Origin of the sequence: Acinetobacter sp. YH12126 (genome assembly GCF_013418745.1) — a bacterium.
GTDB lineage: Bacteria > Pseudomonadota > Gammaproteobacteria > Pseudomonadales > Moraxellaceae > Acinetobacter > Acinetobacter amyesii.
Genome location: NZ_VPBM01000005.1, coordinates 173015 through 230685, shown reverse-complemented (window position 1 = coordinate 230685; position 57671 = coordinate 173015). Strand labels below are relative to the sequence as shown.

The 57671-nt window shown below is 38.1% G+C and carries 43 protein-coding genes, 2 tRNA genes and 4 pseudogenes (2 of these 49 running past the window's edge); 34 read left to right on the top strand and 15 right to left on the bottom strand.

Annotated elements, in window-relative coordinates:
• On the top strand, nt 1-480 hold the 3' portion of the coding sequence (locus FTU62_RS04665) for a DUF4198 domain-containing protein (RefSeq protein ID WP_180101966.1). 345 nt of this gene lie to the left of the window's left edge; the window shows 480 of its 825 coding nt (coding positions 346-825); its start codon lies off the left edge, out of view; the stop codon is at nt 478-480.
• A 56-nt stretch (nt 481-536) separates the two neighbouring features.
• Here the strand turns inward: FTU62_RS04665 and FTU62_RS04660 are convergent, their stop codons facing one another.
• Both FTU62_RS04660 and FTU62_RS04655 read right to left on the bottom strand, forming a co-directional pair.
• Nucleotides 537-1610, bottom strand: a complete 1074-nt coding sequence (locus tag FTU62_RS04660; RefSeq protein ID WP_180101965.1) for a hypothetical protein — start codon at nt 1608-1610, stop codon at nt 537-539.
• 87 nt (nt 1611-1697) lie between these two features.
• Nucleotides 1698-1773: transfer RNA gene (locus FTU62_RS04655), tRNA-Asn, on the bottom strand.
• Between the two features lie 251 nt (nt 1774-2024).
• Here FTU62_RS04655 and FTU62_RS04650 point away from each other — a divergent pair.
• A complete protein-coding gene (locus FTU62_RS04650; RefSeq protein ID WP_180101964.1) occupies nt 2025-2483 on the top strand; it encodes a hypothetical protein in 459 nt (152 codons plus the stop codon).
• Nucleotides 2484-2534: 51 nt separating this feature from the next.
• Here the strand turns inward: FTU62_RS04650 and FTU62_RS04645 are convergent, their stop codons facing one another.
• Nucleotides 2535-2969 (bottom strand): PaaI family thioesterase, encoded by a 435-nt coding sequence (locus FTU62_RS04645; RefSeq protein WP_180101963.1) that lies wholly within the window; start codon nt 2967-2969, stop codon nt 2535-2537.
• Nucleotides 2970-3505: 536 nt separating this feature from the next.
• Here FTU62_RS04645 and FTU62_RS04640 point away from each other — a divergent pair.
• Nucleotides 3506-4198, top strand: coding sequence for a DUF2711 family protein (locus tag FTU62_RS04640; protein ID WP_180101962.1), 693 nt, complete (start codon nt 3506-3508; stop codon nt 4196-4198).
• Between the two features lie 101 nt (nt 4199-4299).
• Here the strand turns inward: FTU62_RS04640 and FTU62_RS04635 are convergent, their stop codons facing one another.
• Both FTU62_RS04635 and map read right to left on the bottom strand, forming a co-directional pair.
• Nucleotides 4300-5526, bottom strand: coding sequence for a pyridoxal phosphate-dependent aminotransferase (locus FTU62_RS04635; RefSeq protein WP_111883988.1), 1227 nt, complete (start codon nt 5524-5526; stop codon nt 4300-4302).
• A 268-nt stretch (nt 5527-5794) separates the two neighbouring features.
• Nucleotides 5795-6622 carry a type I methionyl aminopeptidase gene (gene map / locus FTU62_RS04630; protein WP_180101961.1) on the bottom strand — a complete coding sequence of 276 codons (828 nt, stop codon included), beginning with the start codon at nt 6620-6622 and terminating at the stop codon, nt 5795-5797.
• A gap of 207 nt (nt 6623-6829) precedes the next feature.
• On the opposite strand from map, the gene rpsB reads away from it, so the two are divergent.
• The 3 genes from rpsB to FTU62_RS04615 all read left to right on the top strand — a co-directional run bounded on the left by rpsB (nt 6830) and on the right by FTU62_RS04615 (nt 9277).
• The gene (rpsB, locus tag FTU62_RS04625) at nt 6830-7576 is read left to right on the top strand and encodes a 30S ribosomal protein S2 (protein WP_078190314.1); all 747 of its coding nucleotides are present in this window, start codon (nt 6830-6832) and stop codon (nt 7574-7576) included.
• A 141-nt stretch (nt 7577-7717) separates the two neighbouring features.
• The gene (tsf, locus tag FTU62_RS04620; protein ID WP_180101960.1) at nt 7718-8593 is read left to right on the top strand and encodes a translation elongation factor Ts; all 876 of its coding nucleotides are present in this window, start codon (nt 7718-7720) and stop codon (nt 8591-8593) included.
• Between the two features lie 174 nt (nt 8594-8767).
• The gene (locus FTU62_RS04615) at nt 8768-9277 is read left to right on the top strand and encodes a DUF3465 domain-containing protein (RefSeq protein ID WP_180101959.1); all 510 of its coding nucleotides are present in this window, start codon (nt 8768-8770) and stop codon (nt 9275-9277) included.
• Nucleotides 9278-9530: 253 nt separating this feature from the next.
• On the opposite strand, the gene FTU62_RS04610 is transcribed toward FTU62_RS04615, so the two are convergent.
• The 7 genes from FTU62_RS04610 to FTU62_RS04580 all read right to left on the bottom strand — a co-directional run bounded on the left by FTU62_RS04610 (nt 9531) and on the right by FTU62_RS04580 (nt 16023).
• On the bottom strand, nt 9531-9986 hold the full coding sequence (locus tag FTU62_RS04610; protein WP_180101958.1) for a DUF962 domain-containing protein: 456 nt from the start codon (nt 9984-9986) through the stop codon (nt 9531-9533).
• Nucleotides 9987-10138: 152 nt separating this feature from the next.
• Nucleotides 10139-10753 carry a septal ring lytic transglycosylase RlpA family protein gene (locus tag FTU62_RS04605; protein WP_180007647.1) on the bottom strand — a complete coding sequence of 205 codons (615 nt, stop codon included), beginning with the start codon at nt 10751-10753 and terminating at the stop codon, nt 10139-10141.
• 286 nt (nt 10754-11039) lie between these two features.
• Entirely contained in the window at nt 11040-12041 is a 1002-nt protein-coding gene (gene mltB, locus FTU62_RS04600) for a lytic murein transglycosylase B (RefSeq protein WP_078190309.1), read from the bottom strand.
• 790 nt (nt 12042-12831) lie between these two features.
• Nucleotides 12832-13482, bottom strand: a complete 651-nt coding sequence (locus FTU62_RS04595; protein WP_180101957.1) for a hypothetical protein — start codon at nt 13480-13482, stop codon at nt 12832-12834.
• A 17-nt stretch (nt 13483-13499) separates the two neighbouring features.
• A complete protein-coding gene (gene queF / locus FTU62_RS04590; protein ID WP_180101956.1) occupies nt 13500-14318 on the bottom strand; it encodes an NADPH-dependent 7-cyano-7-deazaguanine reductase QueF in 819 nt (272 codons plus the stop codon).
• Nucleotides 14318-15091 carry an ABC transporter permease gene (locus FTU62_RS04585; protein ID WP_078190306.1) on the bottom strand — a complete coding sequence of 258 codons (774 nt, stop codon included), beginning with the start codon at nt 15089-15091 and terminating at the stop codon, nt 14318-14320. Before FTU62_RS04585 ends, queF begins: the two co-directional genes overlap by 1 nt.
• Nucleotides 15088-16023, bottom strand: coding sequence for an ABC transporter ATP-binding protein (locus FTU62_RS04580; RefSeq protein ID WP_168378014.1), 936 nt, complete (start codon nt 16021-16023; stop codon nt 15088-15090). The genes FTU62_RS04585 and FTU62_RS04580 overlap by 4 nt, the downstream gene beginning before the upstream one ends.
• A gap of 188 nt (nt 16024-16211) precedes the next feature.
• On the opposite strand from FTU62_RS04580, the gene FTU62_RS04575 reads away from it, so the two are divergent.
• Together FTU62_RS04575 and FTU62_RS04570 are read left to right on the top strand one after the other, a co-directional pair.
• Nucleotides 16212-16287, top strand: a tRNA-Arg gene (locus FTU62_RS04575).
• Nucleotides 16288-16450: 163 nt separating this feature from the next.
• Nucleotides 16451-17680 (top strand): integrase arm-type DNA-binding domain-containing protein, encoded by a 1230-nt coding sequence (locus FTU62_RS04570; protein WP_180101955.1) that lies wholly within the window; start codon nt 16451-16453, stop codon nt 17678-17680.
• 148 nt (nt 17681-17828) lie between these two features.
• Here the strand turns inward: FTU62_RS04570 and FTU62_RS04565 are convergent, their stop codons facing one another.
• Nucleotides 17829-18488: a hypothetical protein gene (locus FTU62_RS04565; RefSeq protein WP_180101954.1), complete on the bottom strand. Its 660-nt coding sequence runs from the start codon at nt 18486-18488 to the stop codon at nt 17829-17831.
• 164 nt (nt 18489-18652) lie between these two features.
• Here FTU62_RS04565 and FTU62_RS04560 point away from each other — a divergent pair, with 164 nt between their 5' ends.
• The 10 genes from FTU62_RS04560 (at nt 18653) to FTU62_RS04515 (ending at nt 31870) form a co-directional block, all read left to right on the top strand.
• Entirely contained in the window at nt 18653-20221 is a 1569-nt protein-coding gene (locus FTU62_RS04560) for a hypothetical protein (protein WP_180101953.1), read from the top strand.
• A gap of 282 nt (nt 20222-20503) precedes the next feature.
• Entirely contained in the window at nt 20504-21499 is a 996-nt protein-coding gene (locus FTU62_RS04555) for an inovirus Gp2 family protein (protein ID WP_257223061.1), read from the top strand.
• Nucleotides 21500-21557: 58 nt separating this feature from the next.
• The gene (locus FTU62_RS04550) at nt 21558-22517 is read left to right on the top strand and encodes a hypothetical protein (protein WP_180101952.1); all 960 of its coding nucleotides are present in this window, start codon (nt 21558-21560) and stop codon (nt 22515-22517) included.
• 532 nt (nt 22518-23049) lie between these two features.
• A complete protein-coding gene (locus tag FTU62_RS04545; RefSeq protein ID WP_180101951.1) occupies nt 23050-23418 on the top strand; it encodes a hypothetical protein in 369 nt (122 codons plus the stop codon).
• Between the two features lie 96 nt (nt 23419-23514).
• Nucleotides 23515-23862, top strand: coding sequence for a hypothetical protein (locus FTU62_RS04540; RefSeq protein WP_180101950.1), 348 nt, complete (start codon nt 23515-23517; stop codon nt 23860-23862).
• Between the two features lie 78 nt (nt 23863-23940).
• Nucleotides 23941-24987, top strand: a complete 1047-nt coding sequence (locus FTU62_RS04535) for a DUF932 domain-containing protein (protein WP_180101949.1) — start codon at nt 23941-23943, stop codon at nt 24985-24987.
• 152 nt (nt 24988-25139) lie between these two features.
• Nucleotides 25140-26183: a YqaJ viral recombinase family protein gene (locus FTU62_RS04530; protein WP_180101948.1), complete on the top strand. Its 1044-nt coding sequence runs from the start codon at nt 25140-25142 to the stop codon at nt 26181-26183.
• Nucleotides 26184-26296: 113 nt separating this feature from the next.
• Nucleotides 26297-27190 carry a hydrolase or metal-binding protein gene (locus tag FTU62_RS04525; RefSeq protein ID WP_180101947.1) on the top strand — a complete coding sequence of 298 codons (894 nt, stop codon included), beginning with the start codon at nt 26297-26299 and terminating at the stop codon, nt 27188-27190.
• 92 nt (nt 27191-27282) lie between these two features.
• Nucleotides 27283-27513, top strand: a complete 231-nt coding sequence (locus tag FTU62_RS04520; protein WP_086213506.1) for an AlpA family transcriptional regulator — start codon at nt 27283-27285, stop codon at nt 27511-27513.
• A gap of 73 nt (nt 27514-27586) precedes the next feature.
• Nucleotides 27587-31870, top strand: coding sequence for an NACHT domain-containing NTPase (locus FTU62_RS04515; RefSeq protein ID WP_180101946.1), 4284 nt, complete (start codon nt 27587-27589; stop codon nt 31868-31870).
• Here the strand turns inward: FTU62_RS04515 and FTU62_RS04510 are convergent.
• A pseudogene (locus FTU62_RS04510) lies at nt 31867-32690 on the bottom strand (TIGR02391 family protein). The gene FTU62_RS04515 and the pseudogene FTU62_RS04510 sit on opposite strands and share 4 nt — an antisense overlap.
• 600 nt (nt 32691-33290) lie before the next feature.
• Here FTU62_RS04510 and FTU62_RS04505 point away from each other — a divergent pair.
• From FTU62_RS04505 to FTU62_RS04455, 12 genes and pseudogenes are all read left to right on the top strand, one after another.
• A complete protein-coding gene (locus tag FTU62_RS04505) occupies nt 33291-35030 on the top strand; it encodes a ShlB/FhaC/HecB family hemolysin secretion/activation protein (RefSeq protein ID WP_180101945.1) in 1740 nt (579 codons plus the stop codon).
• Between the two features lie 64 nt (nt 35031-35094).
• On the top strand, nt 35095-47538 hold the full coding sequence (locus tag FTU62_RS04500; RefSeq protein ID WP_180101944.1) for a hemagglutinin repeat-containing protein: 12444 nt from the start codon (nt 35095-35097) through the stop codon (nt 47536-47538).
• Nucleotides 47538-48065, top strand: a complete 528-nt coding sequence (locus tag FTU62_RS04495) for a hypothetical protein (protein ID WP_180101943.1) — start codon at nt 47538-47540, stop codon at nt 48063-48065. Before FTU62_RS04500 ends, FTU62_RS04495 begins: the two co-directional genes overlap by 1 nt.
• Nucleotides 48066-48460: 395 nt before the next feature.
• Entirely contained in the window at nt 48461-48985 is a 525-nt protein-coding gene (locus FTU62_RS04490; RefSeq protein ID WP_179994745.1) for a hypothetical protein, read from the top strand.
• Nucleotides 48986-49003: 18 nt separating this feature from the next.
• Nucleotides 49004-49498 (top strand): annotated as a pseudogene (locus FTU62_RS17595) (VENN motif pre-toxin domain-containing protein); the annotation flags it as partial.
• 345 nt (nt 49499-49843) lie between these two features.
• On the top strand, nt 49844-50287 hold the full coding sequence (locus FTU62_RS17590; RefSeq protein ID WP_373886324.1) for a polymorphic toxin type 47 domain-containing protein: 444 nt from the start codon (nt 49844-49846) through the stop codon (nt 50285-50287).
• Nucleotides 50288-50310: 23 nt separating this feature from the next.
• On the top strand, nt 50311-50778 hold the full coding sequence (locus FTU62_RS04480; RefSeq protein ID WP_180101942.1) for a hypothetical protein: 468 nt from the start codon (nt 50311-50313) through the stop codon (nt 50776-50778).
• 294 nt (nt 50779-51072) lie between these two features.
• The gene (locus FTU62_RS04475; protein WP_257223058.1) at nt 51073-52035 is read left to right on the top strand and encodes a VENN motif pre-toxin domain-containing protein; all 963 of its coding nucleotides are present in this window, start codon (nt 51073-51075) and stop codon (nt 52033-52035) included.
• Between the two features lie 2 nt (nt 52036-52037).
• The gene (locus tag FTU62_RS04470) at nt 52038-52367 is read left to right on the top strand and encodes a hypothetical protein (RefSeq protein WP_180101941.1); all 330 of its coding nucleotides are present in this window, start codon (nt 52038-52040) and stop codon (nt 52365-52367) included.
• A gap of 58 nt (nt 52368-52425) precedes the next feature.
• Complete coding sequence (locus FTU62_RS17370; protein ID WP_373886321.1) at nt 52426-53391, top strand: VENN motif pre-toxin domain-containing protein; 966 nt, start codon at nt 52426-52428, stop codon at nt 53389-53391.
• Nucleotides 53392-53394: 3 nt separating this feature from the next.
• Nucleotides 53395-53892 (top strand): hypothetical protein, encoded by a 498-nt coding sequence (locus tag FTU62_RS04460; protein ID WP_180101940.1) that lies wholly within the window; start codon nt 53395-53397, stop codon nt 53890-53892.
• Nucleotides 53889-54107: a VENN motif pre-toxin domain-containing protein gene (locus tag FTU62_RS04455; RefSeq protein WP_180101939.1), complete on the top strand. Its 219-nt coding sequence runs from the start codon at nt 53889-53891 to the stop codon at nt 54105-54107. Before FTU62_RS04460 ends, FTU62_RS04455 begins: the two co-directional genes overlap by 4 nt.
• A 15-nt stretch (nt 54108-54122) precedes the next feature.
• Here FTU62_RS04455 and FTU62_RS04450 read toward each other — a convergent pair.
• Nucleotides 54123-55270, bottom strand: a pseudogene (locus FTU62_RS04450) (IS3 family transposase).
• Nucleotides 55271-55323: 53 nt separating this feature from the next.
• Between FTU62_RS04450 and FTU62_RS04445 the strand changes: the two are divergent.
• From FTU62_RS04445 to FTU62_RS04430, 4 genes and pseudogenes are all read left to right on the top strand, one after another.
• Nucleotides 55324-55563, top strand: coding sequence for a hypothetical protein (locus FTU62_RS04445; RefSeq protein WP_180101938.1), 240 nt, complete (start codon nt 55324-55326; stop codon nt 55561-55563).
• Nucleotides 55560-55868 (top strand): DUF3969 family protein, encoded by a 309-nt coding sequence (locus FTU62_RS04440; protein ID WP_180101937.1) that lies wholly within the window; start codon nt 55560-55562, stop codon nt 55866-55868. The genes FTU62_RS04445 and FTU62_RS04440 overlap by 4 nt, the downstream gene beginning before the upstream one ends.
• 129 nt (nt 55869-55997) lie before the next feature.
• Nucleotides 55998-56617 (top strand): annotated as a pseudogene (locus FTU62_RS04435) (IS5 family transposase); the annotation flags it as partial.
• Between the two features lie 78 nt (nt 56618-56695).
• Nucleotides 56696-57671 (top strand): IS3 family transposase gene (locus FTU62_RS04430; protein ID WP_180101936.1). Its coding sequence is split into 2 segments (ribosomal slippage): nt 56696-56958 and nt 56957-57671, totalling 1077 coding nucleotides (it continues 99 nt past the right edge of the window); the frame shifts between segments, so codons are not numbered across the junction.

Below are 57671 nucleotides of genomic sequence, written 5' to 3'. Positions count from 1 at the left end.
AAAGCGTTAATCAATGGTATACGTGATCCTCAAAAAACTGCGAATGCAAATGTCATTTATACAGCCGACTTGACTAAAAAGTCGCAAATCAAAAGTATTCAAACGCAGGAAATCATTGAAACTTTTGTATCACGTCGTGTAACGTCTACACAAGTGGTGAATCATTTATATGATGGTTTTGATGTGCAATTTAAAACTCATCCGAATGCCATTATGCAAAATGAGCCAGTACAACTGAAAGTGCTAGATCAGAAAAAAGCGGTTGCGGGTTTGCAGATTGAAATTTTGCAGCAAACGACGGATTACAGCCGTGAAGGAAAGGTTTATAAAACGCTTAAAACTGATCAAGAAGGAAACTTGAATTTAAACCTAGCAGATCGTGGTCAGTATTTACTGAAAATTGACTATCAGCAGCCTTTTGAAATGAAGGGAGACGCATTAAAACGATATAAATATACTTTGAGCTTTAATGTAATCTAAGGGTAGTTAAATGAGAAAAAGCTCTGCGATTTGCAGAGCTTTTTTATGAAAATGATTTAGCTATCTTTAGGTTCAAGATAAAACATCGATAAACCTATCAATAAAATTAAACTGGTTTGGGTGAAGAAGTGTTTATTAAAACCACCATAATATTGCTGCGAATAGCCTGCAATTAGTAAATAACCCGTTAAATAAAGCAATCGATAATATCGGCTCTCAAAACAATAACAGACACTTGCAAAACATAAAATCAGACAACCAATCACCATATAGTGGATATCCCAAATGATGGTGTTGATTACAAATAAAAGTGCTGAAAGTGCGCCGATAGATAAATTACGCAGGCTTTCAAACCCTTGAAAAATGTGCATCAAAGCTAAAATGAAGAGTGGCAATAGAGCAAGTGCATATTTTATTTTCATACTGTTTTGCGTCATGAGCATATAATTCTGCTGTTTCTCAACAATGGGGCTAGTACTGATGCTTAGGCGAAGCCATTGAAGGGTTAAGTGTTCAGGGGTGTTGGCTTTAACTAAAAATTTGAGTGTGGCTTGCGGTGGAATAATATAATTTTCTTGGAAATCATGGCCATAAAACATCCAAGACTTATTGGTTTCCAATGTGTGATATTGCGTATTTTTTTGAGTTGAGATGTTAAAGAGTTGTCCACTTGCATTTAACCCAGCTTTCATACATGGTGTTTCTTTTTCGTGAACAATACATAACGGCAGTACCGAAATTTCAAGATCTTTTCGTGTTTGTTGCTGACCTGCAAAATCAATATGAACATACAGTTGATCAGATTGGTTTTGCAGTGTAATCGGTGTGCTCGCCCAATATTGTCCTTCTGTCATCTCGTTCAATACAGATTCAGATATTTCCGGAATAGTATTATGATTTTGAATCTGCTGAGGTGGAATCAACCATTGTAGGCTGCTGTCAAGAAGGGTGTTGGTTTCACTATTATATAAATTGGGTGGCGTTTTGAAATGTTGCTCAATTTCACTTTCGGGTGTGCAGCTCACCAAATAAATTGCAAATGGGCTGATAAAAATTAAAAGAAAAATGAATGCAGTGAGATAGTGTTTTAAGGCAGTTTTATTTGATTCAGCATCAACTTGAATGAACATTTTTTTATTTTAATGACAATGACTTATAGATTATATGTAAATCATAGGCATTAAAAAAGCCCATTTAAATAAATGGGCTTTAGAATTTGGCTCTCCAACCTGGGCTCGAACCAGGGACCTGCGGATTAACAGTCCGTCGCTCTACCGACTGAGCTATTGGAGAATCTGAATGCGATTATAAGCAGATTTTGAGGAGGGTCAAGCTAAAAATACCAATATGAGAAGAAATGCGTGATAGATGTTTTTTATTTGAACAAAAAGAAGGATTTTTTAGAAAAAATGAATCTTAGGCTTGCAAAGAAAAAATTCAATTGATAGTCTGAATGCAACAACAGAGCGTTTAAACATATGTTTAAACAGTGTGGATTTAAACCCAACTTGCCAGCACTAAAATGGCTAAACAGGAGAAAGCGAATGAATACGCTGACTATTTCTCAGATTTTTTCAAATTTTTCTTTTTATCAAGAAAACTATCTTTCCATTATTAGTAATCAAGAGCAATATCAAACACCTGTCGAAGGTGCATACGTTGACGTTTGGCCTTTGGGTCGACGTGACTTGGCATTGGGTGATTTATTACAACTGTGGTTTAGTGAAAAATGGTTGATCAACGCGCCATGTCATTTACGTTTTGAACATCAAGATGATGGTCGTCGTGTGCCTTTGCAACGCAAGCAAGACTTGTATTTATACCAATTGGCAGGTAATGCATTATCAGGCTCAAATCGTTCTAAAGTATGGTCTTTTTCAGAACAACGGGAACTTCGTGTTGAGTTAGATAGTGCTTTAAAATATTACTGCTTTCAAAAGGGCAGTAATCGCATTGATCTAAGCGAAGGCCAATTAATTCGCGCCTTACATTCAGCAATTTAAGTTTGAATCATCATCTGCTCGCATTGAATTGCGAGCAGAAAAATAAAAATATTAAGGACGTATAATCATGCAAGTTGCAGTTGCATGTGCATAAAGTTTGCCATTGTCATCAATAATTTTCCCTTCAGAAATCCCTAAATTTTTACTGATATTAATTAAATGGCCTATTGCGGTTAAATCTTGATTTTTAGGGATAGGTCTACACATTTTTATATTGAGATCAATGGTGCCATAGCCTATACCAGCTTCTAATGCTGAGTGTACGACACACCCTGTAACTGTATCTAAGACTGTTGCTGCAAAGCCACCATGCACACCACCAAGTGGATTTAAATGGCGCTGATCGGCTTTTACAACAAACTCTACATTACCTTGTTCAATCTTTTTGGGTTGCATTGGAATAATTTCACTAATGCTTGCAGGAGGAATTTTCCCTGCACACATGGCTTGTAGAAGTTGCAGTCCAGTCATTTCTTTTGGGTTCATTGTGCTTTTCCTTTTACTAAGTTTTTAGTTCCTTTTTGGAACTTGATTATTAATAAAACAAAAAACAGCAGATGCGTCAATTAAAGAAAATGAAATGAAGAGTCGATTTGGTAAGACTTATATGTGTAGTACGATGATAGATAGAGCTATTCGTTGCTATAAGAGAGATAGGTTTTATCAAAGTTGTCAAATGACAAGTTGTTTAGCCAATTTTGTGCTGGAAATTCCTTTTATGCTTTTGATTTATTTTGTCAAAGCTTCGAATAGCCCAAAGATATCATTCTATCGATGCTCTTTGGCGATTTAGCCTCAAGTTGTATATACCTTAGTGAAGTAGATAGACTGTGTGACGGAGAAGTGTTCAATTGTCTGTGCTGTATTTAGCCATTATCGGCAGAATGTGGTTTATCGGTGTGCCTTTGAGTTGGCATATTATTTTACCCGAAGTAATTGTCTTCGCCGGAATTGACTTGGTGGTTTGGTCTTCGGCAGGGAAAGGGTATTCTGAAAAACATGAAAATTAGAAGATATAAATCATGAAAGAAAATAATGTATTAACTCCTGAAATTTACGCCTCTTATCCTTATGATGGAAAGATTTTAGAATATTATCAGGGCGTTTTTGAATCGGTGTATATCATTTTGCATCCCTTTTATAAAGCAGTCACATTGGAACTGGAACGTTATAATGTTGAAACGTGGCCTGAAAAAAATGAGTTTATCAAAGGCTGTTATCCAATTGCATGGCATGAAATTTTAAATTTGTCTGAGCTGGAGAATGTCTCTCAAATTGATGTTGCATTAAGGACGATGATTGGCGGAATTAAACAACAATATGAAAATAAAATGTGGGAAAAGCAGGTTCTTGATTTATACAAGAAGAGTGAAATTATTAATCCATGTGATGATGGGTTTATTTCGCCATTTTTAGAAAACCCGCTTTTATATGCATTGAAAGAAATCGGCTATGACTTTTTGCTGACGGTTGATGAGCATGGGATAAATCAACCGAAAAAAATGCAGATTGATTATTTGATCGCAAATGATCTGCTTGACGTATGTAATTACACTGAAGATTATCAGCTTCTATTTGCCACACATTGGGACAGTCACTGTACTTTTTTATGTTCTTCAAAAAAAATCATTGATCAGATTCTAGAAATTCACCCCTTTGAAGGATTCTTCTGTACTCCTAAAACTGAAGTCTATTGGGGACTGCATGAGATTTAAACGATGAGGCTTTTAAATCATCACAATATTAAGCCGTGAAATGTAAACCATAAAAAACCCGCGAATATCGCGGGTTTTTTTGATTTGATCTTTAGATCAAATTATTTTTCAGCAGCAATTGAAGCAATCGCAGCGTCTACGCCTTCGATTGAGTCAGCAGCTTTCTTGATACGTGCAAGTGCATCTACAAGCACTTCGTCTGCAGTTGCATAAGAAATACGCATGTAACCACCTAGACCGAACGCATCACCAGGAACTACTGCAACACCAGTTTCTTCCAATAACCATGCAGAGAATTCTGTGCAAGATTTTAAACCTTTTGCACGAATCAGTGGACGGATGTTTGCGTATGCATAGAATGCACCGTCAGCAGGAAGGCAAGTAATACCGTTGATGTCGTTCAAGCCTTTCACAACTAGGTCGTGACGGCGTTTGAATGCTTCAATCATTGGCTCAAGAACGTCTTGAGGGCCATTCAATGCAGCTTCAGCAGCAACTTGTGAAATAGAAGTTGGGTTTGAAGTTGATTGAGATTGGATTTTTTTCATCGCACCGATCAGTTTAGCAGGGCCCGCTGCGTAGCCAATACGCCAGCCAGTCATTGCATAAGCTTTAGATACACCGTTAAGAACGATTACGCGATCGTAAAGGTCTGGTGCAACTGTTGCGATGTTGTAGAATTCGTCGTCCCAACGGATTGGTTCGTACATGTCATCAGAAGCAACTAAAACTTCTGGGTATTTACGTAGTACGTCAGCTAAAGCAAGCAATTCTTCTTTAGTGTAGATCATACCTGTTGGGTTAGAAGGGCTGTTTAGAACCACTAAACGAGTTTTGTCAGTGATTGCAGCTTCTAATTGAGCAGGCGTAATTTTGAAACGTTGGTCTTCACCACATTTCACGATTACAGGAGTACCTTCAGCAATGATCACCATGTCTGGGTAGCTTACCCAGTAAGGAGCAGGGATAATTACTTCGTCACCTTTGTTTAACAAAGCAAGTGCCAAGTTAAAGAAAGATTGTTTACCACCACAAGAAACCAAGATTTGGTTTGCAGCGTAATCAAGGTTATTGTCGCGTTTTAATTTAGCAATAATTGCTTTTTTAAGACCTGGAGTACCGTCAACAGCTGTATATTTAGTGAAGCCATTGTTGATAGCAGCAATTGCAGCATCTTTGATGTGTTGTGGGGTATCGAAATCCGGTTCACCTGCGCCTAAACCAATTACGTTTTTACCAGCAGCTTTCAATTCAGCAGCTTTGTTAGTAACAGCAAGTGTAGGGGACGGTTTGATGCTATTTACACGATCAGACAGACGTACGTCCACGGCAGTATTCCTTCTTATAGGGATTAAAAAATAAAAAGCACACTATCTTAGCTTAAATGCACAGTAATGGGGAGTGGCAAAATCAACAATGTGCAAAAAAGTGTGATATTCCATCCTAAGCCTATAATTGAGAAAATTTACATTGAGTTACTTAAATTTTTAATCAAATTTTATGGAAAAATCTTAAAGTCACGGATAAAAAAAGGCATAAAAAAGGCCACAATATGTGTGACCTTTTTAATTAAATTTTATACTTCAAATACTTTGCTTATTGAACAAAACGCGATAAATCTTCTTCAGGGCGAGCAGTTAGCACTTCTACACCATTTTTTGTTACAAGTAGCGTGTGTTCGTACTGTGCAGACAAGCTATGATCTTTAGTCACGACAGTCCATTTATCGCCAAGAAGTTTGGTTTTCCAGTCGCCACCATTCACCATTGGTTCAATCGTGAATGTCATGCCTTCTTCTAAGATCATGCCTGTATTTGGTTGACCATAGTGTAAAACTTGTGGTTCGTCATGGAAAACGGTACCAATACCATGACCACAATATTCACGTACAACACCAAAACGTTCTGATTCAACATATTGTTGAATAGCATGGCCGATATCACCCATGGTTGCGCCTGGTTTTACCACCGCCATACCACGGTACATGGCTTCTTGGGCAACTTTGCATAAACGGTTCGCTAAAATAGTGGTTTCACCGCCGACGATGTACATCATGTTGGTATCACCATGGTAACCATCTTTGATCACAGTGACATCGATGTTTAAGATGTCACCTTTTTTTAATTTTTTGCTTTCAGATGGAATACCGTGACACACCACATGGTTCACTGAAGTGCAGATAACGTGCTGAAATGCTGGACGACCCGGCGCAGCGCCATAACCTAAACATGCAGGAATAGCTTCTTGTTTATTGACAATATAGTCATGACAAATCGTATCAAGTTCTAGGGTAGTCACACCTGGAACAATATGCGGTTTGATCATATCCAAAACTTCTGCCGCCAGTCGACCCGCGACGCGCATTTTTTCAATTTCGTCAGGCGTTTTAATTAATCGACTTGGAGCTTCGTAAGTACTGTTCATGATCTCTAAAAACTTTTGGAAATTTGTATGTGACTATGGTATAAATAGCCGCCCGTTTTATCAAATGCTTTTTCGTGAATATCTTTCACGAGCTTTGTGCGATGGGGCAATAAAATCCGCACATATATCGACACATTTCTCTGGGTGCCTTTTTAGGTGGAGAATGCGGGTATATGGAGGCCTAACCCAAACTTTAAGGTAAAGAAAATGGCAGATTACAACGTAAGCATGCGCGACCTTCTTCAAGCAGGCGCACACTTCGGTCACCAAACACGTTTTTGGAATCCAAAAATGCGCGAATACATCTTCGGCGCGCGCAACAAAATTCACATCATCAACCTTGAGCACACTGTTCCTGCGTTAAATGATGCTTTGAACTTTGCTAACAACTTGGCTAGCAAAAAGAACAAAGTTTTGTTCGTTGGTACAAAACGTGCAGCTTCTGCAATCATTCGTGAACAAGCTCAACGTGCAGGTCAACCATATGTTGATCACCGCTGGTTGGGTGGTATGTTGACTAACTGGAAAACTCTTCGCCAGTCAATCAACCGTCTAAAAGACCTTCAAACTCAATCTACTGACGGTACTTTCGCTAAACTTACTAAACGTGAAGCTTTAGAACGTACTCGTGAGATGGAAAAACTTGAACGCGCTCTTGGCGGCGTTAAAAACATGGGTGGTTTACCTGACGCATTATTCGTAATCGATGTTGATCACGAAGCAATTGCAATTAAAGAAGCTAAAAACCTTGGTATTCCTGTTATCGGTATCGTTGATACAAACTCTAACCCAGACAACGTAGACTACGTTATCCCTGGTAACGACGATGCGATCCGTGCAGTTACTCTTTACGCTTCTGCTATGGCTGATGCGATTCTTGCTGGTAAAGAATATGCTCAATCACAAGCAAATGCACAAGCTAAAGGCGAAGAAGCTCCTGCTTCTGAGGCTTAATGCGTTTGACGTAAGCTTGTCATTTTTGCGACACGTGATGGTGGCAAAGTAAGCGTCATGTATGCAGACGGCCCAAGAGACAGCTCTGGGCCGTTTCTGTTCTAAAAAGAATTCATTTTCTACCGTATTTAGGAGATTAACATGACTGCAGTTACAGCAAGCATGGTTAAAGAATTGCGCGATCGTACTGGTCTTGCAATGATGGAATGTAAAAAAGCATTAACAGAAGCGGGCGGTGACATCGAATTAGCGATCGATAACCTTCGTAAATCTGGTCAAGCTAAAGCTGCTAAAAAAGCAGGTAACATTGCTGCTGACGGCGCGATCACTATCGCTCAAGAAGGCAACAAAGCAATCCTTGTAGAAGTGAACTGTCAAACTGACTTCGTTGCTAAAGACGAAAACTTTGCTGGTTTCTCTGCTAAAGTTGCTGCTGCTGCGCTTGCTGCTGGTGTAACTGACGCTGCTCAAATTGCTGAATTGAAACTTGAAGATGGTGCTACTGTTGAAGAAGCTCGTATCGCGCTTGTTCAAAAAATCGGTGAAAACATCCAAGTACGTCGTGCTCAAATCGTTGAAGGCGACAACCTTGCAGTTTACAAACACGGTTTAAAAATCGGTGTTGTAGTTGCATACGCTGGTGATGCTGATACTGGTAAAGGTTTGGCTATGCACATCGCTGCATTCAACCCAGTTGCTGTAAACGAAGCTGGCGTTTCTGCTGAACTTATCGCTAAAGAAAAAGAAATTGCTGAAGCGAAAGCAATTGAATCTGGTAAACCAGCAAACATCGTTGAAAAAATGGTAACTGGTTCAGTTCAGAAATACTTGAACGAAGTTGTTCTTGAGAACCAAATGTACGTTATCGACAACGATAAGAAAGTTGCAGAAGTTCTTAAAGCAACTGGTACTACTGTTGCTAACTTCGAACGTTTCGAAGTTGGTGAAGGTATTGAGAAAAAAGCTGAACTTTCTTTCGCTGAAGAAGTTGCTGCTGCTCAAGCTGCTGCAAAATAATCTCTGATTATTTGTAGAAAAAAGCCCTCGTTTTTGAGGGCTTTTTTTATGGCTGTAGCTTTGCATAGTTCAAAGTAATTTTGACTTTGTGTCGTGTACATTCTTGTTTATAAATTCTATTTTTATCCATATTAATGACTATAATGAGTTAAAAATTTAGATTTAAACTCTCTTATGGCAAACAAAACAAACTTAACCATCGGCGGAATTATTGTTGCGCTAGCAGCAGCTTATTTCGGAATCGATTTACAACAACAAAAAACTGTACCAGTTCAGACGACAGCAGAACAAAACTCACAGCCACAAATAGAATCAGTACAACCTGCAGATGCTCAACAAAAAGGGCAGAGTGCTGAAGATGTTATTGTGCATGCATTTAAAAATAAACTCAGTAATGTTCAGGTTGAGGGTACAGGTCGAGTGAAAGCGGTACTTCGAGATGATAATGAAGGTAGTCGCCATCAAAAGTTCATTTTGACCTTAAATAATGGTCAAACCCTTTTAGTTGCACATAATATCGATCTAGCCCCACGAATTGATAACTTGCAAAAAGGCGATACAGTTCAATTTTACGGTGAATATGAATATTCAGATAAGGGGGGTGTGATGCACTGGACACATCACGATCCGAATGGACGTCATCAAGATGGTTGGTTAAAGCATCAAGGTAAAACCTATCAATAAAAATCACGTAGTCATTTTTAACTTTAGTTATTTAAATGATCATGATTCAGATGAAGCTATCAACATAAAATTGGATTAACCATATTGAGTAAAAGCCAGTGTTTAAACACTGGCTTTTTGGTCGTATAAATAGAAAAAATGATTGGAAAAACTAAAGATAAATACACCTATAAACAATAAGGTTTTAAGCATCGAATATGAAGAAAACTGATGTGGAAGAAGTGAAAAAGAGATCTATGAAATTAATCATGCTTTAAATGCTATTTATTTGCGATTTATGGCGTGTTTTCCAATTACCAAGTACTTTTCCTGCAAATGTATCTAAACACCAAATAGGGCCAATGAGGAGGAATTGGAGATCTTTGAAAAAAGAGGGCTTTTTACCTTCAATTTTATGGCCATAAAATTGACCAATCCATGCGAATACAAAGAGTGCGATATAAAAGCCATATCCAACTGGTAGTACCCAAATTAGCCATGCCATGATTAACGTTAACGCGGCCATTGCAATAGCAAGCACAATGTCTAAACGTGCGTAAAAGATAAATGCTAAGGCAAGTAAGACAGCAGTAAGTAGCGCGCTAAAATGCGCCAATATGCCAACGATTGAAAAATAAATCGTGGGTACGCAAATCCAGTGAATCATTTTATTGGTTTTATTTTGATGACTTTCGCTGTATTCATCAAACCATTCGTTGATTGTTTTCATGATAGTCCTTAATCATGGGGAAGGACTGTAATATAAACAAGAATGCGGGAAGGGTCAAAATCAGGATTACTGATGATTTGAAAGACTAAGAGGCTTCAAATAAAAAACCACGCTAGGCGTGGTCTGTTAAATGCAGTCACTTCATTGGAGAATTAAGAATTTGGACCGTCTACGCGTTCAATGCTCACATTTGCAGTACCCGCACTGGTAATACCCAATTGCTTAGCAGCACCATAAGATAAATCAAGAACACGGTTACCATGGAATGGACCACGGTCATTTACTTTCACCACGACGCTTTTACCATTATTGCGATTGGTAACACGAATAAAGCAATTAAGTGGCAGGCTACGATGTGCTGCTGTAAGTGCGTTCATGTCAAACGTTTCACCGCTTGCTGTTTTACGACCGTGGAATTGACGACCGTACCAAGAAGCAGTACCTGTTTGAGTGAACTTACGAACAGTATTCGATGCAACAGTATTTAACTTTTCAATCACTGAAGGCTCATCTTCAGGAATTTCGATTTTAGCAGCGATTGTTTGACGACGAATTTTATCGCCAGAACGCTCAGTGATTGAAAGGCTACTTAAATTCGTAAAGTTTGAATTGAAGCTTTGAGCTTCTTTATTCAATACACGAGCTGCAAGACGAGAGTTGTCATTATCATGATTGAATGATGATGACTGAACCATCTCAGCTTGTGACTGACTTAGCGCAACTGCCGTGGCAAGCGCTAAGGCATATTTAATAATTGATGACTGCATTGTTTATCTCCCAATGGCATATTTACTGGTTCAACTAAGTCGCTGATATCCATGTAAACACGTCTGATATTTCACTTTTGCAACTATATTTAACGAGATGGATAATATTCATGCCATCAATAGGCTGTCTAGTGTTTAATTAAAATACTTTGAAAATGTCTAAAAAATTAACAATAGTTGGTTAAAAAATAATCAATAATGTAACAAGGTGTGTAAAATGTCGAATAAATGCTCATTTTGGTGAAAATATTTGTTGACTTTTTTGCTCTATAAGAAAAAACCAGTCTTATCGACTGGTAACTTCAGTGCCTAAAAGCCATAGTGCAGTCGCATACATACGGCTTTTGTTATAGGTTGTAATGACCTGAAAATTTGGATAAGTGATGTAATAAATTGGTCCATAACTATCTTGCAATTGGATGACATTGACTAAATCGAGATCATCGATTTTTACCAATGGATTCATAGGGGTTACACCTTGAGCCTTGAGTACACCATAGGGTGTTGGCTGGTTTAAATCCTTTGCAATAATAGCATCTGGGTTGTTTCCGCTATAGCGAGCAGCAAAAGCAATTGGTTGATTACGCTGCCAACCATAATTTGCTAAATAATTTGCAATTGAACCAATGGCATCGACAGCTGAATTACGCAGGTCAACATGACCATTGCCATCGTAGTCCACACCAAATTTTGGAATGTTACTTGGCATAAATTGAGGATAACCCACAGCACCTGCATATGAACCGACGACAGAGTTGGTTGGAACACCATCTTTATATGACCAAGCAATCAGTGCAGCAAGTTCATCTTGGAAATATTGCGCACGGCGTTCATAGCCAAAACCAAGGGTCGCCAAAGCATCACGGGTAATAAAATTACCTTTATTGCTGCCGTAGCCTGTTTCAACACCCAAAATGCCTAAAATCACGGATTGAGGCACACCAAATTGTTGTTCTGCACGATTTAAAGTGTCGGCATATTGATTTTTGAAGCGAACGCCGCGTTGAATTGTACTTTCAGCTAAAAAATTGGTTTTGTATTGGTACCAAGGCTTTGATTCACCAGGTCTATTCATAATGCTAATAATGTTGGGTAGGTTTTTACTGCCTTGCATTGCCCAATCAATTTGATTTTCACTCAGACCATAGGTTTGCATTGCATTTTGTTTAAAGCTTGCATATGCCGGATGAGATTGGAAGTCATTGGCCTGACAAAAACTGGTCAGTGAAAGTGAACCGGCCATAATGGCGATATGTGATAGTTTTTTATAAAAATTTCGATTTAACATAAATAAAAAATTTCCAGTTGCTTTAGCGATGAGTATGAACAAAATTTCGAGGGGCAAAGATCCTGAAAATTGTGATGACCTTGTGGTTTCATAGCTCATTAAAGGTAAAGTTTACCAATAGCAACTAAGATACCACTGACAGTGCATGCTTTCATAAATAGATATACAAAAAAAGACAAAGCAAAGGATTTATTCGCAGTTAACATATTGATAAGTGTCATATTCATTTACATAACTTGCAAATATTCACAAATCATTTGAAATAAAGATGACTCTAAAACTCATGCGTCATAAATATGCAGAACGAATAACCGTTATCGCGTTGCCAAATGTTGTTTAGAAGCTACAAAAGTTGCAATGTTATATCTAAAAATAAAGGGACAGGATTAAAAAGATACCGGTCTAAAACACCCATATGCAAGCAGTGGTTTATTCATTACATAGTTTTTGTTCGTCAGCGCTTCAATGCTGTTGAAAACGTCGCTATATATATAGTAGAAATATAGACTGAATGATAAAAAAGAAAGAGATTGAATATTAAAATGGACGCATTGAAATTTAAGCCAAAATGACGGCTCACATTAAAATATGATCTATATTCAGGTTCTTCCTGTTCTTTGTAGATTTTTAAAAATTGTGGATATCAATGTACTGTCTTTCTTTTAATAAAAATCTGTTCAATTCTAGAACTGTGTTTGCATGACTATATAGTCATTGTATCGGGATTCGATTTTATGCGTTTAGCCATAAAAAAACCTAGCCAAAGCTAGGTTTTGACGAAAAGCGAGATTTATTTGTTAAACATCGCATCATGTGCTTCTGCAAGGGCACTTAGCTCTTCTTTGGTTAAATTTGGGAAAATCTTATCAATTGCAATATGAATAGCTTTAATCACAGCAGAAGAACCGATATCGGCTGCTTTACGTTTAATCATGCCTAAATCGAGAGTTTTATTAAAGTCATTCATAAAATGACGCACTGCAGCTTCAGCAAACTGTTTATACAGTTCACCAAAAGCAGCTTTATTGATATCTACACCCGATTTAATTTCCGCATAACTATTTTTAAGGTTAGTGACTAGTCCTGCATCTAAACTTAGACCTACACGATAAGTGCCAGTCGCGTCTTGAAATAAACTTCGTTCTGAAAATTCAATGGATTGTTTCACCACATCATTCGGAGATTTACCCAATAGCTGCTTTAACAATACAGCGACTGTTGATTTGACATAGCCAGCCAGTTTTTCTGCTGTGTCGCGCTTATCGCTTGCAGGAAACAGATGAACAGGAGCTAATATAGTTGCACCAATGATTTCTTCATTAATCAGCAAAGCTGTTTTATCACGTAAAGGATAAAGGGGTTCACTCGAATTTTTTTTCGCGTGACCAGTTTGGATACTGCTTAGAAGTTCCTCAGAAGGAATAAAACCAAAAAATGGCATCACTAACCTCAATTTTTTTATTGTCGCGCCAATCGAATGGGGCGAGGCATCCATGTTAAATCCGATACACGACAAGGGTTGATATCCAATCCACCACGGCGTGTATAGGCAGCATATACCATCAGCTGACTTGGTTTTAAATGTTGCCAAATATCGGCAAACATTTGCTCCACACATTGTTCGTGGAAACCATTATGCTGACGGTAAGAAATAATATAAGCCAGAATACTACGATAACAAGGCTTAGTACCTTTATACCGTATAAATACCGTTCCCCAATCAGGTTGACCCGTGACTGGACAGTTACTTCTTAATAAATGTGAATAAAGTTGAATTTCAACTTCTTCTTGCGCTGCAGCTTCATCTAAAGAGAGTAAAGCTGCATTTGGATGATTTTCTAACTGGGTGGGTTCTAAGTCATCAATACAGATGCCTTGTGGTTTTGAAATTTCAACATCATCGACATGAAATAGATCAATAGTCACAGCGGCATTGGCTGCAGCAGATAAGTCTTTTTCAACGGTTGCTTTAAACGCTGCCTGAGAATCAAATTTGGTAAAGTTCATACTATTAAAGTAGAGCTTTAAAGATTTCGATTCGATGAGGTTGTCTGAACTTGCAGGCAAAGTTAAACGGCCAATAGCGACTTGAGGCACACCAGAAGCATTTAACCAAGAAATTTCAAAAACATGCCACCAGTCTGTACCTTGGCGGATGCCTTCCACATGGGCATATTGTTCACGTGCAGTGGCACGTGCAATCGGAAACAGAATATCAGGTTGATATTCTGTTGGGTAATTGGTGTCTTTGCCTAAAAGGGATTGTTCTACACTCATTATTCACGCATTCCTGAACCACGAGAAAGTAAATGATACGCCACGCCATAAAGTACAACGCAACATGCAGTAATTACTGTCAGTGAAATGCCGACATTCACATCGCTATGACCTAAAATACCGTAGCGGAATGCATTGACCATATACACGACAGGGTTGATTAAAGAGAGATTTTGCCAAAAAGGACTCAGTGATGAGATGGCATAGAAAACACCGCCTAAATAAGTCAGCGGAGTCAGGACGAAAGTCGGGATAATCGAAATGTCGTCAAAAGATTTTGCATAAACAGCATTAATAAATCCGCCAAGAGAAAACAGTAGCGAAGTAATGAGAACTGTATATATAGTTACGAAGATATTGGTCAGGTGTAATTCAGTAAAAAATAGGCTCATCGCAGTGACAATAAAGCCGACTAAAACACCACGGCAAACACCACCGATCACATAACCCCAAAGCACCATGTGTAACGGCACCGGGCTCATGATTAATTCTTCGATGCTTTTTTGAAATTTTGCACTAAAGAAACTGGATGACACATTGGCATAGCTGTTGGTAATGACCGCCATCATAATTAAGCCGGGCACGATGAACTGCATATAGCTAAAACCACCCATTTGCCCAATGCGTGAACCGACTAAATTACCGAAAATCACAAAGTACAAACTCATGGTGATTGCCGGTGGGAGAAGGGTTTGCGGCCAAATACGCATGAAACGGCGAATTTCTTTATACACTAAGGTGTAGAGGGCAATACACAGTTGGTTAAAATTCATTGTGCTGCACCTTCAAGATTTTTTTCGACCATACGGACAAATAGTTCTTCTAGTCGGTTAGATTTATTACGCATACTTCGAACTTGAATACCTTGAGATTCCATGAGTTGGAATAAATCATTCAAGGTATGGCCTTTATCCATAGTGACTTCTAAGGTGACAGGATCTACTAAGTTGAAACGGACACCAATAATTTCTATATGGATCGGTTCAATGGGTTCGGCTAGATCGAAAATAAATGTTTCTTCATTCAACTGGCTGAGGAAACCTTTCATGCTGGTGTCTTCTTTAATCACACCACGATCAATAATTGCGATTCGACGGCACAACATTTCAGCTTCTTCTAAATAGTGTGTCGTTAAAATAATAGACGTGCCTTTTTCGTTCATTTCAGTGAGGAAATCCCACATCGAACGGCGTAGTTCAATATCAACACCAGCAGTCGGCTCATCTAAAATCAGCAGTTTAGGTTCATGCATCATGGCACGAGCGATCATTAAACGGCGTTTCATACCGCCCGATAACATACGTGCTTGGGTACTGCGTTTTTCCCAAAGACCAAGCTTTTCTAAATATTCCTCTGCACGTTTCTCTGCTATCTTTTTAGAAATACCGTAATAACCAGCTTGAGTCACCAAAATATCAAATGTTTTTTCAAATTGACCAAAGTTAAATTCTTGAGGGACAACGCCCAAACACTGCTTTGCATGCGAGGGATGGGTATCTAAATTGTGCCCAAAAATTTCGACAGTACCTGAAGTTTTACGGGTTAGTGAACTGATAATACTAATCGTGGTAGATTTTCCTGCACCATTGGGACCTAAAAGTGCATAAAATTCACCTTCGGGTACTGTTAAATCAATACCTTTAAGCGCCTGAAACCCATTTTTATAGGTTTTTGACAGTTGCTTTAACGTTAGTGCATCAGTCATAAATAATTCACTCTATAAATAGTGTGAGTATTGTGCGATATCGGGGCAAATAAACCAAGTAAATCGTATGGAATTCTGCATTTTAAAAATAGAACGTTGTATAAAGCTTAAGCATAAAAAAGCCTAACATCTATATAGTTGCTTTACCTTACAGTTTTTTTTGTTATGATGTGCGCAATCCAAAATAAGCGCTCATAGCTCAACTGGATAGAGTACAGGTCTCCGAAGCCTGTGGCGTGGGTTCGAGTCCCGCTGAGCGCACCATTTCTTTGTTTTACCTCATCCGATGAAATACGAAAACATTTAAAAATAAACAACTTACGTATTTTTCTTATCCGATATTGTCCGAGCATGTTTTAGGTTATTTAAGTTTTTTGCGGTAACTTTTGCGGTAATTTCAAAATTATTGCAAAGGCTTACCGTAAAAATGCCAAAAATAATTGTAAATCTGACAGATACACAGATTCGTGCAGCTGTAAATTCACATAAAAAGTTATCAACCAAGGTTCAAATTAAACTTGCCGATGGTAAAGGACTATTTTTTATTATTGATAAAAATGGCAACGCCTATTGGAGATGGGACTATGCTCGCCCAATCACTAAAAAACGTAATAGTATTTCTTTTGGGACATACCCAGAGGTATCGTTGTTAAATGCACGAGCAAAAAGAACTGAATGTCGAGAATTACTCGCCCAAAATATAGATCCAGTAGTTTTGAAGAAAAATGACGAAGAAGCTAAATTAGGTAAAAATACTTTCGCTTTAATCGCTGATGAATATCGTAAGACGGAAGAACTTGAGCCTAGTACTCAGCGAAGAAACGAATTCGTATGGGATAAGCTATATGCATCAATAGGTGAGATGGTAATAACCGATATAACACCCACTCAGATTTTAGATGTTTGCCGTATTTACGAAAGGCAAGGAAAGACTGATTCCGCTAAAAGAATGCGAAGCAAAGCATCTCAAGTCTTTCGATATGCGATTGCTTTAGGATTGTGTCAATTTAATGTTGCGGACCAGATTAGTGGGATATTAAAAGTTGGTAAAACCAAGCATAGATCAGCGATCACAAATGAACAAATGCTAGGACAGTTATTGTGGAATATTAATAATAGTGTTGGCCGTGGTGATATCACAATAGACTATGCCGTGAGAATATTACCTCATGTTTTTGTACGTCCAGGAGAATTAAGAGGAGCGAAGTGGGCAGACATTAATTTTGAAAATAGTACATGGAGATACACTCCGCCTAAAACCAAGAATCAGACAGCCTTGCAACATATTGTTCCTTTGTCAGATCAAGTTTTAAAGTTGTTCCAAGAATTGTATCGCGTTACTGGACATACAGAATATTGTTTCGTGTCTATGCGAGATAAATCTAAAACTATTAGCGAATCGACTATTAATAAGCGATTAAAGCAATATGGCTTTGAAAATGGTGAAACAACTGGGCATGGATTCAGAGCAACAGCAAGAACTTTATTAGATGAAGTATTGAAATTTCCTATTGAACGTATTGAGCAGCAGTTAGCTCATCAGGTCCGTGATATGCATGGAAGGGCGTATAACCGAACAAAGTATTTGGAGGAGAGGATAGTGATGATGCAAGCATGGTCGAATTATTTAGAACAATTAATGCAAGAAAATGTATAGTAAATAATTTATAAATATTAGTGGGTTATGGTGACGTCATATACACCAGAATTCAATTCAGAAATGCTCGACTGAATATATAAGCCCTTAAATTCAATGTTTAAGGGTTCTATTATTGGTTGTATTGTCCGATCTGAACTAATACATCTTATTCAGAGTATGTTTCTGAAAGTTGTGGGCTCCCTCCATCAATACCATGCTCTTTGCAAAGATTTTCAAAATGTTCTTTGGCTGAAGTCTCTTTCAACAGTTTTTGCTTTAATTCAAAAGCTTCATCTTTGAGCTGTCTGATTACTGAAAGATTCCTGTTGATTTCATCGTTTAACATCTTAAGCTTAATTGACTTGGTTTCGATTTCTACTTTGGTTGTATATTGAGTCTTTTGGTTGAGGTAACCATTAACGAGATATTCAATGACAATCTCCTCTCTTTTCCATCCATTCACGTTTTTAATATGTTGAACGTTTGCTGATAATTCTTTATTAAAAAGGTATTGTTTTTTGACTAAATGGCTTTTTGTCTTTTCATTTTTATATTGAATAAATTTTTTTTTGAGTTGGTTGAAACATTCCAGAGACACATGAACTGAAAGGCCATTCCCTAAAATTGCCTGTTGAAAAGTGGGCAATATTTCTTGGGGAATTTGTTGGATGGAATATTTGTGTTCTCCAATAAATGTGTATCCAAAATTATGTCGTATGTACTGTACTAATCCATCTGCTTTTTGACATTCTTGATCTAAAAATTCAAATTTAAAATCTACATTCGTATTACACCACTTATTTAAATCTTGCTTAGGACGACCCATCTCACTTTCTCTTTAAAAATTTTGATTGTTTTTACTAAACTAAGCGTTAAGTACGTTTTTGAGTTAAGAGATTAATAAAATAAATTACAGTTAATATTATATATAAAAAACAATTAAAATAAATTAAACTTTTATTAGTGCGAATTGTATTTTTAGTATAAATAATGAACAAATATAATTTTTTATCATGCTTGTCTTTAATATACCTGCAACGACTTGAACTAACACTGTCGCCATTCGAGAGAATCGTTTTTTTTCGCCTATTTTTGACTTTTGGATATAAGCGATTTCAGAAGAAAGACATCAAGAAAATTGCTCTAAAAATTGACATTCATCATTTAAAGTTGGAAGAAGCATTTAGTGAACTATTAAAAAAATTTATACTTGTTGCTGATGGGCATCATCACATTAGAGTGAATCGGGAGTATCTAAAACAGCTAAATTTGCAAAAAAAAATAAAGAGTAGAATTCAAAGCCTTCTTAATCATCCCAAAAGAGAATTTTTACTTCATTTGTTCGAAAAGCTATTTCAGATCAAAATCAGTCATAAACAAAAGAATAGTCAACAATTATTGGCGATGGATTATAAGCAATGGTTAGTATTGGTTAACCTTGTTCTTTTGAGTGATCGAGATGGTGTTGTTCAGGGCGCAGGAACGCATGAGTTAACAAGTTATACCGGTTTAAGCAGGTTTGCTTTATTGCGTTGTATGACCTATTTGTTTAAACAGGGAATCTTACGGTCAAAAATTGATGGAACATTGAACAATGGCTATTTAAATTTTGTTTCCTCAATCTATTTTCTCAATCTTTCTCATGCGATTTGGGGAAAGAGGAGAATTTATGGAAGATTCATAATTTTCAATCATCCTCAACAGACACCTGTGTTAACTAGGCTTCTAGAAGCATTAAATACATGGAGTCCTGATGAACCCACTGTCAATTTTGAACAATTGGAGTTTATTCACAATTTTTTTATAGAGTCAGATCAAGCAGCAAATGTTGGTATTTTTCAATCAGATGAAAGTTCTATTCCACATTTGTTACAAGCCGCGAGTCACTGGAATACAGGATTTCACCAAGAATTTCATCTATCACGTGGATATGTTGCAAATAAAAAAAAGCTATCCCTTAATACAATCGAACTAAATTTCAAAAGACTGGATTATATCTTTCGCTATCTAGCATCTCATTATCCTAATATGGCTCCAGTCATCTATCCGCCTCAGAGTCAAATGGTTCCTGCTAACATAAAATCTAAGATAATGAAATTGTTTAAAAAGGTTGAGATTACAGAACAAGTAGAAAGAAAAGCTGCCACACATCAGATAAGGCTATCGGAAATCATGGAGGCACAAAACCAACTAAAGCAGGAAATAATGTCCTTACTTGTACAATATGCGTATCAAAGTGAGTTACGACTCGTTTTCGATGTTTTGGTTGAGGTGATTGGTCTGAATGATTTCAGCAGGGTAGTACCATTAGGTTGTGCTGATGAGTTTGCTACTTATAAAATTTACTTTAACCCTGATCATAGCCTTAAACAGGATGAGCTATATCTTATTGATTATGCTGATACTATGTTTGCCGAACTTAAAATGCCGAAATCGTCGACATTTGAAATTGTTAAGGCCTATAAGTCAAGTATCAAGCAAATAGACTTAGATATTAATAAACAAGTAGAGTTTGGATTAATTAGTAATCAATGTGTAGAAATGGATCACTTTGATTGATTTTTTGCTATAAAAGCTAATTTCTGCCTTAACTCTCGTAAATGGATATTTGAGTAAAATTGCATGAATGTTGTGAGCGAAAAGTACACTACCTTATATACAGATTAGTTTTGTTCCAGTTGGTTTGTAGACTAAGTCGGTAAATAATATTATTAATTAATAAACTAATTATAAATCTATTTACTTATACAGATCATAGATATCAACAGTGTAGATCACACATACATAATAAATAACTGTAACTCCTTAGTTATGCATCAAACATAACTAAGGAATCTTCAGATGTTGCAATACGATCTCTCTCATCAAGCTGCAGTAATGAATGCAGTGACTAACTTTGTTGATTACTTATTGAATATTGAGCTATGTGATACATCGTTCATTTATCACCTGTGCAAATTGATTCCTGCATTTAAGGTTTTTGACCAGGCGGATATTGAATACTGTACTTTGATTGGCGCGTTTAAAGAAATGGTGCGCTTAGTTGACGCTGGTCGAGGTGATTTAGGGATTGACGAATATCTGACACAGTTACGATATAGAGAAGTATCTAATCTTCGAAATCAGTTGAGACGTCATAGGTCTCTATACCTAGATGAAATTCGAATGTTTGAAGGGCAGGAAACTGATAACCAAAAGAGTTTTCTAGCTTATGTGCAGAGGATTCTTAAAGATCATTATAAAGTCTTGATTGTGCGTGTTGATTTGGGATATTTAAAAGTATCTATGTCAAATATTACGGTGCAGGATTTCTATAACCATATTGAGTCAGTGCGTAATTTATTGAAAGATAAGAATGGCTGTTTTAAGTATCTTTTGGGTTATGGGCTGGCATTAGAGCAGGGTGTTACAAAAGGCTACCATGCACATTTAATGCTGATCTACAACGGTTCTGAGCGTTGTAAGGATTGGTACTTGGCTGATGAAGTGATTCAAAAGTGGCAAAAGATCACTCAAGGCTTAGGTTACGGACTCAATAACAATACCCCTGAAAAGAAAAAACAATACGCTGATCGAGGCTTATTAGGGATAGGCATGATTCATCGTTATCAGTCTTTAGAAGAGCGGAATGCTTTGAATGTTGCCCGTTATCTCACTCAGCCTGAAAAGTTCATGCAGAGGATGTTGATTAAGCCATCGAATAAAAGAACTTTCTTTAAAGGAATTTACCGCGAGCATGGTCGTAAGTACAAGATCAATCATCCAATATCAGCAGAAGTAGGAATTTGGTCTGAACAAGATGTAGATGATTTATTGGATGAGCCAATCGTCATTTAACTGTAAAAAAATATGGAGTGGACAGTTCTATGAAAAATATCACTTTATAGGACTCTCCATGGACATTACCTACATTGAACACCAGACTGCACCACGTTTAGAGCAAGATATACACAACTTCTTTACTCAAGTGCGATTTGGTTCACCCATCCCGCCCATGACTCATGATGAACATATTCAGAAAATCATTGAAGAAACGGCTCAAGTATTACTAGAGTACTTTCGAGAGTGGAATGAGCTGATGTTTCATCATCGAGATTCAGATTGCAGTTTCTGGGTGACACAATTCAGAAACGCCTATTTTACCGTCTTACAGCAAATCGATTCGCGTCAGCATTATTTTAATCCAACAGCCAAACATACTGCGAAATGGCTAGCTGAGCATATTTTAAGTAAATTGAAACTGTTATTTGTAACTACTGGTTTCCATGAGACTTTAAATCAAACTAATGAGCAATACGAGAAGAGAGTTAATCATTTACGTGACCTTTATTGTGAAGTCAGCAAATTGAGCGTAGATGCGCCTGATTTAAAATTTTATCTGAGTTATCCAGCAGGTACTGAACTGTTGCTATCAGTCGATCAGGTAATTCAATCATTTAGAGAATTTGAAAAGAAGTTAACATTCCTGCCATGGTTTCGCTCACAAGTGATATTTAGTTATTATCACTTAATTCGCGACACAACTCGAAACTGTTACGTGATTAGATTCTACCTCACCTTTCAAACAGTCTTTTATTCTGATGATATTGACTATTCAATTGATCTTCTAAGACTGTGGCAAGATGTTACGTACGGTATGGGTATTTTATTTGACATTCCAGATGAAGAAGTACAGAAACCACAGGGTAATCCCTTTGGATATAACCCAGATGGGCTTTTGAACTTTCCTGAGCCTAAAAATCCATTGGATGATCTTAGTGACTTACCTGATACGCTGACGAGCGTAAATGAGCAGATGAATAAGATATGTATCACAACACGTGGTTTTAAAATCTTCAATGGCAAGAAACGGTGATTGGGGCTCATCCAAGTCAATGAAAATAGATAGATCCCTGTATTCAATCTAGTGGATAGATGGGACTTTCGATACGTACAGTATTGAACTTAGGCTTATGTACCACTATTTATTCCCATAATTCCTAATTTAACGTAATGGAATGCCAGTTTTCCTTAGCTGATTAAGTTAACCGGTGATCGGGTGGGAAGTATGTGGGATTAGTCACAAGATCAGTGAACGTAGCATGATCACAAATTGAGATAAAACACAAAGCTATGAATGAGATTTTTGCCCCATCAGTTGTAATGCCAGCGCATAAGCAAAATCAGGAGACATTGATTCTGCAATGAAGAATGCTTGAGGTGGGGATAAGTCTAAGAGCTGTTTGCAGTAAAGGGTAGCCAGTATTGGCGAAACACGCAAAATTTAAAAGAATAAAGCAATTTCAAATACATATTACCTAGATGTGAGGGCATTTCTTCTCAGTAAACTTTGAGGGGCATATGCCTATAGGGCTATATCTAAATATAGGATTTAGGGGAAATTTATAATGAACAACTTATTCAAAAATCTGAGCTTTGCTGTATTGGCATTTATATCTGTACTGACTTTACAAGGCTGCAGTTCAAGTCTTGATCCTGATACGTTTTCAGTAGAGTTAAATGAAGCGGGTTTGTACTCGTGGAGTACTCCAGTGATTTCTATTCGTTCTAATACAGCTGAACCGATAGAGGTGACGAATGTCATAGTCAATAACGGGCAGTGCAGCTTTATCGGTCATGATCGAAGATTTAACTTTCTATTGCATTTTCAGATGGGACAACTTGCTAGATTAAGAGTCACTAAATGCAGTTTTGCCAATGTGGTACAGGTGGATATTGAAACCACTGAAGGAACGGTAAGCTATAGCTTTAACTAGCCGATCTCATTGGTTAAGACAGTAAAATCAATGAATCAAAAAGCCGAGTCCATGAAGGACTCGGCTTTTTTATGTCTAAACTTTAAGGAAATAAAGATGAATTTAATTATTTGTCCTGCATGTGGCGGTGACGAAACTGAAATGGTCGGCCCTCAACTTTCTACATCCATTGAATTTCAGCAGCCAAGGTCTTTAAAGCCGCCTATTCAAAATCTGATTCAGAACGTTGTGAATTATGCCGCGATGGGTGCATCTAGCGCTCGACTGATTAAGGGGCAGCGTACGATGATTTATGTATTTGGGGCTTTAATCGGTGGGGCAGTTGGCTGTGCAGCCTGCATCTTGAAACACATCCATGAGCAGCATTCCGAAAACCATATGAAAGATGAATCTCAGCCGCAAGTACATCACCATTGTTTGGAGTGCGGACACTACTTTAACTAGATTTGATGGAATTTAGACGGTAGTTGTTTTTAATCCCCTAATTTGAATAGTCAGTAAAAATTAAAAGGAAATAAGTATATGGCACATTTAATTGAAAAAATGGCTTATGTCGGTGAAACCCCATGGCACGGTCTTGGCAATCAGCTCGCGCAAAATCAGCCGATTGAAGTCTGGGCGAAACAGGCAGGCATGGATTGGCGTATTGAATCATCAAACGTCAGCTACATGGCACAAAATGAACGTGGGCAAAGCATCATCATGCCTTTCGAGGAACAGCGCGTACTTTACCGCTCGGACACCCATGCACCTCTATCTGTGGTCAGTCAGCGCTATCAGGAAGTCCAGCCTGCAGAGGTGTTAGAGTTTTACCGTGACTTAACAGAGCAATCGGGTTTTGAATTGGAAACAGCTGGGGTACTCAAAGGCGGAAAAAAATTCTGGGCTTTGGCTAAAACCGGGCAGACAGCAGCACTCAAAGGTAAAGATGTCAGTAATGGCTATATCTTATTGGCTACGGGCTGTGATGGAACACTAGCGACAACTGCACAGTTCACTTCAATCCGTGTGGTGTGCAATAACACCTTAGCGATTGCTCTCAAAGGACAGAACAGCAGTGCAGGTGTGGTCAAAGTCCCGCACAGCACTCGTTTTGATGCCCAAAAGATTAAACAGCAGTTGGGAATTTCTGTCCGGGCATGGGATGAACATATGTATGAAATGAAACAGCTCAGCCAGCGTAAAGTCACTCAAAGTGAGGCAGCAGCTTATTTTGATGCCGTGTTTAACAATAGTAGCTTGAGTCCGAATGAGCAGGACGAAGGTATTATTCAGTTCTACCGCAATGTCGCTATCCAAGCTAATTCAGCCCCTAAAGCTGAAAACAAGACTGAGCCGAATGGACGTGCCATGTCGAAAGTCATGACCATGTTTAATGGTCATGGCCGTGGGGCAGAACTGAGTTCAGCTAAAGATACCGCTTATGGTTTGCTATGCAGTATTACAGAATTTGCCGATCATGAACGCCGGGCTATGAGTCAAGATCACCGACTCGATTCAGCATGGTTTGGCGCAGGTGCTGGGTTGAAGCAGCGTGGGCTCGAACAGGCGCTGCGAATGCTTGCTTAAGATCAATAGTTCTCCTTTTTATAAATTAACCTAAATATTACAGAACAAGGCCAAATATTTTTCTTCACTTATGAATCAAATACCAAGCTCTTAAAGCCGTGTCTTTAGGCACGGCTTTTTTATGCCCAAAATTTAAATTAGAGGAATTAACAATGAATCATTTATCAAATCTACCTGCAGCATATGTACAGCCTAAAGTATTCCGTGCTCCTAAAAATTTTACCGCAAAACGTTTTATGGCGACTAAAAATATGACTCAGGCCGAATGGCTGGAAGTGCGAAGGCAAGGCATCGGCAGCAGTGACTGCGCAGCAGCCTGTGGGCTCAACCCTTATATGTCGATGCTGGAATTGTGGATGATCAAGACTGGAAGGATCAAGCAATCGATTGAAGATGAAAGCGAAGGCCATGCTCCGCTGTATTGGGGCAAGCGTTTAGAGCCCTTAGTGGCTGAGTATTACAGCATGCATACCAACTATAAAGTCCGCCGCGTCAATGCTGTGCTGCAGCATCCTGATCCAGACAAGCATTTCATGTTAGCAAACTTAGATTACTCTGTAGTGGGTGACGCAGATGTGCAGGTTCTAGAATGTAAAACCGCAGGGGAATATGGTGCTAAGCTTTGGCGGGATGGTGTGCCTCTATATGTACTGTGTCAGGTCCAGCATCAACTGGCTGTGACGGGGAAGAAGGCAGCACATATCTGTGTGCTGATCTGCGGACATGAAACCCGCATATTTAAAGTGACCCGTTCAGAATCGGTGATTCAGCATATCGTGAATGCTGAGCGTTACTTCTGGGAGTGCGTGGAAAAGGATACACCGCCTGATGCAGATGCTAGTGAATCGGCCGCCAAAGCTTTGCAATTACTGTATCCAGAGCATGTGACGCTAAGTACGACCGATCTCTCGTTAGATGATCAAGCCAACCAACAGTTTGAGCAGCTGATTCAAGCACGCAATCAAATTGAAAAGCACCAAGAGCAATTCGATCTGCTGAAACACCAGCTGCAGGCCAAGATGCAGGAGGCTGAGCGCGCAACTTTCAAAGCAGGTTCAGTCACGTGGAAAAAGGCCAAAGACTCGATTAGCTTAGATAGCAAAGCACTACTTAAAAAGCACCCTGAATATCTGAACCAATTTCCGCAAAGTAAAATAGGTTCAAGACGCTTCAATATTTATCCAGATGGTGAATGAGATGAAATCAATCTTTTGCTATTCGCAAGCAAATCAATTTAAGGACATAACGATCCCATGCCAAACAGCATGGGATTTTTTATGCCGATTTCATTGTTAAAAAGAGGAATATCATGATTAAAGGCTTAGCAATCACACCGCCTATTTTAGGGCGAATCAGCATTGGCCGAATGGTGGAAAAGAATGGCAAGCGTCTGCCTGAAAAGGATGATCAATTCACCATTACCAGTCAAATCCAAAGTAAAGATAGTGGTTGGATCAAACATCCGTTAGATGAACAGCTGCGGGCTAAAGCATCCAATCAAAAACTCCGCTCAATTCCTGTACGGATGATCTTTAATGATCCTGAGCTGAATCTGCGTGCAGAGTACAGCTTATTTGACCGTCAAACTGGACGACCTGTTTGTGTCGGCAATGGTGAAACTTGCCAGCGATTGACTAATCAAGGTGTAGAGCAGCATCCATGCCCATCCCCTGATTTATGCTCAATGGCTCAAGGCGGGCACTGTAAGCCTTATGGGCGTTTGCATGTGAACTTGGATGAGTCGGATGAGCTTGGGACCTTCATTTTTAGAACCACAGGCTTTAACAGTATAAGGACCTTGGCCGCACGACTAAGCTACTATCATGCAGCATCGAATGGTTTACTTTCATGCTTGCCATTGCAACTTACACTTCGGGGTAAATCCACGACCCAAAGCTATCGCCAGCCTGTGTATTACGTGGATTTAACTTTGCGTGAAGGAGTTGATTTAAAGCAAGCTATACAGACTGCTAAAGAAATTGATCAACAGAGTAAATCTAGTGGTTTTAATCAGGAAGCTTTAGATCATAAGGCGAGACAGGGTTATGCAAATGCAGTTTTTGAAATGGATTCAGGTGATGGGTTAGACGTCATTGAAGAGCTTTATCCATCTGAAGAAGGCAGCGAAGATGCTCAACAAAAGAAAACCACAAACTTGAATTTACAGAATGAGTTACAGCGTTCTGTTCAAACTTTGAATTGAAAGATTGTTGAGGTTTAAGCAGATTAAATTTTTACGGAGCTGCGTATCATTTGAGCGAATAACCGCTCGCATGAATGATTAGGAGTAAACTCATGAATGCGTTTGTTGGTCAAACTTTTCAAATGAATCAACTCATCAGTATTAAGCAGGTTGTAGAAATTGTAGGTGTTGCACGTTCTACTATCTATGAAATGATGGATGAAAACTCACCGTATTACGATCCGACTTTTCCAAAGAAAGTTAAAATTACGCAAAACCGTATCGGTTGGTCAGCTTATGAGATCCATCAGTGGATTGAAAATAAGTTGGCGAGTCGAGAATAAGGGATGCTTTGTCCCTTATTTTTTTTTAAAATGGTATGCTACTGATAAATTAAGAATAATTTCTGAATAAATTATGAGTCAATATATTCAACTAAACCGTAAATTTTCCCCAATAACACCTAAACAAAATTTAGATGTAGCTAACTTGGATTATTCGTTGACTACAGCATATTGTGAGGAAAAAACATGGGATGATTTGTTAGCTGAGTATAGATGTGTAATTTTGGCCGAAGCAGGTGCAGGAAAAACGATAGAATTTGAAGAATGTGCAAAAAGGATTCAGGCGGAAGATAAATATTCTTTCTTTATTCGCATTGAAGATATTGATAGTGAATTTGTAGATGCATTTGAAGTAGGAGATGAATCTCTGCTTGATGAATGGCTAGACTCTGCTGATCCAGCATGGTTTTTTTTAGATTCGGTAGATGAAGCACGTTTAAAGGATCAAAAGCAATTTGAGAAAGCAATTAGAAAATTTGCAAAGAAAGTTATGCCCGCTGCACGTAGATGTCATATTTATATTTCAAGCCGTCCTTATAGTTGGGGATTTGAAAGTGACGAAAACTTTTTAGATAAAGAATTATATTACGGGATTATAGATGATAAGGATGAATCTAATAGGGAAGAAAAAGTAAAAAGTGCGCTAAAAGTTTTTTCTCTTGCTCCTTTGAATCTTGATGATATTAAATTTTTTTGTGAAATTAGATCAGTTGAAAATATTCCAAGCCTTCTTAATCAGATTGAAAGTTATGATCTTCTTGGATTGGCAGAAAGACCTTTTGATTTGGATAATATTATTGATAAATGGCGCAAAGACACTGTCTTAGGATCTAGAACTGAGATAATTGAGCATAATATTAAACAAAGGTTAACCGACAGGCATACTAGAGGTAGAAAAATTTTAAATATAACTCTAGAAAGACTTCAAGATGGGGCTCAACGTTTAGCTGCTGCAGTAATATTGACTCGTAAAGCTAACATTAATGTATCCAACTCCAATCCGAATATTGACAATTTAGATCCAATTGAAATTCTTCCAGATTGGAATCCTGAAGAAATTCTCGTTTTATTAGGCTGTGGCATTTTTAATGATATTGTCTATGACGCAGTTCGTTTTAGACATAGGGATATTAGGGAGTTTTTAGCAGCTCAATGGTTTATAAAATTGCTGAAAGGAGATAATCGTCTGGAAATAGAATCTCTATTCTTTAGAGAACAATTTGGGGAAAGAATAGTAACGCCCACGTTAAGATGTGTTCTACCTTGGATAATTTTAAAAGATCAAAAAACATGTGATTATGTTTTGAAGAACCAACCTGAAATCGCTTTTGAAGGTGGAGACCCTTCGCAGTTAACACTTGATGCTAGAAAAAAAATATTTGTAAATTTTGTAGAAAGAATAGCGAATAACTTAGATAACAGAAGTGTAAGGGATAATGACTCTATAGCTAAAATATCAAACAAAGATTTAGAAGAAAATGTGCTGGAACTTATACAAAAATATTCAGCTAATGAAGATGTTATATTCTTTTTAGGTCGTATGGTTTGGCAAGGTCAACTTGAAAAGTGTGTTCCTGCATTAATAGATATAGCTTTAGATCAAGTTAATGGTATGTATGCAAGACGTATAGCAACTAGAGCTGTCATGTCATGTGGATCAGAACAACAAAGAAAGCAGCTTTGGAATGATTTGAATGCTAGTGGAGAAATATTAGAGCGTAGACTGATAGTAGAGCTAGTCAGTGAAATTGATCAACCTGATGTAGAATTTATAAGTCTAGTAATTGATTCATTGAAAAATTCAGAAACACATCAGAAATATGAATATAGTGGACTGAGTAGAGCTTTACAGAAATTAATAGAAAAGTGTAATGAGCAGTTAAAATTTGATTTTTTATTAGGGTTAATTGGCCTTTTGCATATACAGCCTTATGTTGATAAGGAAAATTGCAAAATTTCTGAGAAATATGGTTGGTGTTTAAAGTTAGCGTACAAGATTATTGAGGAACTAATTAGTTTGCATAGCCAATTTATGTCTCAACCCTCGGTACTTGAATTCTTAGTACAAGGCCAGCGATTAATCCACTATAACGATTATGATGAAAACGAAGAAAAAAATAATTTAAGTAAGTTAATTCCAAAGTGGGCGAAGTTAAATGAGGCACTCTATTGCAAAACTATAGAAATAGCCCGTCAAGATTACAAGCAGAGTAAAAATGAGGAATTAACAGATGATTGGCAATATTGTTATTATGGACAATTTTGGCAATTTGATAGTGGAAATTTTGAAAGTTTACTCCAATTTATTCCTCTAAAGCAGACTGATGCAGAGAAACTCATTGTTCTGAACAGAGCTTATTATATTTATACAAGAGAGAATAAACCTAGCTGGATGTTTGAAAATTTAAAACAAGTTATTGAGGGAAACTGTGTTCTTACTAATCGACTCAAGGAATTAGTGAGTCCATTTATAAATGAGAATTTTTTAAAGTATGAGCGAAAAGAACAAGATAGGAAAAAAGAAACAGAGAGGACATTAGATGAAAGAGCAACTCTGAGAAAGCAATGGATGCAAGCTCTACAGCATGATCCACAGCGCTTGATAAATTCTCCTACTTTTCTGAAGGGGGATTTAACTCATGATATATATTGGTTAATGCAAGAATTTAAAAATCCTGAGATTTCAACTAAACGAGATGGTTATGCAAATTGGCATCAATTAAAGACAGAGTTTGGAGAAGAGGTTTCGTTTGCATATCGTGAATCAGCTATAAAATTTTGGAGACTCTATACCCCTTGCTTATATTCAGAGGGCAGTGTAGGAAAAAGCTCTATTCCTTATGCAGTCATTTTTGGTCTGGCTGGACTAGAAATAGAATCAAGTGAAGAACAAAATTTCCCTCATAATCTGACTAGGGATGAAGTGTCACATGCCTTACGTTACTTAAGTTGGGAACTTAATGGTTTTCCAACATGGCTTGAGAGGTTGTATCAGGCTTTCCCTGATGATGTGATTGATGCTGTAATGAAAGAAGTACATTGGGAGCTTCAGCAATCAAGTGCAAACAACAAGGAAAATTACAATCATATTGTTCATGATCTTCTTTTTTATGCCCCATGGATTCATAAAGCTATTGCACCAAAAATTTACCAATGGTTTGTAAGTGATTCTAAAAATATCCATCATGATACAGCTAAGTATTTATTACAAATTCTATTAAATTCTGAGTTAGATAGTGAGAGATATTTTGAATTAGCCAAGAAAAAAGTTAATGAAGCAAAAAGTGTCAAAGAGAAGGCATGGTGGCTTGCTTTATTGGTAGATAGTAATCCTGAATTTGGTATCATTGAATTAGAAGCTTGGTTGAAAAGTTTAGACCCGGAAGATAGTAAATCTGCTGCCCAAATATTTGTATGTCATCTATTAGGCGAAAGAGATTCAATTAATGGCAGAGCAGGGAAAGATGAGTATAAAAAAATCAAGAATCTCAAAGCACTGTATTCATTGGTTAATAGATATATAAAACACGAAGAAGATATACATAGAGCAGGTACTGGTGTTTATAGTCCGGGTTTGAGAGATCATGCTCAAGATGCTCGAGATGAACTTTTTAAGCTTTTACAAAATACTCCAAGTTCTGAAAGTTATTATGCTCTGAAAGAGCTAGCAAGTGTTGAAGTTGACCTAGATCGTAAGTCATGGCTCAACAAATTAGCTACGAATATCGCTGTAACTTGTGGAGATATAGAGCCATTTGAATTGGATAGTGTATTGGAGTTAGAAAACTCACGAAATATTAATCCAAGGTCTCATAAAATGTTATTCGACTTAGCACTTTTAAAAATTTTAGAGTTAAAAGATTGGTTAGAAAATGGTGATGATAGTACTGCTAGAACTTGGATTCGAGTACCTGAAGAAGAGGAAATGAGAAATTTAATTTCGGCTGAGTTGAAGAATAGGTCTAATAGTAAGTATTCAATTTCACAGGAATATGAACTTGCGAATAATCAGAGAACTGACATTAAATTTCATCACCCAAATGTTAGTAGCTCCGTGCCTGTAGAATTGAAAATCTTAGATAAATCTTGGACAGGTACAAAGTTATGCGAGCGACTTAGAAATCAATTGGTTGGGGATTATTTACGGGAGAGTAATGCTACTTGTGGAATATTTTTATTAGTTGCACAAGAGTGTGAAAAAAAATGGAAGATTAATGGGGAGTTAACCAGATTAGAATATCTTGAAGATACGTTGGATAGATATTGGCAGGGAATAGCCAAGGATTGGCCTAGTATTGATACGATAAAAGTTATAGTTATAGACTTAAGTAAAAGAAGTATAGTTTCAAAAACTTAGGTATTTGATGGTTCATTGTCTAGTAGATATAATTCATTAATAAGTAGGAACTCTCGATATTTCTCAATTACATTTTCATCTTTTTCGCGATGGGCACGAGTATTACGAAAAGCCATGTATGTATCAGTGAATAAATTTACTAGCCCGTTAATTTCTATACTGTCTGGTACGTCCCATGTAAAGACAGCATTTTCACCTTGAAAGACTTGTGTAAATAGTTTGGTGCTATGCTCATTTATACCAGTACATGTACGAACAATGCCTTTAAGTCTTTTATAAGCTTTTGTTAAAGTAGAGTCGGGATGTTGGTTAAACAGTAAAGCGAGGTCAAAAAATCGGTCATCAATAATTGCATAGGGTAGTTCTAAAGGGTAGTAACGCTTAGATTTTGTATTTTGGTCTGCTTCATTTTCGAAGGGATAAATATAATCATGCAGACAAATAGGGCGAATGATTTTTGTTGAAAAATAAAATCGATATCCTGATCACTTAATGATGAGCTATTCAATCTATTAAGGAGCTTTAAGGATAATAGAATTTCTTAAGTTTCAATTCGATGCTTGCTTAAACAAGCTAATGCTTTTGCTAGACCCTTTGGTCTTTCACCAGAATAACCTGATGTAAAGCCAGACCGAATGACGTAATGATTTTCAGAGCTATCCTTGATTATAAAGGTATGAGACTGTTCACTAGTAAGCAAGAGAGCGTAACTTAGATCTGCATGAGTTTGGATTAAATTATGCAGGCTAAAGAGACATGTTTCTGTAATTCCTGCTTCGCCCAAGCAATCGACGCGATAGTAATTTTCTGTTTTAAACATTTTTATTAATGAATTAGTTGTTTGAAAAGATGATGGGGTAAATTGGGGAAAAAACTAGAGCTTCAATTTTTTTAATGGCTAGATTTCATTTAAGATTTAGAGTGAGTTCAATTGCCACCACCTCCAATTAAATTAATTTATGTTTTTGGACAACTTAACTTGTTAAATCAATTTTAAATTAATGCTCTATATAAAGTGTATTTAGACATTTGTATATAGATATAAATTTGAAGTAATTATTGCTATATTTTTCACAATTGTGTTTGGAATATAAAATAAAATTTCATTTACTATTTTATAGCAATTTAGAGAAAATGAACGTTAAACAGATGGACTTTGTTGAACGCAGATTAAAAAATTAAGATTTCTCATATTTATTCAAATTTAAATATTTCCATGCTTTATCAAAGCACGATTGTACGAAAAGCAATTGGTTGTACGGCAGATTTTAGGTCTGGGCTTCTTCTATATTGCCAAAGAAGTCTATAAAAGCAGGTCTATTCAGCAAAGCCGGAGACACAATAATTTAATAATAAATTGAAATAAAAGTGTAATATTTGGTATAATAAATGTGCAAATTACACATTTACACTCAATACCATGAAATGTATCACAATAAATTTAAATGCTAAGTATCTACTTTTAGCTTCAAGTCTGGTGATCTTCTCCCAAAATGGGCATGCTGCAGGGGAAATTGACAATGCGGTTCAGCGCCAGCAGCAGCGGGATGAAGCGCTGGCAAAATTGGTACAGCCAGACGTATCGGTACAAACGGGTTTAGAAAAGCAATTGCAGCGCACTTCACAGCTGCAATATTTGCAATCCAACAGTGAAGACATCTGTTTTCAAATTAAAAAAATTATTTTAACCGGTGAAGATGCCCGCGAATTTACTTTTGCCATGCATCCAATCATTCAAGGTGAACATAATTTAATTGGCCGCTGTATTGGTGTGAAAGGATTGAGTCAAGCGCTGGATTTGATTCAAAACAAAATCATCAGCCGCGGCTATGTCACCACACGCGTACTGCTGCCGCAGCAAAATATTGCTTCAGGTGAAATTCAGCTGCAGGTCATTGCAGGTAAAGTTGATCAAATTCAATTTGCCGAAGGTACCTCAAAACGTGCGCATAAATTCAATGCACTACCAGTGAAATCTGGCGATATTTTAAATGTACGTGATATTGAACAGGGCTTAGAAAACTTTAAACGCGTACCAACTGTTGAGGCTGATTTTAAAATTCAGCCTGCTGCACAGCGCAGTGAACCAGGCTACAGTGACTTAGAGCTGGCTTGGCAGCAGTCCAAACCTTACCGCATTCATTTAGGCATCGATGATGCAGGTTCAGAATCGACAGGTAAATATCAGGGCACGGCAACCCTGTCTTTAGACCATCTTTTAACAGCGAATGACCTGTTCTTTGCCAGCTATAACCATGATTTGGGCGGCGGAGATTCTGGTAAGCGCGGCACAAAGGGCTATTACCTCAGTTACAGCATACCGCTGAATTACTGGCTGCTCAGTACGAGCTTAAGCCAGTCGGATTATCATCAGACTGTGGCAGGTGCCAATCAAAGCTACGAATACAGCGGCGAAAGCAGGCTGATCAGCGCAGACTTATCGCGTGTGATTTACCGTGATGCACACCGTAAAACTACCGCTTCCTTTGGCGGGTGGGCGCGTGAATCTAAAAACTTTATTGAAGATGTCGAAGTGGAGGTACAGCGCCGTCAAACAGCGGGTTGGCAGGCCAGCTTGGCGCATATCGAATATCTCTCCAATGCAACATTGAATGGCGCAGTGACCTATAAGCGCGGTACGGGTGCATTTTCAGCCATGGCGGCGCCAGAAGAAGAATTTGGTGAAGCCTATACGCATGTCGGTATTTGGCAAGCCAATGCCAGCCTGCAAGTGCCGTTCAAAGCGGGCAATCAAAACCTGCAGTATTTAGCCGAATGGCGCATGCAGCACAGCCAAAAACCGTTGACCACGCAAGACCGTTTCTCGATTGGCAACCGCTATACCGTGCGCGGTTTTGACGGTGAACAAACGCTGATGGCCGATAACGGCTTTTTGGTGCGCAATGAATTGAGCGGCTCTATTCCTAAGCTGCCAATGCAATGGTATGCGGGTATAGATTATGGCGAAGTGGGCGGGCAAACCGCTTATGAACCGAATCCTTTAGTGGGTACCAGTCTGATGGGAGCAGTCGTGGGCTTGCGCGGTCAAGTACTGAAATCAGTCAGCTATGACGTTTTTGCTGGCGCGCCGCTGAAAAAACCGGATGGCTTTAAAACGGATGATTACACTACGGGCTTTAGCCTGAACTGGATGTACTGATTTTTTAGTCCAAGCTGTTTTTTTAAACATTGAAAAAAATATAAAGATTGAAGGGTAAATTGCTGTGAATAAGAATTGCTATCGTATTATTTTTAGTCAAGCGCGCGGCATGTTTATTGCTGTTGCAGAAATTGTAAAAAGCCGCAGCAAGACTACTGGGCAAAGTGAGGCCGTCCGCGCTGCAGATACGCTGCAATTTACCCCTCAAACTTTAAAAAAACTCAATCCGCTGAATTTTGCTGTGGTCAGTTTATTGGGTGCAGTGGTGTATACCGTACCACTCAACAGTATCGCTAATACGCAAATTATTGCCGACAAGTCCGCGCCTAGCTCACAGCAGGCGACCATTCTGAACAGCAGTAATGGTCTCACTCAAGTCAATATTCAAACACCAAGCGCTGGCGGGGTTTCCCGCAACACCTATACACAGTTTGATGTCGGGCAAGAAGGTGCGATATTAAACAACTCGCGCAATAATGTGCAGACTCAGCTAGGCGGATGGGTACAGGGCAACCCTTGGCTTGGAAAAGGCGAAGCCAAAGTTATTCTCAATGAAGTGAACAGCAGCAATCCGAGTCAACTGAAAGGTTATTTGGAAGTGGCGGGTAAGTCTGCACAAGTTGTGATAGCCAATCCATCGGGTTTAGTCTGTGATGGCTGCGGCGTGATTAATGCTGACCGCTTCAGCTTGGCAGCGGGCCAAGCCGTGGTGAATCAGGGCTATTTGGAATCATTCCGTGTACGTGATGGACAAGTGACCATTGAAGGCAAAGGCCTTAATGGCAGCTTAACGCCATACACCGATATTTACGCACGTGCCCTGCATGTCAATGCGGGACTGTATGCCAATGAGCTGACTACGGTACTGGGTCAAAATGATATTGATGTCAAAGACCAGACTGCGCCTAAAGTTAACGCAATTAATGGTCAGTCTTCTGCACAGACTGCAAAGCCTGATTTCGCGCTGGATGTTGCACAGCTGGGCGGCATGTATGCAGGCAAGATTTTCTTGGTGGGCACAGAGCACGGTTTGGGTGTGCGTAATGCAGGCTCGATTAATGCCACTGAAAATCAGCTGACTTTGAATGCCAATGGTGATTTAGTCAATACAGGCAACATCATTGCGAATAAAGACCAAATCGCCATCCAAGCGCATAATGTGGCGAATAGCGGCAACATCAGCAGCACAAAAAGCAAAATTCAAGTGGATGCGACAGATATTCAGAATAGTGGGTTGATTGCGACCAGTGATGAATTGAAACTTAATGTACAAGCAAACATCAACAATAATGACGGTGTGATCAATGCGGGACGTATTGATTTGAGTGCACAAAACCTGAGTAATGACAAAGGTAAAATTGAACAAACAGGTTCACAGCAACTCAATATTACAGCAAAAGCTCTGGATAATAGCCAAGGTTTAATCGGTCAGGCTAGCAAAGAAAGTACAGGAATAACATTACCAGGGGGAAATACACAACCAACAGTGACTGATCCACAAGATCAATCTTCGGCACAAGATTCAAGCAGTATTGAAATTGTTGATCCTGCAACACTCACTCCAAAAACCTTTGAAGCAGGACAAATTAAAATTGCTCAAGATATGAGTAATATCGCAGGACATATCATCAACAATGCTGATATCAGCCTTAAAGTACAAGACAGTATTAATAATAATGGTGGTAAAATTCAACTGCCTGAGTTGCAGTTCAATGGGCAAAACTTTGAAAATAAAGAAGGTCAATTAACAGCTAAAGTGATTAATATCACTGCACAAAATGCCGATAACCAAAAAGGTTTGATTGATGCAAGTGAAAGCTTTGATTTAACCGCACAACAGCTCAATAACAAAGAAGGTCGTTTGCAAAGTGCTAAAGCACTGAATTTAAAATCAAAGCAAATAGACAATAGCAAAGGGCAAATTCTAGCAGCTGATACACTGACACTTGGTTCTGAACAGACCAATAATACTGAAGGTGTTATCGGTTCGGTGAATGCTGATGCACAATTAAATATCACAGCCTTAGAAAATAATCAGGGTGAGATTTCTGCTCAAAATGTACAACTCAATGGGCAAACCTTAACGAACCACCAAGGAGCGATTCAAGCCAAAACAGGTGATTTGATCTTAAAAGTTGGCCAAATTAACAATGGTCTTGCGCAAGATACGGCTGGTAACTTAATTGCAGCTAAAAACCTGAAGATAACTGCACAACAGCTGAACAGTACTGGACAAATCTACGCAGGGAATACAGCAGATTTAACAGTTCAACAATTGCAACAAGATGGACAATTGGCAGCACTGAATAAAATCAAGGTACAGTCTGACAATATTACGAGCAACAAAGATGCAATTTGGGCATCGGGACTGGAGCAAGACGGTCAACTGAGCAATAGCACTGCAACCCTGAATATCGATGCACAACAAGTACAAATCGCGGGCACGATTTTGTCGGGTGAATCGCTTACAATCAATGCAACAAAAAGTGCTGATTTGAGCCAAAGTGCTACACAAGCCAAAAATATTCAGGCCAATACCCAAATACTGAATACATCGAATGCAAAAATCATTGCTGATCAAGAGCTTGATTTAACAGCGCAACAAAGTATCAATAATCAACAAGGTCAATACAGTGCTTCGCAAATCAATATTGCTACAGCACAACTGAACAATGACCAAGGTCTGATTCAGCATACAGGGCAGAATGATTTTATTTTGAATGTTGCTGATCGTATTGATAACAATGCGGGCAAGATCATCAGCAATGCCCATACAACTGAGATCAAAACTACAAATTTAAATTCTGTTGCGGGTGAAATCCTCCATGCAGGTGATCAACAACTTAAAATCACTGCACAAAACCTACAAGGGCAACAAGGTAAAATCCAAAGTAACAGCAATTTACAACTCGAATTGGGCATTGCTAATTTAGACGATGCCACGACTGCTGCTCAGAATATTAACCTTAATGCAACAACACTGAGCCATCAACAAGGACAATTGATTCAAAGTGATGCCAATGGACAGTTGAATTTCAATGTTGCACAGAACCTTAATAATACTGCAGGTGTAATCAGTGCAGCAGGGAACGCTACCCTCAACACGGCTGATTTAAACAACCAACAAGGTGTGATTCAAACACTAACGGGCAAAGACCTGAAGATCAGCAGTCAAAAACTCGACAACCAGTCAGGTAAGATCATTGCAGGACGTGATGCCAATTTACAAGTGAGTGAACTGAACAACGATACGGGGACAGTTTATGCCGATGGCGAATTGGATATTGTTGCAACACAAAACATCGCAAACCAACAAGGCTTAATTGTATCACAACAAGCATTGACCTTAACTGGACAAAATCTCAATAACCAAAAGGGACAAATCCAATCCGAACAAGGCGATGTCACGTTAAAGCTCGCGCAAAGCATCAATAACCAATCTGGCAATATCCAATCCGCAAAAGCGCTCAAAGTAGAGACTGCGCAATTAGACAATCAGTCAGGACAATTGATTTCAGCTACAGATAGCCAACTTAACGTGGCAGAACTAAATAACCAAGCAGGTACGATTTATTCTAAAAAACAATTAGATGTAACAGTCTCAGGAACAGCGGATAATCGTGCAGGCACGTTGGCTGCTGAGCAAAACCTCAATCTAAATGCACAACAATTATTGAATAATGCAGGACAAATCCGTTCAGAAAATGCCAATACCACGCTGACTGTAGCGAAAGATATTGTCAACAATACAGGTTTGATTGCAGCGGCAAAAGATTTAAATCTGACAGCTCAAGACGTTGATTCACAAAAAGGTCAGCTGCAAGCAGGCGCCAATGCTATCGTCCAAGTGAATCATTTAGACAATACTGGAGGTGTCGTTTACGCAGCAGAACAATTACAACTCAATGCTACTGGTCAGTTGAACAATAGCAAAGGCGTAGTGGCTGCAGAACAGCTGGTTGATTTAAACGCGGGTTCAGTGATTAACGACGCAGGACAAATCCGTTCACAACAAGATCAATTAAAGCTGAATGTTGAAAATGAATTAAGAAATTTGGCGGGAGAAATATCTGCTGCTAAAAATATTGAAATCACTGCCAATGCGATCAACAACCAATCAGGTAAAGTGATTGCGGGGACATCGCTCAATACAACAGCTCAGAAGATTGACAATACGACAGGGACAATCTACGCCCAAGATCAACTTAACCTGAATGTTACAGATCACCTTAATAACCAGTCAGGTACTCTAGCTGCCAATCAACAAGTACAAGTTCAAGCGAAGAATTTAAACAACAATGCAGGCAAAATCCGTTCAGAACAAAATCAACTGGATTTAAAAGTACAGCAAACCCTAGATAACCAGTCTGGTGAAATCTTTGCAGGCAGCAATGCCAATCTGAATGCAACCATGCTGAATAACCAGCAAGGGACAATTTACGCTAAGAATCAGCTTGATTTGAAAGCAGGGCAACTGAATAACCAACAAGGACAAGTCTATGCAGCAGGTGCTGCAAATGTCACGGCACAAGGTGATATTCAAAACCAAAAAGGCGTATTGGTTGCAGGGCAAAGCCTGAATGTGCAAAGTAGTACCTTGGACAATACCGAAGGTACTTTACGTTCTGAACAAGCAGATTTAACCGTCAATGCACAAGGTCAATTGATCAACCAGCAAGGTGATATTTATGCAGCGCACAATCTCGGCATAAATAGCAATGGCTTAGTGAATACTGCTGGACAAATTGCTTCACAAAATCAATTGAATGTTGACACCAATCAACAACAACTCAGTAACCAAAGCGGTAAAATCATTGCCAAAACTGTAGATTTGAAAACAGGAACATTGGACAATCAAACAGGTTTAGTCCAAGGTGAACAATCCGTTAAAGTTGATACCCAAAATCATGCCTTGCTGAATAGTAACTCAGGCGATCAGGCAGGTATTCTCAGCCAAGGAAGCCTTGAGATTGCAAATGTTTCACAGCTGGATAATATCAGCGGTTATATTGCAGCAGTCGGCTCAGCCAATATCGCTACACAAAATCTGAATAACAATAAAGGTCAAATCAACAGTCAAACAGATTTAAGCATCCAACAGCAAAGTTCAGGTGGTCGTATTGATAACGTGGCTGGGCAAATTCAGGCACAGCAGAATGTGAACTTGAATGCAGACACGATTAATAATACTGGGGTGGGTAGCCATATTATTGCAGGTGAAAAACTGACTGCAACGGCGAACAACGTCATCAACTCACAAAATAAAGACGCAACTGTGCTGGGTGGATTAGATGCAAAAAATATTGAGGTCAATGCAACTGTACTCGATAACCAATCTGGGGTGATTCGTGGAACGGATCAAGCAAATCTAAATATTAGTAAACAACTGAGTAACCAAGCAGGTTCGATCAGTAGTTTAAATACCTTAAATATTGGAACAGCAGATAAAACCCTAGATGTGAACAACACGGGTGGTGAATTACTCGCAAAAAACCAACTCAATCTGAAAGCCAATGAGTTAATTAACAAAGGGAAAGTTATTAGTGAAGGCAATGTCGATATTGACCTAAAACAAAGCTATACCCATACCAAAGATGATCAAATCTCTGCTAACGGTACATTGAAGCTGAATACTGACAATGATTTAGTGAATCAGTCAGAATTAACAGCGGGTCAAAAAATAGAATTAAGTGCCAAAAATATTAAGAATGAAGCAGGAGCAAGCATTTCATCCATTGAAACGCATTTGACAGCGCAAGATACCGTACATAACCAAGGTTTAATCAATGGTGAGTTGACGCATATTCAAGCGGATAGAGTATGGAATGATGGTGCACGTATTTATGGTACACAAGTTTCAATTCAGGCCAACACCTTAGACAATAAATCCAATACCGCAGGTACAGGTGCAGTGATTGCATCTCGTGGGGATATGGATCTAGGTATTGGAACGCTCAATAACCAATCAGGTGGTGTAGTTAAGGAAAGCGCGCGTGATAATGCCTGGATTTTTAGTTCTGGTGATTTAAATATTGGCGGGAGTCTGGACGGGAATTTAAAAGCGCAAGGCAGTGCTAATACGTTGAATAACTTAAGTGCACGTATTGAGTCCCTCGCTGATATGACGTTGACCGCAAATACGATCAATAATATTAATCAGAATTTCCAGACTGAAATTGTACAGATCGGTGATGTTGAAAATAAAGTTTATATTCAACCTGAAGGTAAAACGACAAAGATTCCTAAAGAAAACTTAATTTGGAAAAGTTGGAGTAGGGCTGGCTTATATAAATACGATACAACACCGAATATTTTACCTGAAGATGTAGTGTTGGGTGAGACACCAATACCTGAGGTGGAGTCAATCAATTGTGTTGGAGAGGGGGAAGATGAAAGCTGTAATGTAAATTACAAGAAAGATGATGCTGTCTGGGCATATTTTAATATTACAGCACCATCGAAAGATGCACCTGAAGCACCAACGATGGTTGAGCCTGTGGCGCCAACTGGGCAAGCAAGTTGTGAGGCAGGTGCTGGATATGATGCCGCTGCATGTGCAGCCTATCAAACGGCCTATACACAATATGAAAAAGATAAAGAAGCGTATGTCCTTGGCTTAGCACAATATAAAAAGGATTTAGACGCATGGGGTGAGGCGGATGAATCGGCTTATCAAGCCCTAAGTGATGCCATTGATGCTTATAATGAACAATTTAGTAATACACAAGTAAAGAAATGGACGCAATACGAAGTTAAGGAAACCCACCTAAAAAGTGAGGTTAGCCATTCGGCACCGGCAGAAATCGTTGCTGGTGGGGATATTCATCTCTATGGTGATGTCTTTAAAAACGATAAGAGCGTTGTACTAGCTGGTGGTACATTGGATGTACAACTGAATAAAGATGTAGAACAAATTGATGGCAAGGGTGTTGAAATCACCCAGCAAGCGGGCACGAGTCAGTATACCTATTCCAAATGGCGTGGTGGATTTAAACGATACCATCAGCGTAAATGGGGAGATAAAATTGCTTACAATCCAGCTGATGAAGTAACAGAAATTGATTTACCTGTGAATCAGTGGCTGGGAAATGTCAAAAATCATACGTCTAATCAGAATATTTCAAATGTCGCAGCTGGGACAGTGACGACCGATACAATTGCAGTGGTGGGACCAGAGCAGCAAGTGGATCGTCAGCAACAAGGTCAATCTAATCAAGTGACCGTTGATGGTGGTCAAAGCACTTCGGTAAATGGTCAAATGGCGAATGTACCGAATTCGCCGAATCAATTAGATGTGAAGTCTAAAAATGATCAAGAAATAGAAGCTGAGCAACAACAGGCTCAATCTGTTGATGCGGCAAAAAATCTACAAGCAGGAGATGCAAATACTTCAGCGACCAAAGGCCAGGATGAAATCAAAATTCGTTCTGTGTTGATGGATTTCATTGATTTACCAAGCAATGCATTATTTAGTACAACCCAAGACAGTCAGGCACAATATTTAGTCGAAACAGACCCAGCATTTAGCAACTATAAAAAATGGTTATCTTCGGACTATATGTTGGATGCCATGAACATAGACCCCGCGATGAAGCAAAAGCGTCTGGGTGATGGTTACTATGAACAACGCTTGGTTCAAGATCAAATTGCTCAACTGACAGGGCACCGTTTCTTACAAGGCTATGGTAATGATGAAGAACAATATAAGGCATTGATGAACAATGCCTTAAGCTTTGCCAAACTTTATAACTTAAGACCTGGAATTACATTGACTGCAGCACAGATTGCACAATTGACGACAGATATAGTTTGGTTAGAAGAAAAAACCGTCAAGCTTGCTGATGGTACAACGACGACAGCTCTTGTTCCTCAAGTCTATGTGAAGGCAAGAGCAGGAGATTTAAAAGGTGATGGCACACTGATCAGTGCAGATCAAGTCAAAATCCAAGTTGAAGGTGATGTTCTTAATAATGCAACTATTGCTGGGCGTGAAGTGATACAAATCTCAGCGGATAACATCACTCAGTTGAGTGGCCGAATGCAGGCAAACCAGATTGATTTAAAGACGACAAAAGATTTAAACAATATTGGTGGAACGATCACTGCTGTTGAGTCTGCGAGTTTAAATATTGCTGGTAATTTAAACCAGCGCAGCACAACACAAAAGACAGCAAACCAAGTTGGAGAAAGTGAATTTACCCGCGAAGGATTTGATCGTAAAGCAGGGATTTACGTCACAGGTGTACCACTCACTCAGATGAGTAATAACACAGAAAATTTAAGTACTACACTGACTATCCGGGTAGGTGGTGATACGACTCTGAAAGGTTCAGAAATTGTAAACAGCAATGGTTCGAGTATTATTAAAACCGAGGGTAATTTAAATATAGGTGGTATAAATACCTCAATCAACAATCGTGGCTATGCAAATAAAGATAATTTCAATTATGAGAAAAAGCAGGAAGATATTGGTTCTGTGATTCAGAGCGTTGGGGATACACGTTTGCAAGCTGAAAATATCACGGTGAAAGGTTCACAAATTTCCAGTGAACAAGGATCGACTATACTTTCAGCCCAGCAAAATATTGATATTTCAGAAGGTAGAAAGTTATCAGATACAGAGCAAGCATTTAAAGTTAAAGAGAAAGGCACATTAAGTACGACAGTGCGCCAAGGTCATGTACGCAACATGAGTGATGAGGCGATCGCCAGTACTATTGATGGTAAAAACGTTATCCTCGATGCGAACAATATTGATATCCGTGGCAGTAATGTGGTGTCAGATGAATTGACCCAAATTCAAGCCAAAGAAAATGTCACGATTACAGGTGCACAAAATCAATATCTAAACTATTCGGAATCGAGTGTTAAAAAGTCAGGCTTGATGTCGAGTGGTGGTATTGGATTTAGTGTAGGCAAAAAGAGTGAATTGACAGAACAACAAAACACCCAAAAAACCAATACAGGTTCAATGGTAGGTAGCCTAAATGGTAATACCAACATCATTGCGGGTAAGACCTACCAACAAACTGGTAGTACAGTTTCTTCTCAAAATGGCGATGTGAATATATTGGCACATCAAGTCAACATAGAAGCAGCGAAAGAACAAAGTACCAGTGACTATAAACATGAGATGGAACAAAAGGGGCTAACCCTTGCGGTTAATGTTCCAGTGATAACAGCAGTACAGTCTGTAGTTGAGTCGGCGAAGCAAGTTGGGCAAAGTAAAAATGACCGAGTCAATGCAATGGCAACAGCTAATGCTGGATTTGATGCCTATAAAGCAGGGCAATCATTGGCACAACTCAAAGATGTCGCGAGTGATGTTGGAAAGTTAGCCGATGCTGCCAACGTGAGCGTAAGCATTACGTACGGAGAGCAGAAGAATACCAACTTTAGCCATTCAGAAAGTAATACGGCGAGTCAAAGTCAGGTTTATGCAGGCGGTAAAACCAATATTGTTGCAACTGGTGCAGGTAAAGATTCTAACATCAATATTATTGGCTCTGATGTTGTGGGTATGCAAGGCACGCATTTGGCAGCGGACAACGATGTCAATATTAAAGCGGCAGAACAAAATAGCTTAGAACAATCTGGCAATAAAAGTGAGGGTTGGAACGCTGGTGTTGCAGTTAGTTATGGTTCTAATGGCTTGGCATTTGGTGTCACGGCTGGAGGTAATGCTGGAAAAGGAACTGGAAATGGCACAGAAACGAGTTATACCAATAGCCATGTTGGTTCAAAAGATAGCTTAACCACCATTAGTAGTGGAAATGCGACCAATATCATTGGTGGGCAAATACAAGGTAAAGGTGTACAGATTGATGCCAATGAATTGAATGTAGAAAGCCTACAGGACAAAGCAACCTATAAGAGCAAACAACAAAATATAGAAGGACAAGTTACAGTTGGCTATGGTGCATCAGCATCAGGAAGCTTTAGTAAGTCTAATGTTGATGCAAATTATGCCTCGGTGAATGAACAATCAGGTATATTTGCAGGGGATGATGGCTATCAAATCAATGTTAAAAACAACACAGATTTAAAAGGAGCCATTATTACTTCAACGCAAAAAGCGGAAGATTTAAAGAAAAATAGTCTAGATACTGGAACTTTGACTTATTCAGATATTCGTAACGTGAGTGAATATGATGCTAAAGGCATTGGGTTCAGTGGCAGTATGAGTGTGAGTGGAGAAGCCCTTGGTCAAAAAGCACCAGCAAATGAACAAGGCTTAGCACTGAATAATGAAGGAAATAAAGGAACATCTAAGTCTATAGGTTTTGGTGTAGACAGTGATAAAGACAGTAGTGTAACCAAGAGCGGTATTAATACTTCTAATATTATTATTCGTGATGAACAAGGTCAGCAAGTTCTCACAGGTAAAATGGCAGAACAAATTAAGTCAGACATTTTAACCAATGTCACCACAGATACAGCACGAGAAAATAGTGGTGCACTGAAGAACAACTTTGACAAAGATAAAGTTCAAAGTGAAATCAATTTACAAGTGGATGTGACGAAGAAGTTTGGGGTGAATGCACCAAAAGCTGTAGCAGATTATTCACAACAGCTAGCTTTTAAACAACGACTATTAGGTAATGAAGAAGAAGCTAAGAAATGGGATGAAGGAGGAGTATACCGAGTTGCTATGCATACAGCACTTGGGGCTATAGCAACAGGAGATTTAGAGGGAGCTTTAGTAACAGGTGGTATTGCAGGTACAGCACCACAATTAAATGATGTTCAGAGAGTTATTGTTCAATCATTGACGAATAAAGGAATGAAACAAGAGAATGCAGAAGCTGTTATTAATAGCGTAACAAGCCTTGCATTGATTAGTATTGGCTTGGGTTCTGGGTTAAACACTGCCAGTATTGGAAGCGCTGTGAATGTAGATTCAAATAACAGACAACTTCATAGAGAAGAAGTTGACCTTATCCAAAACTTAGCAAAAGAATATGCAAAAAAACAAGGGATTAGTTTGGAAGAGGCCGAAACTCAACTTACAAGAGGGGCGCTATATAATATTGATGAGGGCTGGAAAGAGTCAATTGATAGTAAATTAGATGCTTCTGATATTGCAAAATATAATCAGGCTTATCAATATTTACTAGTAAAAACTAATAATGGTTCTGTAGATGGGATTAATTTGGATTTTTATAATTATACAGATTCGAAGGGTACCATTGTTGTAACTGCTATTTCAGATAGCTATAAAGGATATATTTCTGATCTAGAGGGCCAAAAAGCAGATATGTATATTGGAGAAGCTGGAAAAGGATTTACTGCCACGGCAGAAGATTTTAAAAATAAAGATATTTTCTTAACGAATACATTGGCTGGAAATACGAATAAAGATTCGGAATATTACAATGCTAAAAAAGAGTTTATTCAGAATTCAGCTGCAATTAAGGATAGTGAAATAAGCTTTTTTGAAGGACTTAGCTCATCTATAGATCGGGATATAAGTGAAGCGAAAGGAGCTGTTACAGGCTTTGCCACAGGTGCTAAAGATACTATCGTTGGTATTTATGAATTCGCTAAGAATCCTATTGATAATACAAAGGAGTTAATTAACTCGACGATAGAAGCCGCTAAAAATCCAGTACAGACAGTAAAAAATGTATCTGAAAGCATGGATCAAGGGTTAGAAAAATATAACACCACCATAGATTTGTACAAAATGCAAAAAGATGAAGGAGCGGAAGCAGAATATAAAGCAAATATTGCAGGTCAGATTGTTGGTGCTGGTGGAGTGGGTGCTGCAGGTAAAAAAGGTGCAGAAGCGACAGTTGATGCTGTTAAGAAAGCGCAACAGGTAGCGAAAGAAGCAGAGATTGCAGAAAATTTACGCAAAAAACAAAGTATAGAGAATAATGCTAATACGGAAAATCCAAGCTTTATGGATTCGGCCGTTCGAGATTTCAAGCCTGGTACAACTCATAGGGCTGAAAATATCAATGCAGGCCAAGTTACAGATCGAGACGGGTTGCCTCGCATTGATGGGGATAAATATACCGCAGATAATATTTTAGCAGAAAATATGGGACAAGATAAACTTACTCCTGAACAACGCTGGTCGTCTCAAAGACCAGCATGGAAAAATGGAACGCTTGTCACAGATCATGTGCTTACAGAACCTCGAAAATTTACAATGGTGATAGATCAGGCAGCTTATGAAAAACTTTTAAGTGATCAATTAACATTAAGTGAAAAATCTAAAGCGCTAGGAGGATGGGCAACAGATACCCCTATTAATTCAATTTCTGATATGCGTAATCTACTGGCTGTTCCTCAAGAATGGAAATCGGGTAAATTGTATACTATTGAGTTTACTGCAAAGCCAGGTGTACAAGTTAGGGAAGGGATTGTTGGTGATATGTGGAGTACAAATACTAAGGAACGATTACCAGGTGGTGGACATCAGGTTGAATTTAAAACACATCCAGGTAGTAATCCTCAATTGTTTGAAATTGATGAACTTTCCATCAAGGAAATTAAGTAATGATGATAAAACATGTTGTACATACCACACAGTATGATGATAATAAAACATTTGAATATATTGAATATCCTGAGCTTGATTTCGAAACATCAAAGGCAAAGTTGATTCATTCTCGATATGCAAAAGTAATCAAAAGTGAAAAAAAAATAATTTATGAAGATGGTAGTGAATTTGTATTACCTATTTCAGAAAGTGTTGAAGTATTACCAGATCAGACAGGATTTATGGTGATTTATGGGAAAGAGCCGAGTGGATTAAGCAAAGAGAAAAAATATCCTTGGTTTTTTGATCAGCCTAGTAATGGTGCGATTTATAATGCTGACGGTAGCTTACGTCGACAAATAAAAAGTCCTTGGAAGGATGGATATATCTTCTCATTTGCACAATCATCAATGAAATATCCTAATCTACCAAGTGTTATTTTAGATCATGAGGATAATCCATATGATAGTAGTTTTTATGACTTATATGCTGTTGATATTAATACAGGAGTATTGTTGAAAACTGGACAACAAATACGACGTTGAGTTTTTAGATCAATATGGACCAGAGGTAGGTATATATTTGGTCAGCCTAGATTATTCGTTTGATAAACGATAATTACCACTATGTACTAATGTACCAAGTGCTTATCATAAATATAAAGTGCTTAGACCTTTTCATATAATTTAATTAGTGATTTTGATGGTATTAATGTCAACCGTAATTCATTCTACAAGTGTAAAAAAGAAAGAGAGGAATGGTTAAGACAAGCAGAAAAGATAGCTTATGAACAGCTAGCACAAGCTAGTAAAATGTATGATTATAAAACTAGTAAAGTTTTATCTGGTAACGCACATCAAGTAAATTTTATGTCCAATACAGCTAGGAGTAATCCAGAGTTATTCAAATTAGATTTGAATAATGTTAAGGAAATAAAGTAATGAGTAAAGAAAATATAAAAGAAATATATTACGTTTTTAAGTCTTCAATTAATGCGCAACAAGTAGAAGTTTTAGTTTTTAGTCAGGAAAAATTTGACTCAATCGGGGATTGGAAAAAAATTGATTCTTTAAAAAAACCATTAATTAATGTGGGTACTTGCATCGTTACTGATACGGGAAAAAAAATCATAGACGAATCGGGTACTGTCTCAGTGTTACCTAACCATAAAAATTTAATTCTTATATTTGATAAGAATAACAAGAAATTTTTGTGTCCAAACAATGCTGCGATTTATAATTCTGATGGAACTTTAAAACATCAATTATTATTACCTGAAGAAGGTTTTTGGACTCCTGATGCTGAAGGTTGGTATATACATTCAACTTATTATGCAGATTTTCCAAATTTAAAAGGGTGGGGGGTAATGGTCACTAATAATCATAAGTGGCCAGATTTATGTTTTTGTTTATACGATGGCACACCAAATTTGATTTGGACAAAATATAGTCAAGAACGACGGTGACATGATGTGTGCTGAAATAGTACACAAGAGAAAGATCAACTTAACACATACAATGAAAAGGTTGATAACTATCAGAAACTTGGTGTCCTGCTTGATACAATTTCAACAGGATTGTCAGCACCAACGAGTTCAGGTTTAGGCATAGCGGCAGCTACATTAAGCCCTGCGGCAAGTTACGAGATTGGTCAATACTTTAAATCTAATGATGCAGAAGGAAGTACAGCGCATATTTTAGCACATACGCTATTGGGTGCAGCGGTTGCAGCAGCAGGTGGAAATGATGCTTTAACAGCAGGTTTGGCAGCAGGTGGAGCGGAAGCATCCTCACCGCTACTTGCTAAATACTTATATGGTAAAGAAGCAAAAGACTTAACCGCAGATGAAAAATCTACTATTAGTTCAATCACTGGTTTAGTTGCATCTGGTGTAGGTGCAAGTACTGGTGATGTGGCTTCGACTGTGCAAAGTGGTCAAGTGGCTCAGAATACGGTGGAGAATAATTATCTGACTATAAGTCAAACTAAAAAAATTGATAGTGAATTTGGTGCATGTAAAAGTGATAGTTGTAAACAAGCAATTTTAAAAAAAATAGAAGATGTATCCTTAGAGCAAGATAAAGAATTGGCTGCTATATGCTCAGTAAATGCAGTGTTATGTAAAGAAAAATATGGATTTATTGTAGAATATAGAAATAAAATTAAGCAAACATTAGTTGATACTAAAAATTTGCCACCAAATTATGTGAGTGGATTATTTGCTCAGCAAATCGATGCAGAAGGTTTCGTTTTTAATGTTGAGTTAGCTCGTCAATTTAAAAATAAATATAATATTAGTGATGAAGATGCAGTACGTTACGCAATGATTGTATCTGCAATTGGCGTCGGGAAAGCTATAAAAATTAATAATAAAAATTCTGCATCTCAATATAATAAAGATATAGCTTTTAGCCAGGGATATAAATTTAAAGAAGGTATTGATATTGATTTACGTGGGAAGCAAGTTTATACGAAAGATGCTGTACAATTAGCATTCGAAAAAACTGGTGTTCCCAAAGATCAATTTATCGTTACTAAATGGGGATATGATAAAAATGGTAAGACGATTCCTGTTGAGTATAAGACATTGCCTGGTAGTAAATATAAGGGAGCGGAAGTAAGTGTAGATGTTGCTCATGATGGTAAAGGTACATTAGGGGTGCCACATGTAGGTTGGCAAACTCCTGGAAAAGGTAAAAACAGTGTAGTGGGTCATATTTTGTTAGATGATGTTTCAGCTAATAGATCGAAAGAAAAAAATCCATAAACATTTTAAGGGAGATTATAACTGTGCAAAAAGGTGAAGATTTTTTTATTGAAGACTTTTTTGAGGTAGTTGATGAATTAAGTATTTCGTATCATGAACTGGACATTAATAAAAGTGAAAATTTTTATATCAAGGTTTTTGAAAAATATTTCAGGGAAAAACCAGCTTTGAATGATTCTGAACTTTGGCAGAAATTGAAAAAAGAAACACTTGGTGTTCATTTACCAATGGGAGCTTCTCAGATGGAGAGGCTTTTTGAATTTTGTAATCCTAAAGAACAAAGTTTATACTTTTTTTTTGATTTTTATTATTCTAGAAAAATGTTTGAATTTAGTAGTTTTGATGACTTATCAAGAGTTTTTGAAAATACATATAATTTTAACTTTTATATTGTTGGTGAAGATTTTTTATTTGTATGGTGTAAAGAAGAAACGATTTTTGGGGCTGGTTTAGCGGAGAGTTGGATAAAGTCTTTGCAAAATAATTGGTAGTTTTAAGTAGATGATATCCCTGACTTACAAGCCATCTTAGACAAACAAAAGATTGTATCGGATGCGACATCGACGGTTGTTGCGGCAACACGTACTTATAGCCAAAATAAACAAGCCGCAGCAGAAAAACAAAAGCAAGCAGCAGAGCAGCAGGCACTTGAAAAGCTGCAAGCGGAAGGCGGAGCAGATTGGGAAAAATATAACAGCACAGATGATTATGTAACGAAACAAAATCTTCTGAAAAATGCTTTACCAGCATATAAAGATGCATCAGACCAAGCGCAAGCATGGGGTATGGGCGGAGACAGCAGTCGCGCACTGAATGCCGTGACCACAGCGATTACAGCAGCATTGGGTGGACAAACAGACCTACAAGCAGCAACGAATGCCTTAGCACCATATGCAGCGCAAGTTATTGGGCAAGAGTTCGGACATGGTGAAGACAAGAACACCGCAGCACAAATGGTCGCACATGCCTTATTAGGGGCAACGCTCGCTTATATAAATGGCGGAGACCCGACAGCAGGAGGCAGTGCGGCAGTAGCGAGTGAAGCAGCGGCGATGTACCTAACAAAACAGCTAGAAGAAAAATATAAAAATGACCCTAAATATTTTGTAAATGGAGAGTTCCAAGCGAATCTATTGTCAGAAACTGAAAAAGCTCAAATCCGTGATTTAACCGCAGGGATTGGCGCTGTCATTGGTGGAGCGGTAGGAGATTCAACGTATAACGCTCAGTTGGCAGGTGTGATTGGGCAGAATGCAGTGGAGAATAATAATCTCGATTTACCATATCCAGTGAGTCAGGATTGGGGGAAAGATAGTCAATCATTAATAGCTTATGGTATTCAACAAGGCTGGAGTAATGAAAAAATACAAGCTGAAGTTAATAAAAATTTAAGAGGAAAAGGCGTTGAGATAGAAAATAAAGATATTGTTGAGGTCTTAGATAAGACTGGTAAAGTTGCTACAATTATTGGAGTTTACCCTTCACCATATACAAAACCTATAGGGGCTGTAGGTGGAGCATTAGGTACTGCAAGTATTTTAGTTGATAATAAAAAAACTGGGACGCAAAAAGTTTTTGAAATATTTGGCTCGTCACTTGGTTCATTTGGTTCTGGTAGAGCATTAAAAAATGTACCTGTTTCAGAAGGTGTTAAAAATGCACATAATACTATATCTGGTGAAATTGGTGGAAAAGCAGGTGAGGCTATGTACCAATGTATACAAAATCCTAAACAAGCTGGATGTTAAAAATGTTAAAAAAAGTACTTCTGAATTATGTAATGGGAAAATATCGTAAAAATTTAGCTATATTCTCAAGTCTTGTATGTACATTAAGTACAATACGATATTGCTATGCTATAGAGACACCATTATATTTTCCTGGGATAATATTTTTTTTCTTAGTTCCTGTACCATTTGTGTTGGCACTTTATAATACTCCTGTAGTGGGAATGCCTTCTATAGATGAGAATTCGAGCGATTTAGATATTCAATTAAGATTTTATGGTTTAGTTGGAATGTTCGTCTTATTGCTAGGTTATATTTTTTTAACATTTAATCCAGAGTTAATGAATTCCTAAAAGTAGGACAAACCGACTTACAAGTCGTAACCAATACCCTTCACCATATGCAGCGCAAGTGATTGGACAAGAATTTGGCCACGGTGAAGATAAAAACACGGCTGCACAGTTAGTGTCTCATGCGATATTGGGTGCAACACTTGCTTATATTAATGGTGGTGACCCAACCGCAGGCGGAAGTGCAGCAGTTGCAAGTGAGGCAGCAGCAAACTACTTAACCAACCAACTCGCAGAAAGATACAAAGATGATCCTAAGTACTTTGTAAATGGTGAGTTCCAAGCAAATTTACTGTCAGAAGCTGAAAAAGCACAGATACGTGATTTAACAGCAGGGATTGGTGCTGTGATAGGTGGAGCAGCAGGAGACTCGAGTTATAACGCACAATTAGCGGGTGTGATTGGGCAGAATGCGGTGGAGAATAATGAATTATTCAAAGTAAATGATAAAGGAGACTTTATCGCATGTTTTGAAGTATTCGGACTTTCATGTTCACCTAGACAGGGAGAAAGGGCTGCGACAGAACAGGATATTAGAAATGGTGCAATCAATATTGCAATAGATGTTGCAGCAGGATCTATTGCAGGTCGGTTTGTAAAAATTGTAAAAAACGGATATGAAGTTGGAGGAAAAGTATTTAATAATTTAGATGATGCAATAAAAGCTATTGAAAAGATTCAAGGAAAATCATCGTCGATCTATAGCCCAGAAGCAAGTAAGGCATTAAAAACTAAACTCAAAGCTCTATCGGATGCTCAAAAAACAGCAGCAAAAACACAAGAATTACCAGATGGTAGGATTAGATATTATGAAAAGGAAAGATTAGCTGCGAAGGATGGACCAACGAGAGGATCTTCTTTTGTTACAGAGTACGATCCTAAGACTGGTAATGTAAGGCAATGGAATGAAAGCTATGATAAAAGTGGTAATGTTAATAGAGTACACCCAAAATCAATAAATGGGCAAACGGTTACAGGACAACATTATCCTCCAACAGGGAAAGAGAAACAGATGGGAGCAAAATAAGTGATGAATAGTAATTTACAAAAAGAGCTTCAAGATTTAAAGAAAATAATTTTTTATAATTATGATCCTCTTAAAGTAGCTGAGGTAGCTTTTCATATTTACTATGAGTATATGTCAATAATTTCATCCTTATCGTCACAGAAATTAAAAGATTTAGCGGTAATGGAAATGGGAGAGGAGTTTGAAATTCCGAAATATCATGCAGAAGAAATAATTAATTCTATCATAAAAGAAGAAAGGAATAATGGAACAATTCTAGATTTTAAGGAAGATCTACAAGATTTAAAAAAGTTAGTTTTAAATCATTATGATCCAACGATAACTTCAAAAAAAGCGTTGGAAATTTATAAAAGCTATGAACTAAATATTAAGCCTTGTATTGCAGATGATTTACAGATTTTATCTATGATGAAAGATGATAAGAAATTTGAACTTTCAAAAGATGAAGTAATATTTATTATAAATTCTATTTTAAAAGGGCTTTGTTGCACAAAGATTTGAAAGACAATACTCTACTGGCAGGTGTGATTGGGCAGAATGCAGTGGAGAATAATTATTTATCTAAAAAGCAGGTTAATGAACTTAATACAAAACTTAATGCATTAAATAATGGTACTAAAGCTTGTCGAGATAAAGCTTGTGTGGAAGAAATAAATAAGGAAAGAAATAAACTTATTGAAGAATATAGAGCTATAAGTAAGAAACAGGATGTTTGAATAGCCACCAAAATTCTAGACACACATAACCATCTTTTGATGGGCCTTTTCATAATCTAATGGAGAACGCTGACCATTGGAACCATGTCTGCGTTTTGAGTTATAGAACATCTCTATATATTCAAAGATATCCGACCTTGCTTCAGTTCTTGTCACATAGATTTTCTTCTTGATCCTCTCTCGCTTTAACAGCTGAAAGAAGCTCTCAACAACAGCATTATCATGGCAGTTTCCACGCCGGCTCATACTGCTTTCAAGGTTGTGATGCTTGAGAAATGTCTGCCATTCATGACTGGTGTATTGGCTACCTTGATCAGAATGAATCAGGACTTTGTTCTTTGGGCTTCTTCGCCACAAAGCCATCAGTAGAGCATCTAAAACCAGATCTGTTGTGATTCTCGACTTCATAGACCAGCCAACGACTAGCCGTGAGAATAGGTCGATTACTACTGCAAGATACAGCCATCCTTCATGAGTGCGAATATAAGTGATGTCAGTCACCCACAACTGGTTGGGCTGGGTGGGGTTAAACTGTCTGTCTAAAGTATTTCGAGCCACAATCGATGGAGTACTAACATTAGCTCTAGGTTTGCGATAGCCACGCTGTGACTTGAGACCATTCGCCTTCATGAGTCGATGTACTCGATTGATACCGCAACTTTCGCCAACGTCTTTCAAATCACAATGAATCTTGCGATAACCGTAGACTCCGCCAGATTCCAACCAGAACCGTTTAATTAATCCTGAAAGCTGTTGCCGCTTCCTCGCAGTTATACTGGTAGGTTTCTTTAACCAAGCGTAATAACCACTGTGATGAACATCTAACGTTGAACATAAACGACGAACAGACCATATATGTTGGTTGTCCCGAATAAAGGCGTACCTCATTTGGACTGGCTTGCGAAGTACACCGCGGCCTTTTTTAATATGTCCCTTTCTTCAGTGACCCTTTGCAGCTCTTTTTTTAATTTCGCTAATTCTGTAGTTGGATCACTAGATTCTGTTGTCTAGGGCTGCTGTGGATCATAACGTTTGATCCAAGCATACAGACTATGTGTAGTGGTTCCTAAACGTGTAGCAACTTCAGCCACACTATGACCTTTCTCAGTGACTTGTTTTACTGCTTCAATTTTGAATTCTTCAGGGTATCGTTTACTGCTCATAAGCACCTCGTTAATTAGCCATTTTATCTAACTAAAAGGTGTCTACAAAATCGGTGGCTATTCAAAGTTACCCACGTGGCTTCAGAGAAGTACAAAATGGTACGACAAATAACACTGTTAAGAACCAAGAAATTTTAAGTGAATTGAGGAAGGTTGAACCAGGTAAGTGGAGTAAAGTTTATAAAGATGGTTTTGATGCAGCCGGAAATAAAGTGTCTATTCATTATTTTCGGAGTCAAAGTGGTAAAGTATTTAATGTTAAAACTAAACAAGGTTGGAATAATGCACGATGAAACTTAATTATAGTATTGATCTTGATCAAAGTGAGCAGTTTGTTAATATATTTATATTGGGAGTACTTGTAGCATTAAAAAATAGATCAATATCTCTTGATGACGCGGAAGGATTTATTTTTAAACCATTTATAGCAGATTTCTTTAAACAGAATATTAGTGAAAATTTGTCTGAACTTGTTACGAATGGATGTGAATTAGAAGATTACGTGGATTTAAACTTAAATAGTTTGGATGATAGAATTAATACATTAATTTCAAATTTATTAGTTGAAATTAGTAAAAAAATGATTTTGGTAGACTAATAAATAAAGAGATTGATATTTTTTAGTATATTAATTTCCGATCAATCTGTCTTGATCGGATTTTTATATCGATAAGGCTTTGTTGCACAAATCTACCGATAAAGTCTTATTCAGCAATATAATTCGAAAATGAATAAACCCACACCTAAAATCTATCGTACAACCAATTGGTCTTCTTATAACAGTGCATTAATAAATCGAGGAAATCTCTCAATTTGGTTTGATCCCAAGACTCAATGGTACGCTCAACCCAAAGGTAAACATGGTCGAAATCAAACTTATTCAGATATAGCCATCCAATGCTGTCTGATGATCAAATCTTTATTCAGACTCTCTTTACGTATGGTCACAGGTTTTGTTCAAAGTCTGATTAAACTTTGCGGATTAAATTGGACAGCACCAGATTACAGTACGCTTTGTAGAAGACAAAAGCATATTGAGATTAGCTACCAAAAAAGTAGCAATGGCTACATCTACTCGTAGATTCCACTGGCTTGAAGTTTTTAGGTGAAGGTGAATGGAAACGTAAGAAACATGGACCTGAATATGGTCGTCAATGGCGCAAGTTTCATATTGCTATAGATGCTGAAACCCTTCAAATACGTGCAGTACAGCTCACTACAAATAATGTGATCGATTCGCAAGTACTTGGTGATTTACTTTATCAAATTCCCTTGGGTGAACAAATTGATTCGGTCTATACCGATGGAGCTTATGACACAAAAAGATGCCGTCAAGTCATTTCAGATCTAGATGGGTAATCCCCCCTAAAAATAAAAGGATCTAAAAGTAGAATTTTCTCTTAAGATACAAGCAGGAGATTCTGCATGAAAACATCTAAATTTACTGACAGTCAGATCTTGTCCATTTTGAAACAGGCTGAATCTGGTACACCTGTAGCTACTCTTTGCCGTGAACATGGCATGAGCAATGCTACATTCTATAAATGGCGTGCTAAATATGGCGGTATGGATACCTCATTAATGGTTCGACTCAGAGAGTTGGAAGTAGAAAATACCAGACTAAAAAAAATGTATGCTGCAGAGCGATTAAAGGCAGAGATTATTCAGGAAGCAATGTCAAAAAAGTGGTGAGCCATCTTGCCGACGTCAGATGGCTCAACAAGCCGTTGCCCTGCATGCGGTTAGTATCCGTTTAGCTTGCTCTGCATTTGGCATTAGTGAAACCTGCTACCGTTATCAGGCTAAACTTAGCGATGACAATGCATTAATTGCTGGACAGCTCATTGAACTCACTGAGGAAAATTCCGATTGGGGATTTGGTCTGTGCTTCACATATTTACGACATGTTGAGAATCATTGCTGGAATCACAAGCGGGTTTACCGCATTTACTGTGTGTTGGCACTAAATCTGCGTATTAAACCGAAAAGAAGACTAAAACGGCACGCGCCTGAACCATTGAAAGAACCAATCCGAGAAAATCAGGTCTGGTCATTAGATTTTATGCATGATCAGCTGATCGATGGTCGAAAGTTCCGATTATTAAATGTGATTGATGATTACCGTCGAGAAGGCCTAATTATTGAAGCAGGATTCTCATTACCTACAATCCGAGTTATTCGAACCCTCAATCAGTTACTGGAATATCGAGAGAAACCCTCAGTAATTCGATGTGACAATGGACCTGAATTTATCAGTCATGAATTTGTACGCTGGGCTACTGAGAACGGTATTCGTATAGAATATATTCAATCGGGCAAGCCACAGCAAAATGCGTATATTGAACGATATAATCGGACTATACGTTATAGTTGGCTGAGCAAGCATTTGTTTGATACGTTA

Bases quoted from the DNA above. Each gene is read 5' to 3' on its own strand.
- FTU62_RS04660 (WP_180101965.1), bottom strand. From the start codon at position 1,610: ATGTTCATTCAAGTTGATGCTGAATCAAATAAAACTGCCTTAAAACAC.
- FTU62_RS04650 (WP_180101964.1), top strand. From the start codon at position 2,025: ATGAATACGCTGACTATTTCTCAGATTTTTTCAAATTTTTCTTTTTAT.
- FTU62_RS04645 (WP_180101963.1), bottom strand. From the start codon at position 2,969: ATGAACCCAAAAGAAATGACTGGACTGCAACTTCTACAAGCCATGTGT.
- FTU62_RS04640 (WP_180101962.1), top strand. From the start codon at position 3,506: ATGAAAGAAAATAATGTATTAACTCCTGAAATTTACGCCTCTTATCCT.
- map (WP_180101961.1), bottom strand. From the start codon at position 6,622: ATGAACAGTACTTACGAAGCTCCAAGTCGATTAATTAAAACGCCTGAC.
- rpsB (WP_078190314.1), top strand. From the start codon at position 6,830: ATGGCAGATTACAACGTAAGCATGCGCGACCTTCTTCAAGCAGGCGCA.
- tsf (WP_180101960.1), top strand. From the start codon at position 7,718: ATGACTGCAGTTACAGCAAGCATGGTTAAAGAATTGCGCGATCGTACT.
- FTU62_RS04615 (WP_180101959.1), top strand. From the start codon at position 8,768: ATGGCAAACAAAACAAACTTAACCATCGGCGGAATTATTGTTGCGCTA.
- FTU62_RS04610 (WP_180101958.1), bottom strand. From the start codon at position 9,986: ATGAAAACAATCAACGAATGGTTTGATGAATACAGCGAAAGTCATCAA.
- FTU62_RS04605 (WP_180007647.1), bottom strand. From the start codon at position 10,753: ATGCAGTCATCAATTATTAAATATGCCTTAGCGCTTGCCACGGCAGTT.
- mltB (WP_078190309.1), bottom strand. From the start codon at position 12,041: ATGTTAAATCGAAATTTTTATAAAAAACTATCACATATCGCCATTATG.
- FTU62_RS04595 (WP_180101957.1), bottom strand. From the start codon at position 13,482: ATGCCATTTTTTGGTTTTATTCCTTCTGAGGAACTTCTAAGCAGTATC.
- queF (WP_180101956.1), bottom strand. From the start codon at position 14,318: ATGAGTGTAGAACAATCCCTTTTAGGCAAAGACACCAATTACCCAACA.
- FTU62_RS04585 (WP_078190306.1), bottom strand. From the start codon at position 15,091: ATGAATTTTAACCAACTGTGTATTGCCCTCTACACCTTAGTGTATAAA.
- FTU62_RS04580 (WP_168378014.1), bottom strand. From the start codon at position 16,023: ATGACTGATGCACTAACGTTAAAGCAACTGTCAAAAACCTATAAAAAT.
- FTU62_RS04570 (WP_180101955.1), top strand. From the start codon at position 16,451: ATGCCAAAAATAATTGTAAATCTGACAGATACACAGATTCGTGCAGCT.
- FTU62_RS04565 (WP_180101954.1), bottom strand. From the start codon at position 18,488: ATGGGTCGTCCTAAGCAAGATTTAAATAAGTGGTGTAATACGAATGTA.
- FTU62_RS04560 (WP_180101953.1), top strand. From the start codon at position 18,653: ATGAACAAATATAATTTTTTATCATGCTTGTCTTTAATATACCTGCAA.
- FTU62_RS04555 (WP_257223061.1), top strand. From the start codon at position 20,504: ATGTTGCAATACGATCTCTCTCATCAAGCTGCAGTAATGAATGCAGTG.
- FTU62_RS04550 (WP_180101952.1), top strand. From the start codon at position 21,558: ATGGACATTACCTACATTGAACACCAGACTGCACCACGTTTAGAGCAA.
- FTU62_RS04545 (WP_180101951.1), top strand. From the start codon at position 23,050: ATGAACAACTTATTCAAAAATCTGAGCTTTGCTGTATTGGCATTTATA.
- FTU62_RS04540 (WP_180101950.1), top strand. From the start codon at position 23,515: ATGAATTTAATTATTTGTCCTGCATGTGGCGGTGACGAAACTGAAATG.
- FTU62_RS04535 (WP_180101949.1), top strand. From the start codon at position 23,941: ATGGCACATTTAATTGAAAAAATGGCTTATGTCGGTGAAACCCCATGG.
- FTU62_RS04530 (WP_180101948.1), top strand. From the start codon at position 25,140: ATGAATCATTTATCAAATCTACCTGCAGCATATGTACAGCCTAAAGTA.
- FTU62_RS04525 (WP_180101947.1), top strand. From the start codon at position 26,297: ATGATTAAAGGCTTAGCAATCACACCGCCTATTTTAGGGCGAATCAGC.
- FTU62_RS04520 (WP_086213506.1), top strand. From the start codon at position 27,283: ATGAATGCGTTTGTTGGTCAAACTTTTCAAATGAATCAACTCATCAGT.
- FTU62_RS04515 (WP_180101946.1), top strand. From the start codon at position 27,587: ATGAGTCAATATATTCAACTAAACCGTAAATTTTCCCCAATAACACCT.
- FTU62_RS04505 (WP_180101945.1), top strand. From the start codon at position 33,291: ATGAAATGTATCACAATAAATTTAAATGCTAAGTATCTACTTTTAGCT.
- FTU62_RS04495 (WP_180101943.1), top strand. From the start codon at position 47,538: ATGATGATAAAACATGTTGTACATACCACACAGTATGATGATAATAAA.
- FTU62_RS04490 (WP_179994745.1), top strand. From the start codon at position 48,461: ATGAGTAAAGAAAATATAAAAGAAATATATTACGTTTTTAAGTCTTCA.
- FTU62_RS17590 (WP_373886324.1), top strand. From the start codon at position 49,844: ATGATTGTATCTGCAATTGGCGTCGGGAAAGCTATAAAAATTAATAAT.
- FTU62_RS04475 (WP_257223058.1), top strand. From the start codon at position 51,073: ATGGGCGGAGACAGCAGTCGCGCACTGAATGCCGTGACCACAGCGATT.
- FTU62_RS04470 (WP_180101941.1), top strand. From the start codon at position 52,038: ATGTTAAAAAAAGTACTTCTGAATTATGTAATGGGAAAATATCGTAAA.
- FTU62_RS04460 (WP_180101940.1), top strand. From the start codon at position 53,395: ATGAATAGTAATTTACAAAAAGAGCTTCAAGATTTAAAGAAAATAATT.
- FTU62_RS04440 (WP_180101937.1), top strand. From the start codon at position 55,560: ATGAAACTTAATTATAGTATTGATCTTGATCAAAGTGAGCAGTTTGTT.